We start from the raw sequence: 57,020 nt of genomic DNA on the forward strand, positions 1-57,020 counted from the left end.
CCTTCCCCTCAACGCACCGTCACTGCACGGTCGCCCGGCCGAACGGCACCTCATTGCCTGCGCGCGCCCGCTCTTATCAAGCTCTGCTCATCCCATCGCAAACAGCCGACTTTGGATCAGGCCTGGCTGCGCACCTCCGACATCGACGCGGCCTCGGGAGCGCTGGAAGAAGTGCAGCGCATCGTCTCGCGCATCCGCGCGCGCTGGCCCAAGACGCGCATCATCCTGCGTGCCGACTCCGGCTTCGCCCGGGATGAGCTCATGGCCTGGTGCGAGCAGCACGGCATCGACTTCGTGTTCGGCTTGGCCAGAAACCCTCGGCTGCAAGCGATGATTGAGGAGGACCTGCAGTTGGTGCGCGCCGTCTCCCTCGAGGAGCGCGAAGGCGCTCCGGTGCGGGCCTATCGGGAACTGCGCTACCGCACGCTGGACTCCTGGACGCGCGAACGCTGCGTCGTTGCCAAGACGGAGTGGCTCGGGGACAAATTCAACCCGCGCTTCGTGGTGACTTCTATGCGCCCCGAGGAGCATGAGGCCCGGGCGCTGTACGAGCAGCTCTACTGCGCCCGCGGCGACATGGAGAACCGCATCAAGGAGCAGCAGTTGGACCTGTTCGCCGACAGGACCAGCGCTCACTCCCTGCGCGCCAACCAGCTGCGCCTCTGGTTTGCCTCCGCCGCGTACGTCCTGCTCAACCTGCTGCGCCACTTCGGCCTGAAGGGCACCGAGATGGAGCGGGCTCAGGCAGGCACCATCCGGTTGAAGCTGCTCAAGGTGGCCGCCATCGTCCGCGTCAGCGTCCGTCGCCTCGTGCTCTCGCTCAGCGCGGCGGCGCCGGTGCGCGAACTCTTCGCGCGCATCGCTCAGCAGCTCCGCGAAGTCCCAACTCCCTCCTGACGCCTCTCAGCTCTTTGACAACCTCGACGGACCTCATCGCCGGCCGGTGCTGGCCACTGTCATGCCCGCAGGGCGCCACCGCGTGGCCATTCGCCACGCGCGGCGCGCTGACGCCGCCTTTTGATGACGATCCGCCCGGCGCTCTCCTCTGTGTGACAGATCCGGGCTAGAGACGCCCGAGGGGCACACTGAGGTCACATGAAGAAAACGAGGGCAAAGAAAAACCCAGCAACCCTTTAAGATTGCTGGGCTTCTCGGGATGGAGGCGGCGGGAATCGAACCCGCCGCCGGAGGTTTCCGGGAAACGTGCTCCAGAAATGGAGTCAGTGGGCACCCCGGCGCGGTGCCGGTGGCTCCGAGGTGGGCTGCCGAAGGCTGTCATATGCCGGGTAGTAGCAAGCACCTCTCCACTCGTATTCATCGTCATTGCAAGGTGGCTGCACTTCGGGCGCGAATCGCCTCCAACACCCACCGTTGATGACCACCTCTCTGGGCTGACATTTGCCAGCACTGTTGGGACGGCGCTGGCCAGGCAAGGGTTTGGGAGGCATGTCCAGACCAATGCTGGACCACCCTCGTGGCGGCGAGGGCTCCTTCATCGGCGCGGTGAGCACCTCCTGAGCAAGCTCGATTGTGCCACCGTCCCCCATGCCTCCATCCCGGCTCTCGGCTTGAGCAACCGCGGGCGCTTCCTCCGAGGACAGCTCCTGTGAATGGCGCTGAGTACACACCGCGAACAGCACCGCGGCAATGCCCACCCCAATCCAGGGCAGCCACGTCATGCCTTGTTCCCGTGGCGCGGAGGCAGCCATGACGCGTGCGAACTCGGCCGCCTCTCGCCGTGAGGCCTGCGCTTTGTCCTCCGCGGCCTGCTGCCGCACCTCGTGCGCATTCCCCACTTTGGAGACAGCCGGTGCCAGCCCGGCAAACAGCGGTTGATCGGCTGTGGGGCCCGCGCACTCGGCTTCCTGTTCCAACAAGCGGGCCAGTTCCTGAGCGGTCCCCCGTGCCTCGGGACGCAGCGAGAGCATGCGAAGAATGATCGCGCTCAGCTGGGGATCCACCCGAGAGTTGAGCACCCACGGAGTTCGTGGACTGGCCAAGTCCGCATACCAAAGGCGGGAGCCAGCGTCGCCCGGGTCGGTGGTGGGTGGATACTCGCGGGTGACGAGGCGGTAGGCGGTAACGCCCAGCGCGAACAGGTCATCCGCCGGGCTCGCTGGGTAGTGGGCGGTGGGCAGGTGGTTGAACTCGAGGGAAAAACACCAGGCCTCGGGGCTGCGGTAGGCGGTAGTGCCTGGGGGCAGCGGCTCGAAGGTGAGCATCGAGGCGCCCGTGTGGTGCCCGGAACCGAAGTCCATGAGGAAGGCCGAGCCATCGGCGCACACCAGGAGGTTGTCGCCCTTCACATCGCGGTGAACCCCACCCGCCGAGTGGGTGGCATGAAGAGCCCAGGCCGCCTGAGCCAGCACACGCATGACCTGACGGGAGGAGGGATTGTGCGTGGCGGCCCACTCGTAGAGCGGAGTGCCCTCCACCCACTGCATGACAAGGAAGGGGTAGAGCCGGTCCGCGAGCTGCCATTGGCCATGCCCCAGCAGCTTGGGCACGTGGGGCTGCTCGAGGCGTGAGAGCAGCGTCACCTCGCGCTCGAAGCGAGGATCGAGCGGGGTGACCGCCAGCTTGAGGGCCACTGGCCCAGCGTGCGGCGAGTCCACACGAACGGCGCGGTAGACAGCGCCGAAGGTTCCACGGCCGCGCCAGGCCACGATGCGCCAGTGCTCCACCACGGTACCCACGGAGAGAGTTGCCGGATGCAGTTCGGGAGCGCGCGGAATGTCCATCGGGTGCCTCGCAGTGCGGGAAGCGGCCACCTCGGCCCACGCACAGCCTACCCCATGGGTAGGCAAGGAGCAGCACCCTCCTTGAGGTTACCCGGGGCAGGCATGGCTGGGAGGCCCGCGAGCGTCCGAGCGCCCTCAGCCCCCGTAAGGCGCCGCGAACTCCGCCCACCGGCCGTTGGGCTGCAGCCCCGTGCCCGGATTCTGGGTTCGGTTGGCCTCCGTGCGCAGCTCGCGCGCCGACCGCGCCAGTGACTCGATGGCCAGCACCCGCGCGTTGAGCTGAGCATCCTCCGCGCCCTCCAGCCGCTGGATCCACGTGCGCATGAAGCGCACCGCGTACAGCACCTCGTCCCGGTCGAAGATCTCCCCCGTCTTCCGCAGGTCGTCCTCCACCAGATAGATGAACATGCGCGCGAAGTTGGCGAACATCCGGTCATGCACCGCGCGCCTGCGGTCCCCCGCCGGCGGCGGGCTGAAGTTGTCGCGCAGTTGCTTGAAGCTGAAGGTGCGCACGCTGGCGATCTTCCCCGTCCCTGCCCGGAAACCCGGCGCCTCCATCCACTCCCGCGCCGCGGACTTCTCCACCGCCATCTTCGCGACGATGAACGCGTGGTGTACGTCGTACTGGGGCAGCAGCACCGACTCCAGGTAGTCACCGATGAAGGTGGCGAAGCTCTCGCCCTCGTACAGCAGCGCCGGATCCCTCAAGAAGGACATGACGAACCACGTCTGCTGGAACACCTCGCTCTGCTTGAGGCGCGCCTCCGTGTACGAAGGTTCCTCGTGGATGCTCTGGTCCACCACCGGAGGCAGCACCGTACACGGGTGCGCGCCCGCGTCGCACGTCACTGGCAGGCGCCGGGCCAGCGGCTGGATGCGCAGGTAGTCGCCCGTCTCCCAGATGGGGTTACGGGCGATCACCTTCTCCAGGTGGGCGCTGATGGCCACCGGCTCGCTGCCGACGCGCTCATCCACCAGGAAGTCCGGGTAGCGGTGCGTACCCTCGCGCAGCATGTGCTGGAAGACCTGGAGCGAGCGGTACTTCAGCCGCATCCACTCGCAGGCGCGCGGGTAGTCGGCCAGGTTGGCGCCTCCCAGGTCCGGATTGCACTCCGTCATGGCGCCGATCGCATCGTAGTAGCCCCAGAGGGTCCGGTCGCCCGGCGCCGCCAGGTACGCGTCCACCCGGCGGTACCACTCGTCTCGCGCGCTCACCCGCGGGCTCGTGGCCATGTCGGGAAACCACTCGAACACGGAGCGGTGCTCCTGACCGTGGTAGCCGTCCTCCGAGAGATGATCGAACGGCAGCCCCAGGCGAAGTTGGCGCAAGTCAATGGCAAGCAGCTCGTCGTAGGCCTGGCGCGCCTTCTCCAGCGAGTCGATGCGCCCGGTAGCCCACAAGAGCTTCCGCTCGTTCACGAGGGAGTCCATGAAGGCTCCATCCCGCTCACTCTGGGCACTCGGCTCATGCACGGACAGCCCGGGAGTGGTGGCGGCGAAGGGCTCGTAGGCGGGCTGGAGCGGGCGGAAGCGCCCCGGGTGGAGCAGACGCTTCATCTCATAGCGCTGCCGCTGCACGTGGATCAGCCCCACGAGGGCGTTCGCCTTCTCTTCATCCACATGGGAGAGGGCCCGCCGTCGGAGGTCCGCGTCGGTGTAGCCCACGCGCGCCAGCTCGATGGCGTCCGGGCTGTGGCAGCCCGCACAGGCGCCCCGCGTACCCTCGTGGCGCCAGGCGGCCATCCCCGCCGCATAGCGCGCCTCCAGTTCCGCGGATGGCAGTGCGTTCGCGGGCACGAAGGGGGCACCACACCGGGGGTCCGCTCCCGAGGCCTCGGGGCACAGCAGGGACTCGGGGTACGCCACCGCCTCAGGCACCGGATTCGTCGGAACCGGTGGGAGGGGCTCACTCGGACCAGGCTCCGGCGTGGAGGGAGGCTGGCTTCCACAAGCCGCCAGCGCCAGCAGTGCCCCCAGCAGGGCGAGCCGACGCACGGGCGGGAACATGGGCACTCGCGGGACACGGCTCGTCATGGCATGGCGCATGCTGGAAGATCCAACGAGCAGGCACCCTACGGGGTCAAGCCCACATCTGGGGTCTACGCCCCGGGATTGAACTCAGCACTGCGTCTGGCCAAGAGAGGAAAGGACGCATCCCAGCGGCTCTTCTCCCCCGCGCCCCGTGCTCACGTCTTCGGACCGCCCCGGTAACTCGCTTGTGCGCTGGCATGAGCCGACTGCCCAGGCGCCCCGCTCTTGTCAGGAGCCGTCGCCGGTGCTCTCCCCCGCCGCCTTCGCCGCCGCCTTTTTGCCGGAGCGCCCCCGGACTGGCCTCCGAGTTCTCGCAGGACCCGCGTGCGAGCACCGCTCTCCAGACGCAGCTCTTGCATGAGCGTATGAACCTGCCGCGCACCGTGCGGATGACGCAGCGCCTCGCCGAGCCGCTCGACGATATCGATCCGCAACGCCACGGGGCCAAGAACCTCGTACCCGAAGGCTCGCGCATCCCGGCCACCAAACTCCGCGACCTCCAGCGCCGGTTCTCTCGGTACGCCCTGGGGTGGAGGGCTCTGCTGGAACAGCGCTGTCAGCATGCACCGCCGCTCCAGCGCATGCGGTGCGAGCGCCTCGGCCACGTAGAGGAAGCGCTGTCCCTCGCGGACGCCCAGCGTCCTCAAGTGCGCGCGCTCCGCATCGTCCAGGAGCCGCCACTGCTCGCGCGCCTCGCCCCGGGAAATCACCCCCAACCCCTCGGCCAGACGGTAGGCGAGGCCGCGCGTCGCCGCGGAGCGACTCGCTCCCGTGAGGGCCTCGGCTGGAAAGCCCCCCATGGCTTCGGTGACGAGGTCCCGCGTCAGCGCCACCAACCGGCGCTCCAGCCGCTGCCGCGCGCCCGCGGTCCAAACCTCCGGCTCCGCCAGCGCCAGCTGCGGTGAGCGCCGGTCCTTCCCGCGAACCAGACGGGCCAGCGGCTGATCTTCGAACGAAATGCTCCCCGACGCGTCCACCTGGAAAGCTTCGTGCGTCGCATCGACCACCTGCTGAACGAACTGCTCCTCGGTCATCGCGGTGCCGTCAGCGCTCGGCACCTCTCCCAGCAACTGCCCCAATCTAGCGAAGGGACTGTCCGACCGGGGCGGCGGCGGTGCCGTGGCTCTCACGAATCGGCGCGCGCTCCTTCGCGCGGCCTGTTGCACGAAGCGCTCCACGAGCCGCTCATGGAGCGCGTCTCCCAACGCGTCCTCGATGCGGCGGGTGCGCTCCTGCCACTGCTCGGCGTCGTTCAACCAGCTCGACCGATGGCTGATGTACGTCCAGATGCGGATGGCGGCCAGCCGGTCCATCAGCGTATGGATGTCCCCGGACACGTCATCGAGCGGCGACACCTGCTTGGCCAACCAGGCCTGCTCCAGCTTCCCGTCGCCCTCGGAGAGCTGAAGGAAGGTCTCACGGAGCAGCGTGACGTGCTGGCCAAAGAGCCCTTTGCGAAAATCCGGAATCTGGCAGACCTGCCACAGCAGCTCGACCGTGGCGCGATCGGTGGCGATCTCTCGAATGGCGGGAACGTGCGAGAGGTCCTTGAGCGCGTCGAAGTCGTCCGCGCGCTCCACCCGGACGAAGGCATTGTGGCGCGGCGCGCGCGCCAACGAATCGAGCAAGGCCTCCGGGCTCGAGAAGTCGAGCGCGGCATTGCGCCAGATGAGGCTTCGTACCGCCGGGAACCGGTGGGACTCGATGGCCGAGATCACCCGCGGAGGCAGCTCGGGCAGCGTGTTGAGGGTTCCGAAGCTCCCGTCATTCAAGTGGCGGCCCGCGCGGCCCGCGATCTGGGCCATCTCATCCGGGAAGAGCTCTCGCTGCTCGGCGCCGTCGAACTTGGAGAGCGCCGCGAAGGCAACGTGGTTGAGGTCGAGGTTCAGCCCCATCCCGATGGCATCGGTGGCCACGAGGTACTGAACCTCTCCCGACTGGTACATCGCCACCTGGGCATTCCGCGTCCTCGGGGAGAGCGCTCCCAGCACCACGGCCACGCCCCCACGGAGGCGGCGCAGCGATTCGGCAAGCTCGTACACGCGGTCCGCAGAGAACGCGACCACGGCCGAGCGCGGAGGCAGGCTCTTCAGGGAGCGCGTGCCGGCATAGCGAAGCTGGGACAGGCGGGTGGCGCGCTTCACCGAAGCCTGGGGGATGAGCCCCTGGACCATCGGCCGCATCGTGTCCGCGCCAAGGAACCAGGTCTCCCGGCGCCCCCGCGCATGGAGCAGTCGATCGGTGAAGACGTGCCCGCGCTCGCGGTGGGCGGCAAGCTGGATTTCATCCACGGCGAGGAAGTCGACTGGTCGATCGAGCGGCATCGCCTCGACCGTGCAGATCCAATAGTCGGGGCGTGGCGGCAGGCGCTTCTCTTCCCCCGTCATCAGCGCCACCCGCCCCTCGCCCACTCGAGCGGTCACCCGGTCGTACACTTCGCGGGCGAGCAGGCGCAGCGGCAAGCCGATCATGCCCGTGTCGTGCTCGAGCATGCGCTCGATGGCGCGGTGGGTCTTCCCTGTATTGGTGGGCCCCAGCTCCGCCACGACGACGGACGACCGGCTGGATGGGCTGGACATTGGCGAAGTCTAACCCCGGGCAGGGCCCGCTGCCCTGGGGGACAGCTCACCGAGAGGCCGAGCACGGCCCCTCGGCGAGCGGATCGCCACGACCAGGGGCAGTTGGAGACTTGCTGACGCGCTCAGACGAGCGGGCGGAGCGTCTCCTCCAGCTTCGCGCGTGGCACCGCGCCGACGATCTGCTTCACCACCCGTCCCTCCTTGAACAGGAGCAGCGTCGGCGTCGCTCGGATGCCGTACTCCTCCGCCGTCCGCTGGTGGTCATCGACGTTGAGCTTGGCGAACTTCAGCCGCCCCTTGTATTCGGAGGCCAGGGAATCGAGCACCGGGGCGATGACGCGGCACGGCGGGCACCATGTCGCCGTGAAGTCCACCAACACCGGTTGCTTCGATTCGAGCACCTCGCGCTTGAACTCCGCATCCCCGAGTTCGATGACGTCTCCTGCCATGACATGTCCTCCTGGAGAGGCGACGGTTTACGTGGGCCGTGCCTCGGTACGCAGGAGATGTAACGGCGGGGGTCTTCGTGGACGAGAGCCCCTCGGGAAACGCACTGTTCCGCGAAGCGCCCCGTCCCTCAACGGGGCTCGGCCTCCCAGGGGACCGCCGCGCTGCGCTCGGCGAGCAGGCTCAAGAAGGCGCGCACCTTGGGAGGCTGCTGGCGGCGGCTGGGGTAGACGGCAAAGACGGGGATGCCTGGCGGTGTCTGGGGCTCCAGGACGGGGACGAGCATGCCGGCGCGGACATCCTCCGTGACGAGAGAGGCCGGCAGCCGCACCACGCCCAACCCCGCCCGCGCCGCCGCCTGACCCGCACGGACACTCGGCACGCGCAGCCGACCGCTGACCGGCACCGTCCGCGCGCCCTTTCCCACCCCAAAGAACCAGACCTCGTCCGTGCCGGGCTCGGCCAGGAGGACGCACTCGTGTCCCTGCAGCTCCTCGGGAGCGCGGGGGGTCCCATGGCTGCTGAGATAGGCAGGACTGGCGTAGTAGCCCGTGCGAATGAGCCCGAGCCGACGCGCCATGAGCGTGGAGTCCGCCAGCGGTCCGGTCCTCAGCGCGAGATCGTACTCCTCGGCGATGAGATCCACGTGCGCCTGGGCGAGGGAGACCTCCACGCGCATTCGCGGCTGGCGCAGGAGGAACTCGGCGATGACGGGCGTGAGCAGCTCGCCGAGCAGCGAGAGGGTCGCGATGCGCAGCGTACCCTGAGGCGTATCGCGCGCCTCGCTCAGCGCCCGATTCACCTCCCGGGCCTCGGCGACCAGGCGCGAGCACTCCGCGTGGTACTGCCGCCCTACCTCCGTGAGCCGCAACCTGCGCGTGTTGCGCTCGAGAAGCCGCGTCCCCAACCGCTCCTCGAGCGCCGCGAGCCGGCGGCTCACCGTCGACTTGCGCAGGCCCAGGCGCTCCGCCGCGGCCGTGATGCCGCCTGTCGCCACCACCTCGGTGAACAGCAGCATGTCATCCAACAGCGGAGGGCTCGGGGACACGGCCAGAGCCTATGCGCCACGTGAGCAGAGCGCGAGCAGTGAGACATGGAGGTGGCGAAGGAGTGTGACGAAATTGCGGGCAGTCAATCCCTCTCGTACGCTCAAACTCTATGCCAGCGTCGACCTACGATCGCATCGTCATTGGCGCGGGGACCACGGCAGCGGTCTACCTCAGCTTCTTCCCGCCCAGAGAGCACGAGAAGGTTGGAGTGATCGGCACGCCCGAGCCCTGGGCCAAGCGTGGCCATCACCAGATGGGCCAGCCCCCGCCCTTGCTGATGCTCCCGCTCGAGGAGCCCGATCGCCCCGAGGGCTTCGATCCGCACACCTCGCGCACCCCTCTGCCCTCGTTGGATCGCCCCCCCCAGGAGCCATTTCTGCGCTCCGATCGCTTCGCGCGACAAATTCCGCTCAACGCCCGTCCCGACGAGAGCATGGGCCAGTTCGCGAACAACAAATACCGGCACGCGTGGGTCGAGTCGGTCACGTGGGTCATCGATCGATTCAAAGTCTCCTACCGCTATGCCGCCGGCGAGAAAGCAGGCCGCACCAAGTACCTGTACGCCAGGCAGGTCATCGCCGCCTCGGGGCCCGGGCCCGCCTCGCAGACCCAGAACTACGACGAAGCCGCGCCACTTGGCGTCTATCACACGGGCGACGGGTATCTGAACGAGCAGGTCGCGGTTCGAGGCAAAGCCGTCGCCGTGGAAGGGGGCTCCGCCACGGCGGCCTGGAGCGTCGAGAAGGCCTTGCTCGGCGGCGCGAACCACGTCTTCTGGTTCACTCGGCCCGGCGAGGACAAGAAGGGAAGCAAGGATCTCGTCGAGCTGGGAGCCCATGGGCTTGCGAGGCTGGTGGAGGCAAGGTTCTCCGCCGCGTTCCCGGCGGGAGATCGAAACCTGTGGCTCAAGCGCTGCCCGGCCATCACGCAGATCGTCGGGACCCTCAAGGCCAAATGGAGTACGCAGGAGCAGCGGCTGATCCTCGCCTTCGACTCGGGCCTCAACGTGGCGGTGGATCAGTACGTGGCCGCCGTCGGGGCCAGTGAGACGGCCCCTTACCTGGGTGAGCTGCGCAATGGCCTCAAGGCCATCGTGGATACGGAGGGGCACCTGCACCCCTCCGGCAATGCCATCCTGGGATACACCGGACATAAAGGGCAGTTGCTGGTCGTCGGCGCTGGCACGTTCAAGATGGATCCGAAGAAGGTGGATCAGCATCCCAAGTTCTATGCGCAGGGCAACGAGTACCTGCCCACGGCAGCCCGCCCGCCCGAAGGCATCCCGACGATCATCGCCAGCATCGCCACGCTCACCCGGTACCTGACGGGAGGCGGCTCACGTTGGTTGGACATCAACCTCGGCAACTTCAGCGACCTCGATGTTCACTTCAGCGAGGGTATCGCGAGAGCGTTCGCCCAGGTTGCACTCCAGATGACCCATGGCTTCAGCCTCGAGCGGGTCACGCAGTTCCTGACGGATCAAGTCATCGGCACGCGCATCATGAAGAGCTCTCCGTATGGGATTACGCTCGAGGAGATGATCGCGCTCTACCAGAACCTCCGGACGATGTTCCAGGATGGCACCCACCTCCAGCACCTCATCACCGCGTATTCAAAGCGCGGCGCGAAAAAAGAGTGAAGGAGATCCTCACTCTCCGTGCGGGCCGGAGTAGTCTTCCCCTCCAAGCGCAGTTCCCACTTGGAGGAGAAACCCTTGTTCCACAGACCGCTCATCCTATTGGCCGCTGCGTTCGGCGCCATGGGACTCATGGCGTGCCCCGCGAAGTCTGGCGATCCGCTCCAGCCATCTCCCGGAGTGTCGCAAGTCCAAGCCGGACTTAGCTCATGCCAGGCGGATCCGTCCTGGCTCACCAGCTCCACCCTTCCCAGCGAAGTATCCGGGAGCCAGACGGACTGTAACGTCGAGCAGTTCATGTGGCAGAGCCTGCTCGCGCTCGTCCAACCTGCCGCCAACGATCCCTCCCGGGTGCAATTCGAGACGTGGATGCCTTCCTACGGCATCTTCATCAAGGATGGGACGCCCACCCCCTGGGGACAGGAGCCACCCACCTCCTGCGCCAACATCACGACGCAGCCGACCACTGGCGGCAAGACGCCCCGCGTCTATTCCGACATCACCAAGCAGGCCGGCTCCGATCAGCCGCTGATCGATCTGAAGGGCGAGCTCGTCTACTACGGCATGTCCGTGAACCAGAGCGTTTACACCATGCTCACGTCTTGCCAGCTCTACAAGGCCAACTGCGCGGGCCCCCTCAAGCCTGGGAACCAGGGCATCAACCTGCTCCAGAAGTATCCGAACCTGGCCTACCCGGATACCGCCGTCGAGCTCAAGACGAGCTGGATGGTGCTCGACGACGCAGGCGTCTCCTCGGGCCTCTATTACGTGGTTCCCGGCCTCATCCAATACAAGAACTCACCCTGCCGTCAGGTCAACCTGGGGCTGGTCGGAATTCACATCGTGTCCAAGACGCCGAATTTCCCGGCGATGATCTGGGCGACGTTCGAGCACCGCAACAACGCGCCCGACTGCAGCAACACCTCGGCCCCGCCTCCCCTCGGAGGCTCGTGGAATTTCTACAACCCGAGCTGCACCAACTGCGTGACCAATACCTTCAAGGCCGGTACCCCGGCTCAGGTCTGCCGCATGCACCCGCAGGGGGACTCGGCCACGGGCACCTTCCCCGCGGGCAACGACTGCAAGGATGATCCCAACCAGTTCGCCTGCCTGGAGAAGACCCGCAAGCTGCTCGCCGAGAGCACCGCGGCCATCAACTCCATCAATAGCAGCGTCCAGGCGCTCATCCAGGCCAACCCCACGCTCATCAACAAGGTCTGGGCCAACTACGAGCTCGTTGGAAACGTGTGGACCGTCGGAGGGACCATGCCGCCCTATCTGCAAGCGCAGGCAGGCGCGCTGTCCGCCGCCAATACCTCCATGGAGACCTTCGTTCAGAATGGCGTCGCGGCGGTGAGCAATCCCTACAACTGCTTGAGCTGCCACAACATGCAGGGCCCCACCGAGAGCCAGAACCTGCCGCCCGTGGGCCTCAGCCACCTCTTTGACAGTGTCCAGATGGCGGGGGGATGTGAAAACGGCTCCTTGCCCACCACTTGCAGCGCCTACGTCAACAGCCGCTAGACAATCGAGCCGACCCCTATGAGCTACCTCGACCAACCTCGCATCAACTTCGCGGGTACGTTCCAGGCCTCGCCCGCCACCATCAACAACACGCCCAACAACTACAACCCGGCGAACTACAACGCGGACTCGCTCAAGCCCGAGAACATCGAGCTCTACTGGGAGCCCAAGGGCGACAGCATCTTCGATCTGATCAAGTGCCAGGTGACCACCGTCGACCCTCCCGGCTCGACCCCTGACTCCCTGTTGGGAGTCACGGTCACCGCCCTGTATACGGGTGCCCCGCCCAAGCTGGTCGACCTGGATCCCATGCAGCAGAACGGCAGCGAGGTCTGGGGCCTCACCGTCATGCTCGGCGACTTCAGCGGCGCCTACGTCCAGGGCGTATTCAAGCCGGTCGCGTTCAATGGCATCTGGGGCAACTCCCAGGGCCCGAATACCCCCCGCAACTCCGCGAGCGGCTCCGCCGTCTACCAATCGACGCTCACGAACCTGAAATGGAACGTCGGCAACTCGGCGATCCTCCAGGCGCTCAAGGCCCGCTCGCCCAACCGCCTGTCCATTCGCATGGTGGTCAGCGCCCACAACAACGCCCCACAGCTCTATGCCTTCACCAGCGCCACCTTCCAGTCGATGCAGGCGCAGGGAGTTCCGCAGAGCATTTTGAGCCAGCTCGTAAGCCTCCAGAGCTACGTGATGAACGTCGACAGCAACGGCAACCCCGTGGCTCCGGGGCGGGGCTACATCCCCACGCAGGCCTACGTCAGCACCCTGCTCGAGCAGTTCCTGGGCCAGAGCGCCGCGCAACAGTACGGTCCGGCGATCCTGGAGGTGGCCAAGCAGCCCTACGCGCCTTGGATCAACTACGACACCGGCAAGCCACTGCCCGAGCAGCCGCTCTTCGACTTCAACTACGGCAAGGTCGTCGGCTCCGTCGGGCCCTGCCTGGATGACGAGCCCACCTATGCCGTGCCGGCGCGAACCCTGGCGCCACCCGTGAACTCGAAGTCTCCCGCCTGGTGGGCCCAGGCTCAGCTCAACCTCGAGGGCTCCACTCCCTCGCTGACCGTCGATCTCGCCAACTCGCTGCCCGTACGGCTGCCGGGGCGACCGCTGTGGAAGGAGACGCTCGGGACGTTGTCGCTCGCCTATTACACCGGCACCGGGAGCAACAAGACCTACACGACCATCGTCCCATCGATCGACTACTCCAACCCCGATTTCATCGACAAGCAATCCGGGATGCTGGTCGTCACCAACTTCGGCTCCGTCGACCCCAAGAGCCTCGACAAGCTCCCGCTCGCCTTACTAAGCACGACGACCGCCAGTCCCACGCCCCAGCCCCTGCTGGAGGAGAACTCCGAGGGGTTGAGCATGCGGGCCAACCAGTTCATCTTCCGCATGAACCCGGGCATGCAGACCACGCCCACCTTCCCGCTCGGTGAGACCAACACCGTCGATATCCACGTGCGCAAGTTCGGCCGTATCGAGGGAACGGAGCAATTGCAAATCAGCCTGAACACCCTCAGCCCGAGCGCCGCGGCCAAGTACACCCTCGGCACCCTGGGGACGTCAGGCACCAACGGCATCGACGCGGGGAACATCTCGACGCCCCCGGGCAAGCTGCTCCTCTCCGCGAATCCCGTGCCGGTCACCAACGGCAAGGCCACCCTCACCATCACCGGCACGAACCCAGGCAATCCGCGCAAATACGTCGACGGGCAGATCTATTTCACCACCTACACCTTCAGCCCCCCGGTCGCGGACTACAACCAGGATCCGAACGATCTCCTCAGCACCCAGATCTATGAGCAGAACTCGATCTCGGGCACGCCCAGCTGGGTCAATGGCATCGGCGACATCCTGCGGCAATACGGCATGCTCTATCCGATCATGGGCCGCTTCCAGCTGTGGACCTATGAAGGCGTTGTCGCGAACCGTCAGAAGATCGAGCGTGTCCTCAGCACGGACATGAGCGATCCGCTGCACATGCCGGTGACCCGCGATCTGTCGGCCGTCCGGAGCAACCTCATCCTGAATTGGTTCAAGGCAGGCATGCCTTATGGGCCCATCGGGCCCGTGGGAGGGCCGGGAGCGGTCTGGGACAATCTGCCCACCGTCAGCAGCTGGGGCCCCATGACCAGCCTCCTGGTGCGCTCCGGCGACATCCTCGACGCCATTCAACCCAGCTATGGCTCCAATGTCGCGTCCATGCAGGGTGGCCCTGGCGGGACACCCACCACGATCGACCTGACCGATGACGCGATCGTGAAGCTCACCGGTTTCACGGGCACGTACTTCGGCATGATGCAGGTCGCGCAGATCAGCTTCCATACGGCGCGCGGCAAGACGTACGGCCCTTTCGGGACCATGCGAAACGTGTCGAATCCGCAGCCCTTCGAGCTCGCCGCACCCACTGGCAGTGCGATCAGGTCCTTCTTCGGTGCGACGGTGGTGCATTCGGGCGGGACCACGTACATCGCCGCCATCGGCGGCAACGTGCAGTTGCTCTAGCCCTCAGCACATCAGGAGGGGGCGAGCACCGACGCGGCGGGCCTCAGCGGGGCCCGCTCACGCTCGGCGGCGAGCTCGCCCTTCTCCTGTCAGGGCCCGCCCCACTCCGAGCCCGCCTCGATATCGGCTCCGAGTACCTCGCACGGTGCTCTCCGTCTTCGAGGAGCTGGACGCCGCCGCGTAGTTCCATCCCTGGTGACTGCTGTGATCAGGCGGAAACAGCAGTTACCAGGGCTCCGCCCCTCTAGCGCGTGCCAACCTCTCGGAATCATTGGAGGCGGGTGCTGGCACGCGGCTGGCTATGGGAGGAAGGCATGAACCTGCCCGCCCTGAACAACCGCCCCGTCGTTGCCCGCCTCCCCACCGCCGCCACCGGGAACACGCTCGGTGCTCAGGCTCAGAAGGCCTCCGAGCCCAAGAGCGAGAACAAGGCGCTGGGTCACTCCATGAAGGACATGTTCGAGGCGCAGGCCAAGAAGGCGGCGCCCGAGAAGGCCAAGGCCCCCGAGAAGGAGCTGCCGGCCGAGTACAAGGAGGCCGTGGCCCGCGCCGACGAGTTCCTCAACCCCAAGTCCGACAAGAAGCGCGGCGAGGACTGGCATGTGCTGAACGACGGCCGGGATGGCAAGGCCACGGGCAAGAAGGAAGAGGCCCAGGCCTCCAAGCTGGTGAAGGCCAACGAGAAGCTGGAGAAGGAGGCGCTCTCCAAGCTCTCGGAGGGCGAGCGCAATCAGTACAAGGAGGTCAAGGACGCCATCGCCACCTACCACGACAAGGGCTCGGAGCAGCTGGCGCTGCAGAAGCTGCTCTTCCAGGGCAAGCTGCCCGGCGAGAAAGACCTCAAGGGCGAGGGCACCACGCTGGACCACCTGGCGCGCGCGGCCAAGGGCGATGACCTGGCCAAGGGCGTGCAGCGCGGTGACTTCGCGGGCACGCTGGCCCGGGAGCTGGCCACCCCCAGCTCCATCAACCAGGGCTCCAAGGGCACCTGCGCCCCCACCTCGCTGAGCATCGACCTGGCGGAGAAGAACCCCGCCGAGTACGCGCGCCTCTCCGTGGGCCTGGCCAGCAAGGAGGGCAAGGTGGACCTGGCGGACGGAAAGACGACGCTGCACCGCGAGAAGGAGACGTCCTTCAAGGATGACGGCTCCAATCGCTCCATCAACCAGCGCATCCTCGCGCCCGCCCTCATGGAGATGGCCAACCTGGAGAGGGACTACAACGACAAGTCGGGCGACGGCGCCGGGGCGACCTCCGGAGGGCTCGACAAGCTCAACGACGCCATCTCCGGCAAGGACATGAAGTCCTCCGAGTTCGGCGACAAGCAGAAGGACACCGCCATGCGCATCATCGACTCGGAGCTGTCCCAGGACAGAAACGTCATGACGGGCATGCGCTTCGAGGAGCCGGGCAAGCCGCACTCGTTCCATGAGGTGCTCGTCACCGGCACCTCCAAGGAGAACGGCAAGGACTTCGTCCACTTCACCAACCCCTGGGGCGACGAGGAGAAGATGTCGCGCGACGACTTCAAGAACCGCGTCTTCTCCGCCAACTACGAGGGGCCGGACCTGGGCGCGCTCGCTCGGGCCACTCAGCTCAACAGCATGCGCCAGGTGACCGTCTAATCGAGAGGACGCTCTCCGCCAGGGGCTGGAAGCGTTGGACGCTCCCTACGGAGCGTCCGAAGCCCTCTCCAGCTTCGCGACCACGGCCTCCAGCTCCGCCACGCGGCGCGTGAGCGCCTCGGGCGCGAGTGCCTCGGGCTGTGGGCGTGGAGACAGGTGCGGATCGCTCCTCCAGAAGTCCATTCCCATCTCGGCGGCCTTCTCCACCGAGCACACCACCAGCCGCACCTGGATGGTGAGCAACTCCACGTCCAGCAGCTTGATCTTGATATCGCCTGCCACCACCAGGCCCTTGTCGAGGACCCGATCCAGTACGTCCGCGAGCGTCGCTCCCCGGGGCCCCTGCACAATGCGCTGTGTCGTCATGGCGTTTTCCTCAAAGCAGCTTGCCGAGTGGCCCCAAATCGAGGTTCAGGTCCTCTTCCGTGAGCCCGAATTCCATACGGAGCTGCTCGATCTCCTCCGCCTGACGCATCAGCGCCGACCCCAGTCGTTCAATCTCCTCGTCACTCAGGGAACCGCCCTCCATCCGGCGGATCGACTGCTTCTCGAGCAGTTCGTGCAGCAGCTTCACCACCGTGAGCACCAGTTGCCCCAACCCGTTCGACAGGAGCGCTCACGCCACGAAGTTGAAGGGAGGCCACGGACCGCTCACCGCGAGCTTCGCGGAAGTGTCGTTCGCGACCGGCGTCAACGCGTCACGAAACGCGGACACCTCCTCGCGAGGCACCAGGAAATACAAAGAGCAGAGCGCGGGCGCGCCCGAACGCGAGGGCGAGAACTCCATGCGGTGCTCCCTGCACAGCGGCGCCACCTTCGCAAGCAGCGCCTGTTCCAGCGCCGTGCATTGATCACGCAGCCGATGGTCCGCGGAATAGCGACGCTGCCGCGCCTTGAGGTAGTCCGCGCCAGAGCGGATCATCGGAGTGGCGATCTCCTCCGCCGTCTCGAGCGGGCCGGAAAGAGAAACCAGCGCCCGAATCCCCAGCTCGACGCAGCCGGCGATCCTCTCGAGCGTGTGCAGATAGGCCTCACGCCGTGCCTCGAGATGCGCGCGGACCTCCACCTCGTCGGAGAGCACGCTGCCAAAGCGCATGGGAACCACATCGGCCACGGCATGCTGCGAATGAACGACGCGCTCGTATTCGAGCAGATCCACCGTCGGCGGTGTCTCCACCCGAGCCCGGTCCATGATGGGTGAGACCACCGCCGCGAGCCCGCCGTACACGACGCGCCGCAGTTCCACTCCCTGGAGCCCGCTCCCGCTTCCCGGCAGCGCCGATGCCTCAGCACCAATGCAATACATCAACAACCCGGTGCCCTCCTGCTCAGCCAAGCGACTGCTCCTCGGATCCGTGCTCCGGCTCGCCTCCGAAGTGCGGCGCGAAGTTGTAGGTGGGCCAGGGACCACGCGCCGTCAGGCTCAGACCCCGCGCCGCCAGCGGCTCCGCCAATGGATCGAGGCGCCTGGCAAGCTCTGCCTCCGCGCCACGGGGGACGAGGAGCGCCCAATGGAAGACCCCTTCCACCGTGGGAGACTCCGCGCTGCGCGAGGGGAGCCGCAGGGGACGCCTCGCGAGGACCAGCCCCTCGAGTGCCCGCGCCACCATTGCCTCGGCTTCCTGTATCCACCCGCGCGCCGCGCGGGCCGCGTCCTTGCGCAGCTTCTGCTCCATCAGGTAGCGCGCTCCCGCCGACGCGGGCAGTTTCGCCACCCGAGGATCGGCGGCGAACATCGCCTCCTCGCAAGCCTTGAAGTCCAACACGCCCTGGAGCGACCACTCCTCCTCATGCTCTGCCTTCTCCAGGAAGGCCGCGATTCGCGCTCGCTCTCGGCGGAGCAACGCGTCCAGTTCCTCCAGTGACGAGAACAGGCAGCCAAAGCGCAGCGGCATCACCGGCGAGGCGCGCATCATCTGCTCGATCACCTCCTCGTGACGCAGGGCGCGCGGCCCCAGCCAGCCCAGGTCCTTCAGGTGGGCCTCACCCTCCTCGCCTGTCCACTCTTGAAGTGGCACCTCACAGTAGATGGCGGCGATCTCCCCATGGACCCGCGCGCGGAGCGGCGCGTCCCCGGACAAGCCGTAGCCCACCACCGCCTCCACCGCGCGCTCACGCGCCAGGCAAAACACGTAGAACCCCATGTCTCAGTGACTCCCGGAACAGGCACGGCACCGGAGCACGTGACCTCTGCCCTGGACTGTTACACGCAGTGCTGACAACCCGAGGTGGCCCCTCCGGGCGGTTGGCGAGGAGGCACCCCATGAATACAAGGGAGCAGACCGCCGATGCACTGTGGTAGACGGCAGCGCTTCCGCGCCCTGAGGAGGGCATTCATGCAAATCGCGAAGGACACCGTCGTCTCCATCGACTACCGCCTGCACCTGGGAGATGGAAAGATCATCGATGAGAGCGACGAGGGCGATCCGCTCGTCTACCTGCACGGGTATGAGGAGATCGTCCCGGGGCTGGAGAAGGCGCTCGAGGGCAAGAAGGCGGGCGAGTCCCTGAAGGTCCAGGTCACTCCCGACGACGGCTACGGCGAGTACGACCCCAAGGGCGTGGAAGAAGTGCCCCGCGAGGACTTCCCCTCGGACCTGGAGCTGGAGGCGGGCGGCATCGTCAGCGCCACGGATGACGAGGGCGACGACGTGGACTTCCTCGTCAAGGAAGTGAAGGAGAAGACGGTCGTCGTGGACTTCAACCACCCGCTGGCGGGCAAGACGCTCCACTTCGAGGTGACCGTGCGGGAAGTGCGCGCGGCGACCCCCGAGGAGCTCGAGCACGGCCACGCGCACGAGCCGGGCCACGCGCACGACCACTGAGTCCCCTCAATCCATCAGCCGCAGAAGGCTGAGGTCCAGGCGGCTCCGCACCAGGCCCAGCAAGCTCTCCAGCTCTGGGCCCGCGAGGTTCAGCCGCGAGGACAGCTCCGCGCGCGTGAGCTTCAGCAACCGCTCGCGCGCGTGGGCCACTCGGCGGGCCACGCCCGAGCGCGACTCGCCGTACATCGTCGAGAGCCGATCCATGGTGAGGCCATGGAGGTGGTGAAGGCGCAGCAGGGCCCGCTCTCGCTCGGGCAGCGCCGCCAGCGCCTTGCGCAGCGCCTCGGCGAGCGCTTGGCGTGAGTCCTCTCGGAGCAGCTCCCGCTCGGGGTCATCCGAGGACAGCATCCGGGCAAGCACCTCGGGCGGCTCGTCGAAGAGCTCCTGGCGCCCATCCTGGCTCGCCAGCTCTCCGACGATGCGCGCGGCGATGATGCGCACCCACGCCAGCAGCGGGCCCCGGCCCGAGTAGTCCGCGATGCGCGGGGGCGTTTCTCCGCGCCCCAGCAGCAGCCGCTGGCGGAGCACCTGCAACACCTCATCCACGGTGGACGCCGGGAGCTGGCCGAGGCGAGCGGGCACCTTCTGGAGGATGTGCTGCTCGAAGGCCAGGAGGGCTTGATGCTCCCCCTTGGCGCAAGCACACGCGAGGTACAGGTCCGCGCCCTGGAGCTGGCGCAGCACCTCCAGGGAGCCCTCCGGCAGGTGCCGGGACAGGTGTCTCACGAAACTCTCCGGCGTGAGCGACACGGTGGGCCACTGCGCCTGCCCCGCCGCGTGGTGCTCCCGAAGCAGTGCCTCCAGTCCCTCCACCTGCTCCAGCGCGGCGTGGCGCTCGGGTGGCGCGTGGGTCCGCAGCAGCGCCGCGAGGGAGTCGCCTTCCCCGCTCTTGCTCATGGCGTGCCTCCGCGCCGTTGCCAGGCCTGCACCTGTCGCAGCTCCACGCGAGCCCGGAGCCCTAGCCCTTCCAGCTGGGTCCTCGCCTCTTCCGCCAGGGCCGTGGCGCGTGTGGGATCCGGGGCCGAGCGCTGCTCCCCGAGCGCCCGGGCCAGCAGGAAGCACGCCCACGCCTCATCCAGCGGATCCCTCGGGGCGCTCACGTGGAGCTTCCGAGCCCGCTCCAGCAGCGGCGCGGCCTGCTCCGGGGCTCGGAGCGCGAGGTGCGCCTCCGCGAGGCAGGCGAGGTCCAGCGCGGCATCCGGCGCCTCTCCTCCCTGGACGCGCTCATCCACCTCCAGCGCGCGCTGGCAGAGCTCCAGCGCCTTGCGGGGCGCGGCGGCGGCCAGCTCGAGCTGCCCCTGGGCCCGCAGGGCATTGGTGACCGCGGCGTCCTCCGCGCCGCCCTCCTTCTCCCAGAGCTTCACGGCGAGCGACAGGGCCTGTCGCGCCTCCTCGTAGCGGCCTGCCCGGGTGTGGACGCGTCCCAGGGAGGTCAGCATCGGAGCGGCGCGGGGAGTGTCCTGACCCAGCGAGCGCTGCACGCGCAGCAGGGCCTCCTGGAGGAAGGAGCGCGCTGCTTCCAGGTCCTGGGAGTCGTAGGCCACCATGCCCAGCTCGCTGAGCGCGCTGGCCGTGTTGGGATGCTCCTTGCCCTTGCTGGCCTCGAAGATGGCGAGCGCCCGCGAGAGGTTGCGCCGCGCCTCGTCGAGCTGTCCCAGGCTCCGCTGGACCGTGGCGAGGTTGGTGAGCGGAGCGGCGAACGCGGGGTGGTTCGGGGGGCGGGTTGCCTCCAGCAGGGCCAGGGAGCGGCGCCAGGTGGCGATCGCCTCCTCGCGCCGGCCCAGCGCCAGCAGCTCGATGGAGATGTTGTTGAGGTTGAGGGCCAGCGAGGGGTGCTCGGGCCCCCAGAGGCGCTCGCGGATGTCCTGGGCCTGGCGGTAGAGCTCCAGCGCCTCGGCGGAGCGGCGCTGCCGGGAGCGGACCCGGCCCAGGCTGGAGACGAAATAGGAGGTGCGCACGCTGTCCGGGCCGGCGAACTTGCGCGACAGCTCCAGCCCTCGCGTGAACGCCGCGTCCGCCTCCTCCAGCTTTCCCTGCACCAGCATCCATCCCCCCAGCCGCAGGTCCAGGTCCGAGGTGATGGCCGGGAAGCGCTCCCGGCCCAGCCGCTCCACCGCCGCTTGGGCATGCTGGACGATCCGCTCCGCATCCCCGGTGCGGCTGCCCTGCTCTCCCACCGCCCAGATCAGCAGGATCCACACGCGCGCCACGGTCTGATCGTCCTTCGCGGCCTCGGCGGCCCACAGGGCGCGGTAGAAGCTCTCCTCGGCCTCCTTGAGGTTGCCCGTCAGGCCCTGGAACTGGCCGTGGAGCACGAGCACCTCGGCCTCCAGCGGGCGGTAGTCCAACCCTTGGATCTCCCGCAGCAACGCCTCCGTGACCGCCTTGCCCTCGGCGTGTCTGCCGGCCTCCAGGCGCGCCCGGCCCTCGGCCAGCTTGCGTCGCGCCGCGTCCACCCGGGGCCGGAGCGCGGCTGGAGGCTGCGGACGAAGCGAGGGCGCTGGATCCTCCCGGCACACGGTGAGCCCCTCGAGCGAGGCCACCAATTGCGGCGCGCTCTGCACCGTCTGCGCGTCCGCCTTCTCCAACATGTCCGTGACGGCGGCCAGCTGCCACAGCCGCGCGTCAAGGCACGCGGCCGTCTGCCAGGCGGTATCCGCGCTGTCTCCGCCCTCCGCCAGGCAGGCGCCGGTGCGCAGCTCGCGCCACTGCGAGGCATAGGCATCCAGCGCCGTGGAGAGCCGCTCCCAGGAGGACTCGGCGTAGGGCTGGCCGATGGCGCGGAAGGCCGTGTGTACCCGCTCCCTCCGCTCGGGGCTCCAGGCCGCGGCGAGCTTCTCCACCTCCTGCTCGCAGCGCACCTCGCGCCGGTGCGCCACCACGTACTCCCCGCCCATGCCCACCACGCCGGCCACCAGCGCGGTACCCACCACCCACGCGAGCACCCGCCGGGGACGCGGGGTGAGCGCCTCCAGCAGCGCCTCCATGGAGGGGAAGCGCTCCTCGGGCCGAGGCCGCAACCCCCTCAGCACCACCCGCCGCACCCGTGCGGGCACCCGCGTGCCTCGCCCTGGCGGCCGCACCTGCCCATCCCTCGCGGCCCGCCCGAGTTCCTCCAGGCTGGTGCCCTGGAAGGGCCGCGCTCCATAGAGCGCCTCGTAGAGGGCCACGCAGAAGCTGAACTGGTCCGAGAGGGCGTCCGCCCGGTGGCTCTGGAGCTGCTCCGGCGCCATGTACGCCGGCGTCCCCAGCAGCGCCCCCTCCTGAGTGAGCAGGGAGGCCCCCTGCCCTGGCGCGTCCGCTCGCGGCGCCGCGGTGTCTCCGGAGGGCTCCGCCGGATCCGTGGTGAGGGCCAGCCCGAAGTCCGTCACCCGTACCCGGCCATCCCGGCCCACGAGGACATTGGCGGGCTTGAAGTCGCGGTGTACCAGCCCCGCCGCGTGCGCGGCCGCCAACCCCCTGCCCGCCTCCAGGAAGACGCGCAGCACCTCCTGCCAGGAGCGCGGCTGGCGCAGCCACTCCGCCAGCGTGGTGCCCTCCACCAGATCCATGGCCAGGAAGACGCCGTCGCCGCACGTGCCCACGTCATGCACGGCCACGACATGGGGGTCCGAGAGCCGGGCCAGCGCCTGCGCCTCGCGCAGCAGCCTTCGCCGCAGCGCCTCCTCGTCCCGTCCCTCCGGGCGCAGCAGCTTGATGGCCACCCGGCGGTTCAGCTCCGGGTCTCTCGCCGCGTACACCACCCCCATGGCTCCCTGGCCGATGCGCTCGATCACCACGTAGCGCGCCAGGGTGGCTCCCGGAGCCAGCTCCGCCCCCCCTCCGGCCCCCCCCGGCAAGCCGGGCCTGGAGCTCGCCCCCGCGGCGACCGCCAGCTGGCACAGCGCGCACCCTTCCGTGTGCGCAAGCACCTGGGTTCGGCGCTCCTCCGGCAGCAATCCTCCGAGGAAGTCGCTCAGTGTCGTCTCGCTCGGGCAGCCCATCAGGGAGAACAGATTATCAGGTCCGGCTCGCTAAATACCCGACATCCCTGGATTTTTAATTTTCTTGGGATGCGGGTAATTCCGGGCCCTCTTCATCCATGGAACCCCCATCGGTCCCGGACTCCATGACTCCAGAATCCCTTCATCGCTCCGCCTCCCCCACCGAGAGCCCTTCGAGCCAGCGCCTGCGGGTGGGTGCCCTCGCGCTGGGAACCGTGGCCCTGATCGCGGGCGTGGCGCTGATCGCCAACCGCTCCTCTGAAGAGGCGGGCCAGGGCCCGACGAACCCAGCGACGGCTCCGGGCGCCCCGCGACAGGGGCCGTCTGGAAGCGGTGCCTCCGCTGGCCACGAAGGCCACGAGGGCTCGGAGAAGGCCCGGGAGAAGGGGCCTCGGTTCTCCAGCACCACCTGCTGGGAGAACCTGGAGCAATTCAACGAGACGGTGACCCTCGACACGTTCCGCGCGTGGGCCGCGCCGCTGCTGGCCTCCAAGGACCCGCACGTGCGCGAGTACCTCAAGGGGCGCCTGGCCGAGCTCATCGGCAAGGACGAGGGCCGCGCGCTCGAGGTGCTGGAGTGGGCGCGCGAGGCCGCGCCCGCGGAGTTCAAGGTGCTGATGGCCGGCCTCCGGGGCTCGCAGGCCATCACCCTTCCCAAGATCGGCGCGCAGCTCACGGAGATGGGGCTCGATGAGCGCATGGACATGGGCCGGCGCGCGGGCTTCCTGGACGAGCTGCGCAACATGCCCCAGCTCGAACCGGCCGCGCTGGATCGGCTGTCCCGCTTCGCCCAGGACCCCGCCTCGGGCGAGGCCGGCTGGGTCACCACGCGCGCCATCGGCCAGGTGATGAAGGGAGACTTCACGCGCACGGGCAACGCCAAGCCCTACCTCGACAAGCTGTTCACCATCGGCACCCAGTCGCCGGACGAGCCGGTCCGCTACCTCGCCCTCGAAATGGAGATGCATGCCGAGGCGCCGCTCGACGCGCAGGCCACCGAGAAGCTGGCGAAGATCCTCGCCACCGAGGGCAGCGAGAACATCCGCGAGGTGGCGGCGCACGACCTCTCGCTGGCCGAGGACAAGGCCAAGGCGCTGGAGATCTACTCCCAGGCCTTCGAGGCCGAGAAGGACCTCTGTGTGCGCTGGGCCCTGTTCCGCTTCGCCGCCCGCGCCGCGGGCAAGAACGCGCTGCCGGTCATGGCGAACATGGCCGTGACGGATCCGCGCTTCCAGGCCAACTACCACGACTTCCAACGGCTCTACGCCAGCGGCGTCCTCGACTTCGATCGGATCTGGTTCGGCCTGCCCGACCAGAACCCCCACGGCTGCCTCGACAAGCACGAATAAGGCCCGGAGCTCACCCATGACACGCCACTTCCTTCCCCTCCATGGGCTCCCCACCCTGGCGCTCACCCTCAGCCTCCTGGCCCCCACCCTGGCCCTCGCCGGGCAGGAGGGCGCCACGCAAGACGCTCCCGCGCTCAAGGGCGAGAGCTGCTCGGTCCAGGGGCTGATGGATCAGATCCGCCGCGGGCTTGGCTCGAAGTCGGAGGCCTACAAGCTCTACCTGCGCACGCTGCTGCGCGAGTCGGCCGTCACCCTGCCCCTGAGCGAGCTGCAGGCGGCCTTCGAGCGCGAGTACGACCCGGCGATGGCCGAGCACCTCGCGGCCGCCCTCGTGGCGAGGACCGAGCGCGGCCTGGAGCCCGAGGCGATGGAGCTCGTCGCCCAGCGGGCCCTGGGAGATCGCGACCCGAGCATCCGCGCCGCCACGGTCCGCGCGCTGCGGCGCACCGGCGCGCTGGAGCGCACGGGGGACATGTACGAGCGACTCATCCGGGACCCCTCGCCCGAGGTGCGCCAGGAGGCCGCGACCAACCTCGTCGAGGACAACATCGAGGTCTACGGCGGGCGGGATGCCCGGGCGGCGGATACCGCCGTCACGGTGGCGGCGGCCTCCACGGATCCGAAGCTGACCGCGCAGATCCTCGGCAACATCATGACCGGAGAGGTCAGCGCCGGCTCGGCGCGCAAGCTCGAGCAATTGCTGGGCAACGACTCGGCCGAGGTGCGCGCGGCGGCCAGCACCGCGCTCGGCGGCGTGCCGGCGGCGGAGATGGGCAGCGCCCGCGAGGCGCTGGTCGGCATGTACCGGGGAGAGAAGGACCCCACGGTACGCAAGGCCATCATTCAGAGCATCGCCCGGCTGGGCTTCTCCGGCGCGGTGCCCGAGCTCCAGCGGCTGCGCGGCGTCGATCCGAGCCTCGCCCCCGAGATCGACACGTGGATTCGCGTTCTCAACATGGACCTTCAGGAGTGGAGCCTGATCCTGGGGGCCAAGCAGCGACTGCAGCAACAGGCTCGGTGACACACCTTCCACACGGGGGTCGGTGAACCGACCCGAGAGGAACAACGATGCGTAAGACGATGAAGACGGTATTGGCTTCCCTGGCGCTCATCCCCGCGGTCGCGTCCGCCGCGTACCGGGTCGGCTCGCCCTTCCCCGGCGACGTGACGGCCACCACCTATTACTCGAGCGGCTCGTTCCACGGCGCGGTGGACATCTCCAGCCGCAACGCCTGTGGCTACTGGGGTGTCGAGACGGGCGTGGTGGGCTCCATGTCCTGGAACGTGACCATCCGCACCACGGGCGTGGTGTGCTACGGCAACGGCAGCGGCAACCAGAACGAGGTGAAGCACACCTTCGCCAACGGCTACACGCTGCGCCAGTGGCACTTCCTCAAGGAGCCCACCTCGTACGACCGGACGTGTGACCGCTGCCAGATCGGCGACGAGGGCGGCACGGGCAACGTCACCGGCCCCCACACCCACATGCAGTACGACAAGTCCGGCACCAACAGCACCTCCTGGTACTCGGGCACCACCAAGGGTGAGTTCCTCGACCGCGGCGAGACCGTCGGCTACGTCGGCTGATTCGCCTGAGCGGTTCCAGGCAAGGAGGCGGGTCCCCAGGGGCCCGCCTTTTTTATTAGGAACCGAGATTCCCTGCCATCTCAGCCATCCATGCTTTCCAAGTGGAAGCAGGAGCGTTCTGAACGGACGCAACCACGGGGCCTCGGCCCTGCTTCGAGGACACGTCTCCCTCTGAAACAGCTCAGCGTGGAGTGCTGGCGCGGCCTTTGCTCATGCCCGCTCCGACTCGCTGAACCCCCATTCGGAGACAGTCCTCAGATGAAGAACCTCGTGAAGCCGTTCCTCTCTCTCGTCAGCACCCTGGCGTTCGCCGCCGCGCTCTTTCTGAACGGACAGGCGCAGGCCGCCCAGCCCCTGAACCTCGAGTCTTTGGCCTGGCAGGCCACGGGCCCCGGCACCGTGACGAGCACCCCGGACAGCGGTCCGGCCGACTCGATGGCCTTCGACTACTTCCTGAACGGCCCGGCCGTCTGGAGCCCCCAGCAGTGGACCTTCACCGCCACCGCGCCTCAGACCGCCACGCTCAACCTCGACTGGACCTACTTCGGCTTCCACGCCTGGTTCATGGTCCACGCCAATGCGCAGGCCTTCGCGGATGGTCCCAACGGCCGCACCTATGCCCCCCTCTACTCGCGCAACTACGGCGATGTCTGGTCGGTCACCGGTACCGCCTCGCTCCAGCTCCATGAGGGCTACGCGTTCGGCTTCATCATCGACGGCCAGAACTTCGACAGCGACTCGCGCCTGCTCGGCAACCTGAAGATCACCGCCAGGTTCAACCTCGAGTCGCAGTCGTGGCAGGCCTCGGGCCCTGGCACCGTGACGATGACCCCGGACAGCGGCCCGGCTGACTCGATGGCCTTCGACTACTTCCTGAACGGCTCGGCCGTCTGGAGCCCCCAGCAGTGGACCTTCGCCGCCACCGCGTCCCATACCACCCTGCTGAACTTTGACTGGACCTACTTCGGCTTCCACGCCTGGTTCATGGTCTACGCCAACGCGCAGGCCTTCGCGGATGGTCCCAACGGCCGCACCTATGCCCCCCTCTACTCGCGCAACTACGGCGATGTCTGGTCGGTCAACGGCACCGCCTCGCTCCAGCTTCACGCGGGCTACCCGTTCGGCTTCATCATCGACGGCCAGAACTTCGACAGCGACTCGCGCCTGCTCGGCAACCTGAAGATCACCGCCAAGCCCTGAGTCCCGCTGCCTCCCGCTGCCCCGGGCCCTGCGTCCCGGGGCAGTGGCGTTTTCCCACTGCTACCACGACACCTGCTCGTCCGAACCGCCGAACATGGCCGGGAAGCCCTTGAAGTGCGGCAGCGTGTCCTTGATGGGCAACAGCGCGTGCTGGCACTGGATGTGGAACGTGGGCTTGAACAGGCCCTGGTGCAGCAGAAGCGCCGTGATGCTGCGAATGCCCAGCCCTGGCGGCTCGGCGTAGAGGCGGGTGCCGCACTCCCGGCAGAAGGCGCGCACGGTCGTCTTGAGCTTCCAGTAGGCGGGCTCGCCCGCCACGAGCCGGGTCGCGGGAATGCGGTACATCACGGCGGGGAGATAGGCGGCGCCATGTACCGCCTGGCAGTCCTCACAGTGGCAGTAGAACTGCGCCAGCGGCTCTCCCGTGAGCTCCATCCTGACCGCGCCGCAGTAGCATTGAACGGTGACCATGCGTGTTACTTCTCCTGGCGCCCCACCCACGTGCCAAGAAACATTTCGTCATCCTGCCGAAGCCTGACAGTCATCTCGGCCTGCCAGGGTGTACGTGTGCGGCCCGGGAGACAGCGTTCCCCTCCTGACTCTCACCGGAACTCCTCCACGCCACTGCTCCCGGGTCGCACACTTGCCCTCTATCTTCCATTCCATGGAAGAGACGCCTCGCGGCGGTGCGAACGACGGGACGATCCAGGTGCTCCTGGTGGAGGACGACGAGCGGCTGGCCCGGCTCACCGCCCGCTACCTGCAGGAGCACGGCCTCGTCGTCACCGTCGCCCGCACCGGCCCAGAGGGCCTGTCCGAGGCCAGCCGTCATCCCTTCGACGTCATCCTGCTGGACCTGATGCTCCCAGGACGGGACGGGGTGGAGGTGTGCCGCGAGCTGCGCACCCGGAGCGATGTGCCCATCATCATGGTCACCGCTCGCGGAGAGGAAGCGGACCGGGTGCTGGGGCTGGAGACGGGCGCGGACGACTACCTGCTCAAGCCGTACTCCTCGCGCGAGCTGCTCGCGCGCATCCGCGCCCAGGTCCGCAGGTCCCGGGGCCAGGCGGGTCCCGCCACCCAGCCCATCCAGGTCGGCCGGCTGCAGCTCGATCCGAGCAGCCTCACCGCCACCCTGGACGGCCGAGCCCTGTCACTGACGAGCTACGAATTCGTGCTGCTGCGGGTGCTGGCCGAGCGCGCCGGTCGCGTGCTCAACCGCGAGCAGATCCTGGATCTCACCAAGGGCAGCGCGGACGAGGTGTTCGACCGCTCCATCGACGTCCACATCTTCCGCCTCCGGCAGAAGCTCGAGGAAGACCCGCGCAACCCCAAGCTGCTCAAGACGGTCCGCGGCGCGGGCTACATGCTCACTCGCGGAGATGAACCCTGAGCGCACCCGCCGCCCCGGTCGTCCAGCAAGCGACCCACCACGGGGAGCAAGCGCTTCACACTTCGTAATCCGGGCGGCATTCACGGAAATGCAGCGCCGCGTACATCTGGTGGCATGAGTGCCGCCACCCCGTTGCCGCGATACGAAGAAGCCTCTCCCTCCGCGCCTCCCGCCCTGTCCGAGCCGCCCCTGCGTCGGCGGCTGCCACGGCGCTGGGGCGTGTGGCTGCTGGCCCTGCTCGTGGTGGCGGCGGGAGCCACGTGGCTGCTCCGGCGCCAGCCCACGGACGTGGCTCCCTCGTACGAGACCCAGCCCGTGGGCCGGCGGCTCATCGAGTCTCGTGTGACGGCCACGGGGACGCTCTCCGCGCTGGTCACGGTCGAGGTGGGCAGTCAGGTCTCCGGCCGCATCCAGGAGCTAATGGTCGACTACAACTCGACGGTGAAGAAGGGGCAGGTCATCGCCCGCATCGATCCGCAGCTCTACGAGGCGGCGGTAGCACGGGCGAAGGCGAACGTGATGGCCGCCAAGGCCAACGTCCACCGCGCCCGCGTGGACGCCGAGACCGCGCGCAAGCAGGCGGAGCGCTCGCGGGTGCTGAGCGACAAGCAGCTCATCGCCCAGGCGGAGACGGAGACCGCCGAGGCCAGCGCGGAGTCGGCCCAGGCGGCGGTGGCCTCCGCGGAAGGAGCCCTGGCCCAGGCGCAGGCCACGCTCAGCGAGGCGCAAGTGAACCTGCGCTACACCACCATCGTGTCCCCCACGGACGGCATCGTCATCTCGCGCAGCGTGGACGTGGGGCAGACGGTAGCGGCCTCGCTCCAGGCCCCGACCCTGTTCACCATCGCCGAGGACCTGCGGAAGATGCAGGTGAACACGAGCGTGCCCGAGGCGGACGTGGGCCGGCTGGAGCCGGGAATGCCCGCCGCCTTCACCGTGGACGCCTATCCCGGTGAGCGCTTCGAGGGAGTCATCCGGCAGATCCGCAACGCGCCCCAGACGGTGCAGAACGTCGTCACGTACGACGCCGTCATCGACGTGGAGAACCCCGAGCTGAAGCTCAAGCCGGGCATGACGGCCAATGTCACCCTCACCACCGCGCGCAAGGAGGACGCGCTGGCCGTGCCCAACGCGGCGTTGCGCTTCAAGCCTCCCACCCCAGCTCCGGAGCAAGTGCAGGCAGCGAGTGCCACGGGAGGTTCGGGTGGCCAGCCTCGGGCCACGGATGGGAGCCGGACGCTGTACGTGCTGCGTGACGGGAGCCCCACCCCCGTGCGCGTGCGGCTCGGGGTGACGGATGGCTCGGTGACGGAGGTGGTGTCGGGCGAGCTGCGCGAGGGCGATCAAGCCATCACCTCGCAGGCAGGGAGCGCGGGCGCCACCGCGAGCACGACCGGAGCAAGGCCCTCGGCGGGCGGACCGCCGCCAATGGGCCGAGGACCTTTCTAGCGCTGGGACGAAGGAGACCCACCATGGACAGCACTGACAACCGAGCCCTCATCGAGCTGCGCTGCGTGAACAAGGTCTACCGGTCGGGAGACGTGGAGGTGACAGCCCTGCGCGGGGTGGACTTCAAGGTGGAGTCCGGGGACTTCGTGTCCATCATGGGCTCGAGCGGCTCGGGGAAGTCCACGTTGATGAACATCCTCGGGTGCCTGGACCGGCCTACCGCGGGCCAGTACCTGCTCGCGGGCCGGGACGTGTCCCGACTGGACCGGGACGCCCTGGCGCGGACGCGAAACCAGACCATCGGCTTCGTGTTCCAGAGCTTCAACCTGCTGGCGCGCACCTCCGCCCTGGAGAACGTGGAGCTGCCGCTGCTCTATGGTGGCGTGGGCTCGCGCGAGCGCCGCAAGCGGGCCCAGGAGGCGCTCGAGCGCGTCGGGCTGGGCGGGCGCCTGGAGCACCACCCTCGTCAGCTCTCCGGTGGGCAGCAGCAGCGGGTGGCCATCGCCCGCGCGCTGGTGAACCGGCCGCGCGTCATCCTCGCGGACGAGCCCACGGGCAACCTGGACTCCCGCACCAGCATCGAGGTGATGGCGCTCTTCCAGGAGCTGCGCCGCGAGGGCCTCACCGTGGTGCTGGTGACGCATGAGCCGGACGTGGCCGAGTTCACCGAGCGGGTGGTGGTGGTGAAGGACGGGCGGATCGTCTCCGACCGGCGCCAGAAGCCTCGCCCCGCGGTGGTCCCCCCCGAGGAGGCGGCGGCTTGATGAACTTCCTGGAGACATTGCGGCTGGCGTTCCGGTCGCTCCTGCGCAGCAAGACGCGCTCGTTCCTCACCGCCCTGGGCATCATCATCGGCGTGTCGGCCGTCATCGCCATGGTCGCCATCGGCGATGGGGCGCGCGCCAGCGTCGACAAGGTGTTCCAGTCCATGGGGACCGATCTGCTCATCGTCCTGCCGGGCTCTTCCTCGTCCGGAGGAGCGCGCGGGGGCTTTGGCAGCCAGCCCACCCTCACCTGGGCGGACCTGGAGGCCATCCGCACCCAGGTGCCCAGCGTGCGCGCCGCGGCCCCCGAGCTGCGCGCCTCCGCGCAGGTGCTCTCCGAGGAGCAGAACTGGACGACGGGCGTGGTGGGCACCACGCCGGACTTCTTCCAGGTGCGCAGCTGGACCATGGCCTCGGGACAGGCTTTCACCGAGCAGGACGTGGAGGCGGGCTCGAAGGTGGCGGTTCTCGGCGCGACGGTGGTGGAGAAGCTCTTCGGCCCGGGCGTAGACCCCGTGGGGCAGGTGGTGCGCATCCAGAAGACGCCCTTCACGGTGGTGGCGGTGACCGCGCGCAAGGGCCAGTCCCCCGTCGGCCAGGACTTCGATGACATCGTCTTCGTCCCCCGCACCAGCTTCCAGCGGCAGATCCAGGCGCAGAGCCTCGGAGCATTCATCCCGGGGGCCCTCTTCGTGCAGGCCGACCCCGCGGCGGGAACGGCCCAGGCGCAGGAGGCCATCACCAGCCTGCTGCGCGAGCGACACCGGCTGGCGGAGGGTCAGGCCAACGACTTCGACGTCCGCGATCTCTCCGAGCTGGCGAACAACCGCCAGGAGAGCACCCGCACGCTGAGCCTGTTGCTGGCCTCCATCGCCGCCGTGTCGCTGGTGGTGGGCGGCATCGGCATCATGAACATCATGCTGGTGAGCGTCACCGAGCGCACGCGCGAGATTGGCGTGCGGGCCGCGGTGGGCGCGAGGCCGCGCGACATCCTCATCCAGTTCCTCATCGAGTCGCTCACGCTGGCACTGCTCGGTGGCAGCATCGGCGCGGCCCTCGGCCTGGGCGTGGCACAGCTCCTCGCGGCCCAGTTCCAGTGGCCGCTGCTGGTGCGGCCGGAGGTCGTCCTGCTGGCGCTCGGCTTCAGCGGCGCGGTGGGCGTGGGCTTCGGTCTCTACCCGGCGCGCAAGGCCAGCCAGCTCGATCCCATCGACGCCCTCCGGTACGAATGAGGCTCACCTCTTGAGAGTCCCCGCATCCGCCTCCCGGGTCACCAGCCCCGTCGAGCTCTCGGCCGCGCGCTCCGCGCCGATGCGCAGCAGCGGCGTCTTCGCCGTGTAGAGCAGCTTGTAGGCGCCGTAGCTGCCGAGCACGCGCTTGACGTACTCGCGCGTCTCCTCGATGGAGATGTGCTCCACCCACTCATCGAGCTCCGCCTCCGGCAGGGCCTTCTGCCAGCGCTCCACCGCGTGGGGCCCGGCGTTGTAGGCGGCCACCGCGAAGGCGGGGTTCCCCTCGAAGCGATCGAGCAGCTGTCCCAGATAGGTCGCGCCCACGCGGATGTTCTCGGCCGGCTGCAGCAGCACCTGCTCGTTCACGGTGGGCATCTTGAGGGTGGCGGCCACCGCGCGGGCCGTGGCGGGCATGAGCTGGGTGAGTCCGAGCGCGCCCGTCGAGGAGCGCGCCCGAGGGTTGAAGCGGCTCTCCTCGCGGATGAGGCCCTGGAGCAGATCCGGGTCCACCCGGGCCTTGCGCGCGTGGCGCTCCACGAGCGGACGGTACGCCAGCGGCCACGTCGCTTCCCAGATGGGCCGGGACGCGGGGCTCAGCGGACCATGCACCTCCTGGCGCAGGGAGACACGGGCCACATGCCGCGCGGCCTTGCCTCTCCCGGTGCGCTGGAGGATCTGGAAGACCAGTCGCGCCGGCGCCTCGTTGAGCGCCCGGTGGTCCACCGCGAGCAACTCCTGCACGGCGCCGCGCTGGCCCAGCCGCAGCAACTCCACACCGGCGGTGAAGCGCGGATCCTTCGCCAGCGTGCCCAACGGCAGCGGCCAGACCTCACCGGGCTCGCTGGGCGTGGTCGCCTCAGCGGATGCCTTGGCACGCTCCAGACGCTCGGGAGCAAGCAGCGCGAGGCGCGAACGGGCGAGGATTCCGTACCAGGCCGCGGGCCGCTCCATGGCGATGCGCTCGTAGCGGGACAGCGCCTCCTGCAGCGCGTTCTGCCCCTCCAGCATCCGGGCGTGCCAGTACTGGGCGCGCCAGAGCGCCTCATCCGTCCGGGCCGCCTGCGGCAGTTGCTCCACCGCCTGCAGCGAAGCCAGCGCGGCCGGATGCTCTCCCTTGCGGTGGTGGAGCCAGAACGCGCGGAACAGCGCCTCGGAGGAGAAGTTCCCCGCCGGGTAGCGTCCGGCGACCTCCTCGTAGCGCGCCAGGGCGGCATCCGCCTGTCCCACGCGCTGGAGGAGCCAGGCCTCGAAGAAGAGCGCGTCATCGGCGTAGCCGTGCTCCGGATAGTCGCGTGAGAGCGTGGCGTAGGTGGGGATGGCGGCCTCCGGCTCCACCACCGACTGCGAGTAGGCCAGCATGTAGAGCGCCTGGGGCCGCACCTCGGGCGTGTTGCACTGCTGAGCCACCGGGGTGAGCACCTGGATGGCCCGGCGGTGCTTGCGCTCCTTGCGCAGGGCCTTGCCATAGGTGAGGTGCGCGCGGCAGGCCAGCTCCTCCGGCAGCGACAGATGCGGGAGCATCCGCTCCAACTGCTCCATCGCGGCCACGTTGTAGTGCAGCTCCACGAAGGTCTCGGCCCGGCGCACCCTCCACTTGAGGGGCAGCGGCAACCCCTGGAGCCGCTGCTGGGCGCGCTGGGCCTCGCGCGACAGCGGGCTGGTGGCCCACACCTCCAGCAGCGCGCGGTGCTCGGCGTTGTAGTCGCCCTTCGCGCGCGCCAGGTCGCACGTCTCCATCAGCGCCTTCATGCGGATGGCATCCGGCCCGCGCGACTTGCGGCTCTCGATGAGCTGGGCCAGGGCGTCCAGCGCCCCGGCGAAGTCCCGCCGGCGCTCGAGCGCGTTCGACAGGCTGAAGCGCGCCTCGGGGTACAAGGGCGAGGCCGCGCTCACGGCCGCGAACTGCTCGGCGGCGAGCTTCCACCGCCGCAGCGCCTCGTTGGCCTGGGCGGCCCGCAGCAGGCAGTGGTCTCGAAGGACGGTGTATTCCCCCGCCAGCGTCGCGAACTCCTCGGCCGCGGTGGCGAAGTCCCGGGCGTTGAACGCGCTCTGCGCCATCAGGAAGCGCACCGGCAACGTGGCCTGCTCCTGGGCGAGCAGGGTCCGCGCGCGGCGGTACCGCCCCCGGTCGAACTCCGCCTTCGCCCGAGCCAGCGTTCCCTCGCCGAAGTACGACGCGAACTGCTCCGGCCCAAAGGTGGCCTCGGAGAGCTCGCCACCCGCGGGCTGCGCGGCCGGAGAGTCGAGCAGCGCGTCCAATTGCTCCTCGGAGAGCACCTCGCCGGCAGGCGCGTCTTCACCAGGAGCTTGCGCCCAGACGGCACGCGCTCCCAGCACGCCTGTACAGGCCAGCAGCACCACCACGCGACGAAATCCAGCCATGCCAGTCACCCGCCCGTAAGCCAGGGGGCAAATGGATTGTCACGAGCGGCGCGGATGGGACTGGGGGCCTCGCATGAAGGATCCGCGCCGTCTTCCAGCGGATACGCGCGACCGATCGCTGCACGAAACACGACGGCCGTGCGTAGGCAGCGGTGGCGGTTGGGCCTACCTGCCCTTCGTCCCTACGACCGCGCGTGCTTGCGCTTCTGTAGGGCCGGATCGCACCTTGAAGCAGTGCCGTCTCACTCGAAAAGGTCCTCCCGACCAGGAGGCAAGCGAGGTAGCCACGGGACGGAGGTCCTTGCGCGGCAGCGTGCGCTGTACGCCCTGCCCCTGAACGAGTTCATGCGGGCACGCAACGCGCTCGCGGGGGAGCTGAAGACCCAAGGCCAGACGAAGCAGGCGCAAGCCACGAGGCAGCTGCGGCGCCCCGTCGTCGCCGCGTGGGCCGTCAATCAACTGGTCCACCACGCGCCGGAGAAGCTCGAGCGCCTGATGGAAGCCGCGCGAGCCCTGGAGAAGGCGCACCGCCGGGCCTTGTCCGGCCTCGGCGCGGAGGACCTGAAGGTGGCCAACCGCGCCTTTCAACAGGCGCTCGATCCCCTGATGGCCGAGGCCAGCGCCACGCTCAGCGCGGCGGGGCGCCCCCCCACGAGCGAGCTCACCCGGCAAATCGAAGAGACGCTGCGCGCCGGCTCGCTCGGGACGGAGGAGGAGCGCGCGCCCCTGGCCCAGGGCATGTTGACGCAACCGCTGCGCCAGTCCGGCTTTGGCGCCCTCTCTCCGCTCCTGCTCGTCGGGCCCTCTCCCGAGGCACGTACCCGCCCCAAGGCTCGAGCGCAGAAACCGACCCCGAGGGCCACCCGGCCTCCAGCACCAACCACGCCCGCGCCTCCCGCGGAAGGGGTGGTGCTGCGCGGTCCCTGGCGGACGCGAGACGAAGCGGAGGAAGCTCCCGAGCCCCCTGCCCCACCACCGAAGCGCCAGAGCCGCGAGACACGCACGTCCCAGGCCCAGGCTCAACGCGCCGCGAAGCTGGAGCAACGCAGGCAGGAGAACCGGAAACGCGCGCTCGAGGCCGAGGCCCGACGCAACCGCGACGCGGAGCTCGCCCGGCTCCGCCAAGAGACGAAGCAGCGGGCGCGAGATGCCGAGGCCCGGCGCGAACGTGACGCGGAACTCACCCGGCTCCGCCGAGAGGCCAGGCAGCAGGTGGAGCGCGCCGAACGCACCGAGCGCGGCGCGAGCCTGGACGTGAAACGCGCGGAGGCCCTGCTCAAGGCCGCCCAGGCGAAGACCCAGCGCATGCGCGAGGCCTTCGAGCAGGCGGAGGCCGCGGAGCAGCAACGGGCCGAAGAGGTCGCCCACGTACGGGAAGAGGCCCAGACGGCGACACGTGCCCTCGAGCAGGCACGGAGCGCGCTGCGGGAGCTCGACTCGCGCCTGTCTCCGTAGGGCCCCAAAGCGATGCGCGGTTCGTTCTATGCTGGCAGGCCACGGAACCCTCCACACCGGGCATACGCCCAGGAGTCTTCACATGCTTCGCGCTGGAACCGGGAGAGGCCTTCACCCCAGGGTGAGCGGCCTGGCCCTGGCCCTCTTCCTGCTGGCGACGCCCGGCGCCGCGCAGGACGCGGCCTCGAAGGCGGAGTCCTTCTTCGGCAAGGAGGAGCTGACCCGCCAGGTGGGGCTCCACGAGAAGAACTGCAAGAAGGGCGATGCGATGGAGTGCTTCAACCTGGGCCTGGCCTACGCCCAGGGGCTCGGGGTGCCGAAGGACGCGGCGCGCGCGGCCACCCTCTTCAAGCAGGCGTGTGACAAGAAGCACCTGGAGGCCTGCAACAACCTCGGCATCGCCTACGCGGAAGGCCAGGGCGTGGCGAGAGACCCGAAGCAGGCCCTGGCCCTCTTCGAGAAGACCTGCAAGGCCGAGGACATGAAGGGCTGCTTCAACGTTGGCCTGGCCTACGAGAACGGCACGGCGGGGCGGCAGGACGCCGTGCTCGCGGCCAGCTTCTTCGAGAAGGCCTGCGGCAAGGGCCACGCCGACGGCTGCCTGCTGCTCGGCCTGGCCCACGCGCAGGGCAAGGGGGTGGAGAAGAGCCCGGAGCGCGCCACCACCCTCTTCTCGAAGTCCTGCACGGCCGGGAACATGAAGAGCTGCAGCCTGCTCGGGGTGTCCTACATGTCGGGCGTCGGCGTAGCGCAGGACAAGAAGCACGCGGCCACCCTCTTCGAGAAGTCCTGCGAGGCGGGAATCGCCGGCGGCTGCTTCAACCTCGGCATCGCCTACCAGCGGGGCCATGGAGTGGAGAAGGACCCGGCGCGGGCCAAGAGCATGGTCCAGCGCGCGTGCGACCTGGGAATGCCCCCGGCGTGTGCGGCGCTCAAGCCCAAGGTCCCCTGACGAAGCACCCTGACGTTGACGCTCCGGGAGCCTTCCCCTAGGGTGCGCGCCGCTCCACACCCGGGGGACGCCCACACGCCATGGCTGGCAGCCTGGTGGACGAGCCGTGGAGAAGGCTCAACGAGGCTTGCCTGCTGGGGTAGACCCCCGGTGCTCGCCGCCAGCCCTCTGTCTGGTGTAGGGATACCGCCGCATGTTGCGCAATCTCCGTGAGCTCTACCAGTACCGCGGCCTGCTGCTGAGCCTCACCCAACGAGAGCTGAAGGCGCGTTACCGCGGCTCGTTGCTCGGGTTCCTGTGGACGTTCCTCAACCCGACGCTGCAGATGCTCGTCTACATGCTGCTGTTCTCCGTCTTCATGCGGCAGCAGATCGAGGCCTACCCGTACTTCATGTTCATCGGGCTGCTGCCGTGGATCTGGTTCTCCACCTCCATCTCCGGTGGGGCCAGCGCCATCAGCGACCGACGGGACCTGCTCACCAAGGTGCGCTTCCCGGCCCAGGTGCTTCCGGCCACGGTGGTGGCCACCCACCTGTGCAACTTCCTGCTGTCCATGCCGCTGCTGGTGGTGCTGGGGCTCTTCTTCGGCCACACCCCCACCTGGCACCTGGTGGCCTTCCCCGGGGTGCTGCTCACGCAGCTGTGCGTGACGATGGCGCTCGCCTACCTCATCTCCGCCATCAACGTCACCTTCCGGGACCTGCAGCAGATCATCGCCAACCTGCTGACGATGTGGTTCTTCGTCACCCCCGTCTTCTACAAGGCGGCGACCATCCCCGAGAAGTTCCGGGAGGTGATGGTGCTGGCCAACCCCATGGCGGTGATGATCACGTCGTACCAGTCCATTTTCTATGATCATCAACTCCCCGCGCTGGAGCCCCTGGCGCTGTGGGCAGGTATCGCGTTGGTGCTGCTGGGAGTGGCCTCCGCCATCTTCGAGCGCCGCCGCGAAGAGTTCGCGGAGGTCGTTTGAGCCAGACACAGAACATGGACGCCATCGTCATCCGCAACGTCGTCAAGAACTTCCGCAAGAGCACCATCCGGCGGGAGTACACGACGCTCAAGTCCGAGCTGGTGCGCTGGCTGATGGGCAAGCGCGATCGCACCCCCAAGACGTCCATCGAGGCCCTGCGCGGCATCGATCTCGTCATCCCCCGGGGAAAGACGGTGGGCGTCATCGGCCGCAACGGCTCGGGCAAGAGCACGCTGCTCAAGCTGATGACGGGCATCTACTCGCCCACCTCCGGCACCATCGACATCAACGGGCGCATCTCCGCGCTGCTGGACCTGGGCGCCGGCTTCCACCCGGACTTCTCCGGCCGGGAGAACATCCTCATCAACGGCATCATCCTGGGCATGTCCCGCGCGGAGATCCGCGCGCGCATGGACGAGATCATCGCCTTCAGTGAGCTGGGCGACTTCGTCGATGAGCCGGTGCGCACCTACTCCAGCGGCATGTACATGCGGCTGGCCTTCTCCGTGGCCACCCACGTGGATCCCGACATCCTCATCGTGGATGAGATCCTCGCCGTGGGTGACGAGCACTTCGGCAAGAAGAGCATGGGGAAGATGACGGAGTTCAAGAAGGCCGGGAAGACCATCGTCCTGGTGACGCACGACCTCGGAACGATCGAGCGGTGGTGCGACCTGGCGGCGTGGATCGACGCGGGCCGCATCCGTCGGGTGGGGCCTCCGGGCGAGGTGGTGGCCGAGTACCGGCGGGCGGTTGCACTCGCCCAGCAGCAGTCGCGGGTGATGGTGCCCGCCGCGCTGGCCGCGGACGGTGGCGCGCTGCCCTCGGTGGAGCTGGCGCCCGTGCCCGTGCCTGTGCCGACACCGGAGCCGCTGCTGAAGCTGACCGAGGTGAGCCTGCGCGGGCGGGATGGCGCGGCGCTGACGCAGCTGGACACCGAGGAAGGCCTGGCGCTGCACGTGGGCTTCACGGCGCGACAGCCGCTGGAGGACGTGGACTTCGCGGTGACGCTCAAGCGGGTGGACGGAACGGTGGCGTACCAGACGAGCACCGCGGCCGAGCGGCTGAGCCTCCCTCAGCCCCTGGGGCTGCAGGGCACGCTGGTGCTGCACATCGACCGGATCGGCCTGACGTCGGGTGAGTACACCTTCGACGTGAGCGCGCGGGGGCCGGGCGGCGAGGAGTACGACACGCGGCGCGAGGAGTGCCGGTTCAAGGTGAGCTCAGCCATCGCGGACAGTGGCGTGGCCCGTCCGCCGCACCGCTGGCGGGTCGAGAGCGAGGGCATGGCCCGGCTCGATCTGCTGCCTCGGCGCGTCGGCTCCTGAAAGAGGAATGGGGCAGGAGGAGCACCGCTCCCCTGCCCCATCTCATGACACCCGCGCGGTAGCGCTGCTACCGCACCACGCCCAGTAACGGAGCCTGCTGGGACGCCCTGCCTGTGCCGAGCAGCGCGAACTCCTTCAGGGCCTCCTCCGTCTGGAGCACGGCCTTCTCCCAGGAGAGGCCACGCACGTACTGGAAGCCCGCGGCGATCGTCCGCTGGCGCAGCGCCTCGTCCTCCAGCAGGCGGCAGACCTCCTGGGAGATGCCCGCCACCGTGGGAGGCGCCAGCACCACGGCGCCCTCGGGGTAGGCCTGGTGCGTGCTCTCCACGTCGATGTCCACCACCGGGCAGCCACAGGCGGCCAGCTCCTGGGGCAGCAGGCTGTAGTTGGTGAACGAGAGGCACACCGCCACATCGCTGGCGGAGAAGACGCGCCGCAGCCCGTCGAAGTCCAGCACCCCGTGGGAGACGAAGGGGAACGGCAGCGCGGAGGGCGGCAGCTCCGCCCCGGCGATGTGGATCTCCACCTCGGGGAAGCGCGCCTTCACCTGCCCCAGCGACAGCGCCACCAGCTCGAAACCCCGGCGGGTGGTGTTGGGGCGCATGTACGCGAACACCTTGCGCTTGCCGTCGCGCAGCACCGGATCCGGGTAGTAGACGTCATGGTCCACCGCGAGCTGGAAGCTCCGGGCGTGCATGCCGTACTTGGTGCGCATCAGCGACTCGAGCCACGGGCCGGCGGTGAGCCCATAGAAGCCGAAGCGGTAGGTGTCCTCGGCCATCTGCCACTCGGCGCCCACGCCGAAGAAGTCGGGCTCGTAGTCCTGGATGAAGTAGGCCTTCACCGGCGCGCAGTTGGTGGCGCGCACCCGGTAGGCGGTGTGCCAGGCGGTGGCCATGACGATGTCCGCCGGCTCCATCTCCTCCTCGCCCAGGTGCAGCACCGGGGCCTGGATGGGCAGGAACCACTGGTGGACCATCGCCTGCAGCCGCATCGGCTCGGGAGGCAGCCCGTGGCTGTCCGTCATGTAGACGCGGCAGCGGTGGCCCAGGAGCTCCAGGAAGTGGATGGTGCGGAAGATGGTCATATGGCCACCTCCGCCGCGCCCGAAGGGAGGAATCACCCAGTTGATGACCAGGTGCTCCGGGTCCAGCGTGCGCGCGCTCGAAGAGGGCACCACGGCGCGGGCCTTGGGCGGCTGAGCCAGCAGGCGGTAGTGATCCTGCTCCCACCAGCCCCGAGGCTCCTTGGGAGGCGTCCTCAGGGCGCGATGCGCCGACAGCAGCGCCTTGGAGATGCCTTCGCGGCGGTACTGCTTCCAGCTGATCGCCACCTTGTGGCCCACGGTGCTGACCGTGTCGAGCTTGCCGCGCGAGGCCAGGGTGCTCTGGAGCGCCTTGCTCGCATCCTGGAGCAGGCTGGAGCGGGCCACGCGCGCGTCCGCGTCCCCCTTGAGCTGGTGGTGCAGGGAGATGCGGCGAATCACCGCCTGGGGCAGCAATTCGTGCCGGTCCCCGAGGAACCAGCCCAGGGCCTGGCCCACGTTGCGGCCCACCGTCACCGCCGCCTTGGAGAGCTTGTCCTTCTCGCGCGGGTCGGCCATCAGCTGGCGCACGTCCTGCTTGGACTGGAGCAGGCTGTGGTGCATCAGCCGGCGGATGCCGGGCATGTCGGGCAGATCGAAGTACTCGCGGTGGTAGCGCGCCTCATCGAAGGTGCGGCGCGCCTGGACCAGCGGCGAGTAGTTGTGGCTATGGCGCACCACCGAGCGAGGCGCATACGCCTTGATGTAGCCCGCCTCCAGGACGTCCGAGGCCCACATCTGGTCTTCCATGAACTCCACATCCCGGTAGGGGATGCGGGTCCACACCGAGCGGCGCAGGGCGGCGTTGTTGTCGGAGAAGAAGCGGTAGTAGGGCTTGTTCGCCTCGTAGTGCGCCCACCCCTCGGGCCCCGGCTTGATGCGGAACAGGGTGGTGTCGGCGCCGAAGTTGGCGAAGTGCCGCTCCAGCATGTACGCCTCGGCGGGCATGCAGTCGGGGTGCGGCGCGTGGCGGCCGAACACGCCGGCCACCTGCTCGTTCTCCCGCATCGGGGCGACCAGCTCTCGCAGCCAGGCGCGGTCCGCCGGGACGGCGTCCTGGGTGATGAGCGCGACGAACGGGCTGTGGCTGTGCTGGACGGCCAGGTTGCGCGTACGGCCGTGTCCGAAGGTGCTCGGATCGATCTCCATCAGGCGGGCCGGGAAGGCTCGGATGGTGTCCAGGGAACCATCCGTGGAGCCGCTGTCGACGCAGAGCACCTCGAAGGGGAAATCCGTCTTCTGACGGAAGACCGCGGCGAGACACTCGCGTAGCAGGGCCCCGCCGTTCTTGACGGGAATGATGACGGTCACCAACGGAGTGTCTTGATTCATGATCTCTACTTGACTTGACGGCCGGCCCTGAGCAAGGGCGGCGCCTATAACATGTGGTTGAGACAGGCCACAAGGCGCGGGGCCCACCCCCGCCGAGCGACCTGTCCGGGGCTTATCGGGGACCGAGCAACGCCTGCGTCGCGGGGAGCTCCCAGGCGAGCATCTGCACCGCCAGGGACTCGGCGGTGCGCTCGTCCGTGCGCAGCGAGCTGTCCATCGTCGCGAAGGTGAGGTTCGGGTTGTAGAAGGGGTCGCCGCGCCGCGTCCACGGGCGGAACGCGCTGTACGAGAGCCAGGCGTCCCGGTCGGGGATGGCGTGGAAGCGGCGCGTGGCCGACTCATGATGCACCAGGCACGCATGAGGGGTGTACACACACCGCAGCCCACGCCCGACGACGCGCAGCGCCAGCTCCACGTCGCTGCCGGAGACGATCATCCGCTCGTCGTAGCCGCCGACCTGCTCGAAGACCTCGCGGCGCATCATCATGCAGGCGCCGGTGACGGCCAGGAAGTCGCGGATGCAGTCGGCGCGACCGAAGGGCGTCCACTCCTCGTCCGGGCGGCCCCGCCAGAAGGCATGCGTCGCGAAGCCTCCAGGCCCGAGCACCACGCCCGCGTGCTGGATGCTCCGGTTGGGGAAGAGCAGCATCGGGCCCACCACGCCCACCTCCGGGCGCTGGGCCTGGGCGATGAGCTCCTCCAGCCACCCCTCCTCGATGATCTCGATGTCGTTGTTGAGGAAGAGCAGCAGCTCGCCCTTGGCATAGCGGGCCGCGAAGTTGTTGATGGCCGAGTAGTTGAAGGGGTGGTTCCAGGTGAGCTTGAGGATGCGCGGATCCTCCAGCTCCTCCAGCAGCGCGTGGGTCCGGGGGTCCACCGAGTTGTTGGAGACGAGGATGAGCTGCCAGTTCTCCCAGCGCGTCTGGGCGCTGAAGGTGCTCCACAACTGCTGGAGCAGCTCCGGCTTGTCCTTGAAGGGGACGATGATGGAGACGCGCGGGCTGCCCTTCACCTGCGGGCGCACGCGCAGCGTGCCCGTGCGCGTCACCTGCACCTCGGCCTCTTCTCCGCAGCGCGACAGGTGCTGGGTGAGCGCGACGTGGGCCGCCGCGTTGACGAAGTGGAAGGCCCGAGGCGTCTCACGGCGGTGGTAGAGCACCGTGGTCACGTGCGCCGCCGGGGTGGAGGACTCCGAGGCGCGAAGGACCAGCTCGTACAGCTCGGCGCCGTCGAAGCCCTCCTGGATGCCGCCGAGCTCCTCGAATGCCTTGCGGCGCATGACGAGTAAGCGCGAGGCGTAGTCGCACGCGCGCTGCATGTCCCGGCTCCAGTCCGGCTTGAAGAAGGGGCGGCAGCGGTTGCCGCCTCCATCCAGCCGGTCCTCGTCCGAGTACACCATGCGCGCCTCCGGCTGGGCGTCGAGCGCGAGCGCCATCTCCGCCAGGGCGTGGGGCGCGAGCCGGTCCGCCGGGTCGATGAACACCAGGGCCTCGCCCCGCGCGGTCTTGGCCGCCAGGTTGAGGGCGGCCCCATGGCTGGCGCTGGCCGCGGAGGGGATGAAGCGCAGCCGGCTGTCGGCGGTCCACTCCGGAGGCAGGGTGCCACGCAGCTGCTCCAGCGCGTGCTCGGGCCCCGCGACGCACAGCTCCCACAGCTCGTAGCTCTGCGCCAGCAGGGAGCCAATGCACTCGCGCCAGTGCGCGAGGTTGAGCTCACGCGCGCCCACCAGCACCGAGAAGGAGGGAAGCTGCCGCAGCTGGCGAACCGCGCGGGCGGCGGTGAGCATGCGCGCGGGCTCGAACATCGCGCACCACTGGCGGTACTCCACGTCCGAGAAGGGCGGAAGGATGGCCAGGTGGCGCGCCAGGGCGCGGGTGGCCTCGCGGGTGAAGTCGCGCTGGGGCGCGAGCGTCTCGCGCCACAGCTCCGGCAGGTTCAGCTCCGGGGGGCAGGGATCGGCCACCGCCTCCAGACGGCGTACGAATTCCTGGGCCTGGGCGCGCGTCGGCATCGAGTCGCCCGTACCGGCGAGCAGCGCCTCGATGGCGATGTGGTTCCAGCTCCGCATGCGCTCGAGCGCCGGGCGCAGCAGCTTGCTCAGGCCGGCCACTCCCGAGCGCTTGAGGAGCCCCACGGCCTTGGCGACGGCCGCCTTGCGGTGGGACTGGTGCAGCCAGGCGGTGGGGTCGGCGAGCGGCTCCAGCAACTGGCGCAGCTGGCTCTGGACCGCTTCCGAGTCGGTGCCGGTGTAGCGCTCGGGCTCCACGAGGATGGAGGTCAGCTGCTCGTTGAAGCGGAACTGCGTCCGCAGCAGCTCCATCTGGAACGGACGGGCCGCGCGCAGCATGCGCCGGTACCCACGAGAGCCGCCCCGCGCGACGAAGCGCCGCTCCACCTCGCCCAGGATGTTGGAGTAGAGCGGAAACGGGCGCGGCCCCGGGATGAAGGACGCGGAACCCCGGGGAGCGCGCAGGCGGAGCTCGCGCAGCATCTCTCGCAGGATGCGCTCGGGGCCGGCCAGCTCGGCGGCGGTGGCGTCGCTGCGACGCAGCTCGTCGACCAGGAGGAACTGGGCCCCCGCGCGCTCGGCGAGGTCCGCGGCGGACTCGATGCTGGGAGGGGGAAGAGACCCGCGCTCGTTACTGCCTCCTTCCATGATGGTCAGTCCGGGAGACGCGCCGTTCGCGGGGCGCTGAGAAGGCTCACGCATGGAGCGGCTCTATATCATCCGGCCCTCGATGGGGAAGCCATGCTCGGCCGGCTGCCCAGGGAGCAAGGGCGGCCCTCGAGATGCTCGCGGCGGGCCGGGTGCCTGGTGTAGGGATACAGCCGCATGTCGCGCGATCTCGATGATGCCGTGCTGTGGCTGGGCATCGTCCTCTACCAGAATGTTCCGCGAGAGCTGGAGCGGCTGTGCGCGGCGCTGCGACTGAACCAGGAGACGCCGGGGACACCGGCCTTCCGGGTGGTGTGGTGGGACAACTCGCCGACGGATGCGCTGCGTGCGGAACTTTCCCGGCTGGCGCCAGGGAGCGACTACCGCTTCGCGGGGGCGAACCTGGGCTTCGGCGCGGCGCACAACCGCGTCATGAAGGAGGCGTTCGCCTCACCTACCACCCGCTACTATCTGTGCGTCAACCCGGACGGAGTGCCCCACCCTCGCTGCCTGAGCGAACTGGTGACGGAGGCGGAGCGAGCGGAGCGCACGGGACTCATCGAGGCGCGGCTGTTCCCGGACGAGCACCCCAAGCCCTACGAGCCGGTGACACATGAGACGCCCTGGTGCTCGGGATGCGTGCTGCTTCTCACGCGGGAGCTATACCGGCAGGTGGGGGGCTTCGATGAGCGCTTCTTCATGTACTGCGAGGACGTGGATCTCTCCTGGCGGGCGCGAGCCGCGGGCTTCTCCATCCGGGTAGCCCCGCGAGCGCTCGTCCACCACTACACGGTAGATCGGGAGATCACCACGCGCCGGGAGCTGAGCGTGCGCCGCAGCGCCGCGCTGTTGGGCGCCAAGTACGGCAACGCGGCGTTCGCGCGGGAGCGCTTGCGCGAGTACCAGGCGCTGGGCGGCGAACCGTTCTCCCTGCCCGCCGTGGCGCGTCCTCCCGCCGCGATGGCACGCGTCGCCGACTTCCGGCACCTCTTCATGTTCGCGGAGTCGCGCTGGTGAGTGCCCTCCCCCAAGATACGGTCGACAGGCACCTGCACTCCTTCGTGCTGAGACGCGCGGCGCCCGGCAGCCGGGTCCTCCTGCTGGGGAAGAACGACGCGCTGGCCAGGGAGCTGGCTTGCTCTGGCCGCGAGCTGGTGTCGGGCGAAGCCCTCGACACCGAAGCGTGGCGAAGGTTCGCACCGACCCACGTGGTCCTCGCGGAGAGCCTTCCAGCGGAGGGACTCGAAGCCCGCCTGCGCCTCCTTCGTGAGGCAGTCCCCGAGGCGGAGATCCTCCTCGGCTTTGCCAACACTGGAGCGGCGAGCGCACTGCTCGCCACCCTGGTGGACGGCACTCCGGCTCGCCAGGGCCCTTCCGAGGCCAGCTTCGCACACTGCCTCTCCGCCTGTCGGCTGAGGGTGGTGCATCGCGAGGCGCACGAGGAAGCGTCCCGGCGGACTTCCCTCGCCGAGGGTGCCGAGCGAGCCCTGAACCAGTTGCTGTCCCAGCTCTCACCCGGAGCTGGCGCCGACGTACTCCTCTACGTCCTGGCACGAGCACATGAGGAAGCCCCCTCCGTAAGCCATGAGCCGGAACTGCTCAGCGTCGTGCTCTGGAACGGCCCCGAGCACCGGCACCTGCTCGACGAGGCGGTCTTCTCTTTGGCCTGCCAGAGGTACCGGCCCCTCGAGATTGTCCTGGTGGAGCCGGACGCAAGCGCTGGGGACGCGCTGCGGACGCTGGAGAAGTACCAGCACATCGAGGACTTCCGCATTCAGCATGTGCGCGGTCCCCAGGGTGGGCTGATGAACGAGGCGATCCGTCGGGCCCGTGGCCAGTACCTGGCCTTCTTCGAGGCTTCAGGACTCATCTACCCCGGGCACTTCGAGAAGCTCATCGGGGCGCTGCGCGGGACAACAGCGGCGTGGGCGGTCTCGCGTGCCTTCCGACGCGTGTCGCGTGCCATCCCTGGAGGAGACGACTACATCGAGACGAAGGTCCCCTTCCCTCTCGGGGACCACCTGGAGTTGGCCCACTTCCGCCAACACCCGTGGCTGCTCCATGTATTCGTCATCGATCGGAACCGGACCGCGAGCTTTCCCTTGAGTGTGCCCGACCCCGCGCCCGGGAAGGCGGCAGCGCTGCCCCTGCGGCTCGCGGCTCTGTTCGAGCCCGTGTTCCTCAATGGCCTGGCCACCTGCGAGCAGCGGGAGCCGGAGCGTGATCCTCCGGCCATGGAGCCGGGTACGGAGTCCTTGCAGGTCCTGCGCTCCTGGGATGCGCTGGAGCAAACGGTGGCGCGCGCCAGTCAGACCACGAAGGGCCTGCGGCATCGCGCGCTCGATGGTCTCAATGACAGATTGCGTCGCTGGGCACCCCGGCTCCACGGGGCGCTGCGCTCCTCGGCGTCGAGGTGGTTGAGGTAACTCGGTCAGCGAGCCTGGAGGTACTCCGCCTCGCTCCGCCAGTCACTCCTCAGGATCGAATACAGGTACATGTCCGCGTAGCGCCCGTTGAGGAGCGTGATGCTGCGACAGATCCCCTCTCGCTGCATTCCCAGCAGATGCGCCACGTGGCAGGGCGCGTCGTTCCCGACGGTCACTGTCGCCTGAATCCTCTCGACGGGCAGGGTCGAGAACAGGCGACTGATGAGCAGGCGGCATGCCGTGACGGCGATCCGGCGTTGGCGAAACCGAGGATGGACCTGGGCCCATATCTCGAGTCCCTGGAAGAGATCCGTGCGCGTGAAGGGATTGAAGTACCCCACCAGGCCCATGGGCTCGCCTCCTTCGGAGGCCAGGATCAGGAACATGCCATCCGTCCGCGCATCCCAGGGGTGCGACAGCATGCCCTCCCATTGCTCACGAGACACGGGCCAGACGTTCAAGAAGGAGCCCGCGAAGTCTGGATCTCCGAGCCAGTCCGCGAGGAGCTGGGAGTCTTCCCGCACGACGGATTTCAACACGACTTGACTGCTGAGCACCCTCGCCACCGTCATCTGCCTTCCTCCTGCTTCAAGAGCATCCGTCCGAGGCGGATCTCCTCATCCCCCCAGGGGAAGACGCGCGCTGCGGGTGAATGACCGCAGGCGGGGCAGGCGGGATGTTTCAGCACCGGGTGGAGACTCCGCTCCTGGGTAAGGACATCCACGAGGAGGCTGCGCCCGCTCAGGCGAGAGGGCTCGAGTCCGGTCAGTTGGAGGAGCACCTCCACTGCCACCGCGTTGGCAAGCTGTCGTTGGAAAGGGGGGAACCCGAGCCGCTTGCCCACGAGCAGCCCCTGCTCGACCTGCGCGCAATGAAGGAGCTGCTCCTTCCAGGCCTTGAGGTGACTCTCCTGCCGGAGGTTCACGCACTCGAAGCACGCTGTCCCCGGTGTGTGGAGCGGCCCGATCCACCCCTCCGCATCCAGCGTCAGCCGGACCGCGAGCAAGCTGGAGCCCAACCGCAGGCAGAGGCGATTCAACTCCCGCATCCGCCGGGTGAAGCTGAACTCGCCGTCCTGCACACCGATGACGAGGCTGGCCCCCGGAACGACGGCCTCCAGCGCCTCGATGGGGTGCGCCTGGACTCGGACAGGGAGCTGCACCTCGAGGGACACAGGGGCTCCTTCCGTCACGAGCTCGATGGCACCGATGGCGCACTCCGCCAGGGCAAGCACCAGCTCTCGGGACAGCTCCGAATGCCCCACCACGACGACGCGCGCCTGACGCAGGCGCTCGAGGGGGCGGTACGGATCTGGAAAGCTCCGGGAGAGCAGCGCCACCACGCCGCCGAACGCCCTGAGTTCATCCGCGGAGAACGCCTGCTCCGGCCCCACATCCACCACCACGTGGTGAGCCCACAGCAAGTCCAGCAGTGTATCCACGCTCCCAGCCTCGGGCTTCCCCGCGAGCGCGGCTCGGATCTCCCCAACGGTGCGAGTGCCGTCCATGAGCGGCAGCAGTTGATCCACCAGGAGGGAGACCTGCGTGCCCTGGCAGCGGAGCAACTCCCTACCGCTCGTCATGATGTAACAGGTGGCATCGCCATCGCGGACGACGCTCCTCGAAGGCCCCAACCGGGGTCGCCTGGCTTCGAGTTCTTCGTTCATGAGTAGAGCTCCAGCTTGCGTATCTCGAGATGGATGTCCTGGCCCCGATAGCCGAACACCCGGAGGTAGAGCGCGAGCACGTCCTCTCCCGTCCAGCCGCACCGGTCGCTCACGAAACGGTGGAACCGGGAGAAAGGGACTTCGTGGCACGTCCACTCAGGGTGTGTCGCCAGCAGGTGAATGAACTCCGCTCCCGGCTGTTGCGCCCGCTGCGTCGCCAGGCAGATCTGGTACGCCTTTCCGTCCCCACGTGCCTCGAAGCGGAGACCCGCCTGGCCTCGCAGATTCATGGGGGAGCGGTCCCGCCGCAGGAACCGCATGAGGGAGATGAACGGCAGGGCCACCTCGATGCCAACCCTCCCACTCAGCGCGACACCGTCCTCGCAGCTCGGCCCCAGCGAAGTGACATGCCCCTGGCTGAGCCCATCCGTACACAACTCCCAGTCGGAGTCCGACGAGTGGAACAGGGGCGAGCCACCCCGGGGGCGAGAGACCGGTGCCGGGCGCATCCGTTCGAGCCTGCTCCGCCACTCCGCTTCCAACTCGACCAGGCCGCAGCCGTAGAGTCGCTCGCAGGCCACCTCTTCCAGAAGTCGGGGATCATCCCTGAGCGCCTGGAGGAGACGTGTGAAGGCGCTGACACCACGCTCCTCGATCAGATGGAGGACGAAGGAGCCCGCGCGCGCGTAGGCGAGCCGGTTGCTCTCATCGGGCATCTCTCGGATGCGCAAGTCTCCCCAGGCGCCATGAGGCCGCAGTTCCTGGACCAGCGTGCGCATGCCCTCTGGCTGTTCAGCGAGAAGGTGATGGAGCGAGGGCGCATCGTCCCTCAACGAGAAGGGAAAGTAGGTGCTCGGAGAGAGCAGGTAGGAGCAAGCGACGGCCCAACCTTCGGAGAAGAAGGGGGAACTGGACGCGAACAAGAGCAGGTGGGCGAGCTCGTGAACGACCTCGGGTGAGAGATCCTCTCCAGGCGGCAGTGTCCGCGGATTCACCGGGAGGACGATGCGCGGCAGTGCCAGAGATGGATAGGCGACGGGCACCAACTGCCTTGCATCCAGCACGACCTCGAACGGCGTGACGAAGTCCAGGGAGGACAGCCTGCGAAGGCGGTGAATCGTTCGGCTGACATGGCTTGCCAGCGCCTGAACCACCTGGGGCGTCACCTCGGAGGGATCGAACCACAACTGCGCCAGTCCCGGCGCGATCTCCGGGATGGCTGCGCGAGCGGGCTCGGACCGAGTCAGGCGATGCGGCATCACACCCGAGAGGGAGCGAGGACCCTCGAAACGTGACGGCGTTCGAAGCTCGTCCGCGCTTCGAGAGGATCCGGGCTGGCAAGCCGTGCGCTCCCTCATCACAGACCCGCCATCGTCCATCCATTCATTGGGTGGAACGGTTCGGCACGCCACCTGGTGCATCCAGCCGAGGAGGTCAACCATGAACGAACAGGTGCAGTCGATCGAGGTCGAAGCAGCAGTGCAGGCGAGCGCGTTCTCCATCGAGAAGGTCAGCGAGTTCGAGGAGGAAGCCTCTGCCCCCGCCAGTGCGTGTTGCTGCTGCTGCAGCAGCAACAAGCCTGCGTAAAGCGACACCAGGCGTGCGGCCTCGGGTGCTGAACCTGCGGGGTCCTCGTGGCCCCGCAGCACGGCACCGCGCCGACAACGAGACTGGACCATGCGAACGAATGAAGACTCCCCCTCTTGGGTGGAACAGCTGGTCAGTGCTCGCATCGGAATCGGGCATGCGATCACACGGACTCCGTCTCGAGCAGGCGAGCCGCGCGTCCACCTCTGCAGCGTCGAGGCGGCCCCCCTGGGCCCACTCAACAGTCTCCCGCCCCGGCGGAACTGCGGCGGCGCGGGGCTGACCCCCGAAGAGGCCTTACGCTCCGCGCTCGGAGAGTTGCTGGAGGGCTACTGCGCCTCGTTCATGGAGCCCAAGAACATCCTCTTCGGCACCTACCGACAGCTCCGCAATCACCACGAGGTCATCGAACCCGAGCGGTTCGCGCTCTTCTCGGATCGCCAATACGCGCGACCCGGCTTTCCGTTCCAACGCTTCTCGGACGACGCACCTCTCTCTTGGGTCTGGGGGTACTCCCTCGTCCGGAGAAAGCCCATCCTGCTCCCTGCCTCCCGTGTCTACATGCCCTGCCTCACTCGGCCCGGCGAAGCGGACATCGGTCACACCCTCTCGACGGGATTGGGCGCGGGCCCTTCACGGGAGCGCGCCATCCTCTCCGGCCTCTACGAGTGTCTCGAGCGGGACGCGTTCACCCTCTTCTGGATGAACGATCTCCCAGTTCGCCGGATCGACCTCCGCGGCGCATCCCGCGCAACGCCTGCCGGCCGCGTGTTTCTCGAACACCTCGCCGTCCCGGGCCATGAGTACCGGGCCTACGACATCACCCACGATCTCGGCGTGCCCACGACCTACACCATCCTGTCCTGCCAGACGTTCCAGGGGCCGCTCCACGTGGTGGGCGCCGCTTCGCGACTCGATGGAAGCCAGGCCACGCTGAAGGCACTCCTGGAAGCCGTTCAAGGCAAACCGTACGTCCTGTGGCAGCTCCAGCGCCACGCCGGCTGGAAGCCCGCGGCGGACTTCTCGAACGTCACCGACTTCTCGCTCTCGTGCATGCTCTACACGGCGGTGCGGGAGCTGACACCCCACCTGCTCGGAATCGACCAGCGGGTGAGCGCGGAGCTGACCCTGGACGCGCTGCCCCGATGGGAGCCCACCGACGCGACCACCGAGCTCGAGGAGCTGGTCCGCCGGCTGGAAGCCCAGGGCTACGAGGCCTTGGTGGTCGATCTCACGACGCCGGATATCCGGTCGCTCGGGCTGACGGTGGTTCGTGTCGTCACCCCGGAGCTCCAGCCGCTCCACGCCGACCATCGCTGGCCCTTCCTCGGAGGCAAGCGACTCTACGAAGTCCCCGTCCGGATCGGGGCTCGCGCGGAGCGGGTGAAGGAGGAACAGCTGAGCCGCTATCCCCACCCCTTCCCCTGAGGCGACACCATGAGACCGAAAGCCAGACGCATCCTTCAGGAATTCGAGCAGGGAGACACGGCCCTGGGCCTCCTGTTCCACGAGAACTCCAAGCTCACGCCCCACCGGCAGCAGGAGATGCACCGGCGGATCGGTCGGATCCTCTCCGAGGGGCTCCTGAAGCAGTTCTCGAAGTCCTACAAGAGCTACCCCAGCCATCCGCAGGTGGAATTACCGCGCGCGGAGCTGGTCCTGGCTCGGGAACTCCAGGAGATCATCGTGGGCCGGCGCTCCGTCCGTGCATTCGATCCCACCGGGCCCGTAACACTCCAGGAGTTGGCCAACCTCCTTCAGCTCTCGTATGGCATCACGGGCACGCTGGAAGGCCCAGGGGTGACGCAATACCTGCGGGCCATCCCCAGCGCCGGCGCGCTCTATCCCCTCGAGCTCTACCTGCTGGCGCAACGGGTCCAAGGGCTTGCCCCGGGCCTTTATCACTACCGTGTGGCGCACCACGCCCTCGAGGTGCTGGAACTCGGGGACCAGTCCGAGCGCCTGCGGTGCATGGAGCGAGACTGGACCATGAGCTCGACCGCCGCGTGCTGCCTGGTGATCAGCGGGATGTTCGAGCGGACGATGATCAAGTACCAGGAGCGCGGCTATCGGTTCGTCCTCATGGAAGCCGGAATGCTGGGCCAACACGCAACCCTGCTGGCGGAGTGCCAGCGCATCCGCTCCTGCATGATGGGGGGGTGGGCCGACGATGAGCTCAACCAGCTCTTTGGACTCGACGGCCTCTCCGAGTCCGTGCTCCTCGCCCTCTGTCTCGGACGGACTCCAAGGGAGAGCGCTCATGAGTGAATTCGCTCCCCCTGCCATCGAGGCCAAGGGGCTGGTCAAACACTACGGCGGCACGGTGGCTGTCGATGGCATCGATCTGGTCGTCCAGTCGGGCGAGTGCGTCGGGCTGCTCGGTCCCAATGGCGCGGGAAAGAGCACCACGATGGAGCTGCTCGAGGGGCTCCAGGCGCCAACGTCGGGGAGCGTGAGCCTGCTCGGCCAACGCTGGGAGGGAGATTCGACGGGGCTGCGCGCCCGTATCGGCATCGCTCCACAGGAGACGCGGTTCTACGGCCGGTTGACGGTCCACGAGACGCTCGAACTCTTCCGCTCCTTCTACCCCCGCGGCCTCTCGGTGGACGAGCTCATCGGACTGGCGCGACTGGAGGAGAAGCGTGGGGCCTATGTGATGCACCTGTCAGGTGGTCAGCTGCAACGGCTCTCGCTCGCCGCCGCGCTGGCAGGCGATCCGGAGCTGCTGTTCTTGGATGAGCCCACCGCCGGGCTGGATCCACAATCGCGCGAAGCCCTCTGGGACATCCTCTCGGGCCTCAAGGCCGGCGGACGCACGGTGGTGCTGACCACCCACTACCTGGGCGAGGCTCAGATGCTCTGTGACTGGGTGGCCATCGTCGACCGTGGACGCATCGTGACCCAGGGAAAGCCCACCGAGCTGATCGCCGGCATCGGAGGCGGGCACGTCATCGAGCTGGTAGCGAGCAGGGCATTTGCCCCCGAGACGCTGGCCGACTTGCCGACGCTCCACAACCTCTTCCCGCGTGGCGCTGGATTCACCCTGCATGTGGCGGAGCTTCACCTGGCGCTGCCCTGGTTGATGGAGCGGGTGCGCTCGCTGGGCATGACGCTCCGCGCGCTCTCGACGCGCGAGGCGACCCTCGACGACGTGTTCCTGGCCTTCACCGGCCGCAGCCTGCGTGAGAGTGAGCCAACATGAAGCCCTCCCCGATGCGTCTCCTGTTCCTGCTTCGGGTCCGCAGCCTCCTGCGCGAGCCGTGGGCGCTCTTCTGGACTTTCGGCCTTCCGCTGTTGCTGTCCCTGTCACTCGGGTTCGCCTTCCGCGACAAGGCCCCGTCGGTGCTCTCCGTGGCCGTGACGGACGGGTTGGACGCGGAGGGGATCACGGCCCGCCTCGACGCATCCCCGGACCTGAGCGCCGAGCGCCTGCCTCCAGCCGAGGCGATGAAGGCACTGAAGCAGGGTCGGGTCATGCTCGTGGTGGAGCCTGGTCCTCCGCTCCGGCTGAACGTTGACCCCTTGCAGCAAGACGGGCGAATCGCGCGTCTGGCGACCCTGAACGTGCTCGAACGGTCGCCTGGAGGAGCGGAGCAGGTGGTGGTGAAGGACTCGCCGCGCGAGGGCACGGGCCGCCGCTACGTCGACTTCCTCATCCCCGGGGTGGTGGGCTTCGCGCTCATGTCGTCGGCCATCTGGGGGGTGGGCTCGGTGCTCGTACAGCTGCGAACAGGCAAGATGCTCAAGCGGATGGTGGCCACGCCCATGAAGCGGGGCAGCTTCCTGTTCTCCTTTCTGGTCTGGCGTGGCGCGCTCGGGTTGGTCGAGATCCTCGTCCTGTTGGGCTTCGCCCGGCTCGTGTTCGGAGTCCGGGTCTCGGGTGGTGTGCTGGCGTTCACGGCCTTCGGGCTGCTCGGCGCGGTCTGCCTTGCGGGGGTGGCCGTGTTGGTGGCCAGCCGTGCGCGGAACCTGGAGACGGCCAACGGCGTGATGAGCGTGACCAGCATGTCGATGGGACTCCTCTCCGGCGTCTTCTTCTCCGTGAGTCACTTCCCCGCCTGGCTGCAGGGGCTCGTGCAGTGGCTCCCGTTGAACGCGCTCAACCATGGCCTGCGCGGCATCCTGCTGGACGGCGCGGGGCTTCTCTCCCTGGGCAAGGATCTGCTCGTGCTGGGAGCCTGGGGGCTGGCCTCCTTCCTGGCGGCGCGGCGCACCTTCCTCTGGACGTAGCTACCCCTGGGTCTTGACACGCGCCAAAAGCGAACGCATCATTCACTTTAGGAGCGACGATGGTCCAGACGCGCAAACCGGAGACGCATGCCCGTGTGCTCGCAGCGGCCGAGCAAGCCTTCGCCGAGGCTGGCTACGAGGGCGCCACCGTGGCCGACATCGCGGCACGTGCCGGCGTGTCGACGGGCAACGTCTATCGCTACTTCGAGAACAAGGACGCGCTCTTCTACGAGGTGCTTCCCGACGCGTTCGCCGTCACATTCCTCCGCCTCGTGCAGAGGCGCGTCCGAGCCCTCGCGCGCGCGGATGACCTCACGGCGCTCGACGCGTCAGCCCGGGGCAAAGCAGAGGAGTTGCTGCGCTTCTGGGTCGAGCATCGACGGCAGGTGATCATCCTCCTCGACCGCTCGAAGGGCTCGCGGCATGAGGCCTTCGCCGAGCGATTCGTGAGCGCCTTGATGCGCCCCACGCTCGCGAAGTTCCGGGCCGACACGGGCACACGGCTCTCGGGGGCCGCGCGCTTCGTCCTCGAGCAGATCTTCCGCAACACCGTCCGCACCATCGTCTCGATCCTGGAGGCGCATGAGGATGAGGCGTCTATCCGCAACGCCTTCCAGGGATTTTGGAGTTACCAGCTCGCGGGCCTCGCGGGCTTTTCAAAATGGGTGGCCACATGACCGATCTCTCCCGTCTTGACGCCGTCGCGCAGGCGAGCCTGGTATCGCGCGGCGAGCTGAGCGCGCTCGAACTCGTTGATGCGGCCATCCGCCGCATCGAAGCCCTGGAGCCCTCCATCCACGCGCTCGCGAGCCACGACTTCACGGCCGCTCGTGCGCGGGCGGCCCAGAAACCAAGCGGCCCCTTGGCGGGCGTTCCGTTCCTCCTGAAGGATCTCCTCCCCTACCCCGGCCAGCGCTGCGCGATGGGCTCTCGCCTCTTCCGCTCCAACATGGCGCGTGAGGGGTCCCCATACACCGAGCGCCTCGACGCGGCGGGCCTCATCACCCTGGGCAAGAGCACGACCTCGGAGTTCGGTCTGCTTGGCAGCACCGAGACGCTGCTCGAGGGTGTGACGCACAACCCGTGGGATCTCACCCGCTCCGCCACGGGCTCATCCGGAGGCGCTGCGGCCGCCGTCGCCAGCGGCATGGTGCCGCTTGCTCACGCAAGCGACGGCGGCGGCTCGATCCGGATCCCCGCAGCCGCGTGTGGCCTCTTCGGCTTCATGCCGGGGCGTGGACGGCTCGTGTCCACGGGCCAGGCCCTCCCCTTCGATCTCTTGCGCGATCACTGCGTGAGCCGGAGTGTGCGCGATAGCGCGCTCCTGCTCTCGCTCACCGAGGAAGTCGGCGGCAAGGCGGGACCGCCCGTCGGCTATGTCGACCGACCGCTCGCGCGTCGGCTCCGCATCGGCTTCTACTCGCGGACGATCATGGGCGACGCTCCGGACCCGGAGGTCGCGAAGGCACTCGAGCGAACGATCGCGCTCTGCACCGAGCTGGGCCATGAGCTCATCGAGGCGCCACCGCCCGAGTTCGACGGTCCGACCCTCTCGACGGGATTCTTCGCCATCTCGGCCGCGGCGCTGACAGAGGTCGCCGCGACGATGAAGGGCATGCTCGGACGCCCCGTCGGCCCCGAAGACTTCGAGCCATTCACGCTCTCGTTGATCGACTGGTATCGCGGGCTGCCGAGCGACACGTTCTCGCGCGCCATGGTGAGCTTCGAGGACGCGGGCCACCGCATGCGTTCCTACCTCGACGGATATGACGTCGTGCTGTGCCCGACGGTGCCAGTCGCGCCTTTCGCCCTGGGCACGCTCTCGCCCGAGCTCGATCGAGAGACGTTGATCCGTCGTACCGAGAAGCTCGCCGGGTACACGCCCATCCATAACATCGCGGGCGTACCCGCCATGAGCGTGCCGCTCTTCACCGCCTCGGCCGGCTGGCCGATCGGCAGCCATTTCGCCGCGCGTCGGGGCGAAGAGGCGACCCTGCTCGGCCTCGCCTATCAGCTCGAGCAGGCCGCTCCCTGGCGCGACCGGTGGCCCTCGATCTCCGCCACCTGAGCGTGGGAAAAGGGCCCTCGCGCCTACTTCGGCGGAGGCTGCGAGAACATCGCCTTGATGCGCTTCTTCATCTCCGCCGGAGCTACGTCCTCGACCTGGCTGCAGATGGCCCACTGCTGGCCAAACGGATCCGACAGGACGCCGTATCGATCTCCCCAGAACACGTTCTCCAGCGGCATGACAACCTGAGCGCCCGCCCCCACCGCCTTCTTCCACGCCTTGTCCGCGTTCTCCACGTACAGGTGCAGGGTGCTGGAACTCGGCACACTGTTCATCATCGGATCAGAGACGAAGACGTGGGCATCTCCAATCTGGACGTCCGAGTGCATCACCTTGCCATCTGGAGCCAGCATCTTCCCCAGCACCTTCGCGCCGAAGGCCTTCTTGTAGAAGGCCAGGGCCGCATGGGCATCCTTGACCGCGAGATGTGGCGTGACGGTGGTGAAGCCCTTCGGAACAGGACGAACCTTCTTCGGCATGGAGCGCTCCTGGCTACGAGGTAGGGCGCCATCAAGAATCAAGCGACCCTGTCCGAGCAAGGTTTTTGAAGCGTGGCCTGTACCTGTCAGGTTGGATCCAAGAAAATAGGATTCCCGGTGAACTCTGGGGCGTTCAAGCCGGGGGACGCATGCCCTTGGGCCACCGGGTCCTGGCGTCGTACTTCACGTCGGTCAGCTTCTCCGGCAGCCTGGCCCCGCGAAGGTCGGCGCCAGAGAAGTTGGCGTACATCAGCTCGGCGCCGAGGAGATCGGCGTCGCGCAGGTCGGCCCCGTCGAAGCGCGCGCTGGCGAGGTATACGCCGAGGCGTGCCTTGCGCAGATCCGCCCCGCTAAAGACGGTGCGGAAGCACCTGGCGCCGGTGAAGATCGCGCCGCGCAGATCGGCGCCACGGAAGACGGTGTCGAACAGGTCCACGCCCGAGAGGTTCGCGCCAGCGAGCTTGGCTCCCGTGA

General features: G+C 68.3%; 47 protein-coding genes (1 of these 47 running past the window's edge). 27 read left to right on the top strand and 20 right to left on the bottom strand.

The window, feature by feature from the left end:
- Positions 1-111: 111 nt before the first annotated feature.
- Positions 112-897, top strand: coding sequence for an IS1380 family transposase (locus SYV04_RS42335; protein WP_321551813.1), 786 nt, complete (start codon positions 112-114; stop codon positions 895-897).
- 323 nt (positions 898-1,220) lie between these two features.
- Here SYV04_RS42335 and SYV04_RS42340 read toward each other — a convergent pair whose 3' ends face one another.
- The 5 genes from SYV04_RS42340 to SYV04_RS42360 all read right to left on the bottom strand — a co-directional run bounded on the left by SYV04_RS42340 (position 1,221) and on the right by SYV04_RS42360 (position 8,846).
- Positions 1,221-2,741 (bottom strand): serine/threonine protein kinase, encoded by a 1,521-nt coding sequence (locus SYV04_RS42340; protein WP_321551814.1) that lies wholly within the window; start codon positions 2,739-2,741, stop codon positions 1,221-1,223.
- 135 nt (positions 2,742-2,876) lie between these two features.
- Positions 2,877-4,775, bottom strand: coding sequence for a hypothetical protein (locus SYV04_RS42345; RefSeq protein WP_321551815.1), 1,899 nt, complete (start codon positions 4,773-4,775; stop codon positions 2,877-2,879).
- Between the two features lie 152 nt (positions 4,776-4,927).
- Positions 4,928-7,351, bottom strand: a complete 2,424-nt coding sequence (locus tag SYV04_RS42350; protein ID WP_321551816.1) for a helicase-related protein — start codon at positions 7,349-7,351, stop codon at positions 4,928-4,930.
- A gap of 122 nt (positions 7,352-7,473) precedes the next feature.
- Positions 7,474-7,800, bottom strand: a complete 327-nt coding sequence (gene trxA, locus SYV04_RS42355) for a thioredoxin (protein WP_321551817.1) — start codon at positions 7,798-7,800, stop codon at positions 7,474-7,476.
- Positions 7,801-7,928: 128 nt separating this feature from the next.
- Positions 7,929-8,846, bottom strand: a complete 918-nt coding sequence (locus SYV04_RS42360; RefSeq protein WP_321551818.1) for a LysR family transcriptional regulator — start codon at positions 8,844-8,846, stop codon at positions 7,929-7,931.
- 110 nt (positions 8,847-8,956) lie between these two features.
- On the opposite strand from SYV04_RS42360, the gene SYV04_RS42365 reads away from it, so the two are divergent.
- The 4 genes from SYV04_RS42365 (at position 8,957) to SYV04_RS42380 (ending at position 16,146) form a co-directional block, all read left to right on the top strand.
- The gene (locus SYV04_RS42365; RefSeq protein WP_321551819.1) at positions 8,957-10,486 is read left to right on the top strand and encodes a hypothetical protein; all 1,530 of its coding nucleotides are present in this window, start codon (positions 8,957-8,959) and stop codon (positions 10,484-10,486) included.
- Between the two features lie 294 nt (positions 10,487-10,780).
- Positions 10,781-12,007, top strand: a complete 1,227-nt coding sequence (locus tag SYV04_RS42370; RefSeq protein ID WP_321551820.1) for a hypothetical protein — start codon at positions 10,781-10,783, stop codon at positions 12,005-12,007.
- 18 nt (positions 12,008-12,025) lie between these two features.
- Positions 12,026-14,521, top strand: a complete 2,496-nt coding sequence (locus SYV04_RS42375) for a jacalin-like lectin (RefSeq protein ID WP_321551821.1) — start codon at positions 12,026-12,028, stop codon at positions 14,519-14,521.
- A 314-nt stretch (positions 14,522-14,835) separates the two neighbouring features.
- Entirely contained in the window at positions 14,836-16,146 is a 1,311-nt protein-coding gene (locus SYV04_RS42380) for a hypothetical protein (protein ID WP_321551822.1), read from the top strand.
- A 45-nt stretch (positions 16,147-16,191) separates the two neighbouring features.
- Here SYV04_RS42380 and SYV04_RS42385 read toward each other — a convergent pair whose 3' ends face one another.
- The 4 genes from SYV04_RS42385 to SYV04_RS42400 are packed head-to-tail and all read right to left on the bottom strand — an operon-like array spanning position 16,192 to position 18,290.
- The gene (locus SYV04_RS42385) at positions 16,192-16,512 is read right to left on the bottom strand and encodes a gas vesicle protein (RefSeq protein ID WP_321551823.1); all 321 of its coding nucleotides are present in this window, start codon (positions 16,510-16,512) and stop codon (positions 16,192-16,194) included.
- A 10-nt stretch (positions 16,513-16,522) separates the two neighbouring features.
- On the bottom strand, positions 16,523-16,744 hold the full coding sequence (locus tag SYV04_RS42390; RefSeq protein WP_321551824.1) for a gas vesicle protein K: 222 nt from the start codon (positions 16,742-16,744) through the stop codon (positions 16,523-16,525).
- An 18-nt stretch (positions 16,745-16,762) separates the two neighbouring features.
- Positions 16,763-17,482: a GvpL/GvpF family gas vesicle protein gene (locus SYV04_RS42395; RefSeq protein ID WP_321551825.1), complete on the bottom strand. Its 720-nt coding sequence runs from the start codon at positions 17,480-17,482 to the stop codon at positions 16,763-16,765.
- On the bottom strand, positions 17,475-18,290 hold the full coding sequence (locus SYV04_RS42400; protein WP_321551826.1) for a GvpL/GvpF family gas vesicle protein: 816 nt from the start codon (positions 18,288-18,290) through the stop codon (positions 17,475-17,477). The genes SYV04_RS42395 and SYV04_RS42400 overlap by 8 nt, the downstream gene beginning before the upstream one ends.
- 192 nt (positions 18,291-18,482) lie before the next feature.
- Between SYV04_RS42400 and SYV04_RS42405 the strand changes: the two genes are divergently transcribed.
- Positions 18,483-18,971 carry an FKBP-type peptidyl-prolyl cis-trans isomerase gene (locus SYV04_RS42405; protein WP_321551827.1) on the top strand — a complete coding sequence of 163 codons (489 nt, stop codon included), beginning with the start codon at positions 18,483-18,485 and terminating at the stop codon, positions 18,969-18,971.
- 6 nt (positions 18,972-18,977) lie between these two features.
- On the opposite strand, the gene SYV04_RS42410 is transcribed toward SYV04_RS42405, so the two are convergent.
- Positions 18,978-19,868, bottom strand: a complete 891-nt coding sequence (locus SYV04_RS42410) for a sigma-70 family RNA polymerase sigma factor (RefSeq protein ID WP_321551828.1) — start codon at positions 19,866-19,868, stop codon at positions 18,978-18,980.
- Complete coding sequence (locus SYV04_RS42415; RefSeq protein ID WP_422724030.1) at positions 19,865-22,882, bottom strand: tetratricopeptide repeat protein; 3,018 nt, start codon at positions 22,880-22,882, stop codon at positions 19,865-19,867. Before SYV04_RS42415 ends, SYV04_RS42410 begins: the two co-directional genes overlap by 4 nt.
- Before the next feature lie 197 nt (positions 22,883-23,079).
- Between SYV04_RS42415 and SYV04_RS42420 the strand changes: the two genes are divergently transcribed.
- The 4 genes from SYV04_RS42420 (at position 23,080) to SYV04_RS42435 (ending at position 27,090) form a co-directional block, all read left to right on the top strand.
- Positions 23,080-24,303: a hypothetical protein gene (locus tag SYV04_RS42420; protein WP_321551830.1), complete on the top strand. Its 1,224-nt coding sequence runs from the start codon at positions 23,080-23,082 to the stop codon at positions 24,301-24,303.
- Positions 24,304-24,319: 16 nt separating this feature from the next.
- Complete coding sequence (locus SYV04_RS42425; RefSeq protein WP_321551831.1) at positions 24,320-25,324, top strand: HEAT repeat domain-containing protein; 1,005 nt, start codon at positions 24,320-24,322, stop codon at positions 25,322-25,324.
- 47 nt (positions 25,325-25,371) lie between these two features.
- Positions 25,372-25,890, top strand: coding sequence for a hypothetical protein (locus SYV04_RS42430; protein WP_321551832.1), 519 nt, complete (start codon positions 25,372-25,374; stop codon positions 25,888-25,890).
- Between the two features lie 258 nt (positions 25,891-26,148).
- Positions 26,149-27,090, top strand: coding sequence for a hypothetical protein (locus SYV04_RS42435; RefSeq protein WP_321551833.1), 942 nt, complete (start codon positions 26,149-26,151; stop codon positions 27,088-27,090).
- Positions 27,091-27,150: 60 nt separating this feature from the next.
- Here the strand turns inward: SYV04_RS42435 and SYV04_RS42440 are convergent, their stop codons facing one another.
- Positions 27,151-27,561 (bottom strand): GFA family protein, encoded by a 411-nt coding sequence (locus SYV04_RS42440; protein WP_321551834.1) that lies wholly within the window; start codon positions 27,559-27,561, stop codon positions 27,151-27,153.
- 193 nt (positions 27,562-27,754) lie between these two features.
- Here SYV04_RS42440 and SYV04_RS42445 point away from each other — a divergent pair, with 193 nt between their 5' ends.
- The 4 genes from SYV04_RS42445 to SYV04_RS42460 all read left to right on the top strand — a co-directional run bounded on the left by SYV04_RS42445 (position 27,755) and on the right by SYV04_RS42460 (position 31,928).
- Positions 27,755-28,483, top strand: a complete 729-nt coding sequence (locus SYV04_RS42445; protein WP_321551835.1) for a response regulator transcription factor — start codon at positions 27,755-27,757, stop codon at positions 28,481-28,483.
- A gap of 114 nt (positions 28,484-28,597) precedes the next feature.
- Positions 28,598-29,932, top strand: coding sequence for an efflux RND transporter periplasmic adaptor subunit (locus SYV04_RS42450; RefSeq protein WP_321551836.1), 1,335 nt, complete (start codon positions 28,598-28,600; stop codon positions 29,930-29,932).
- Between the two features lie 23 nt (positions 29,933-29,955).
- The gene (locus SYV04_RS42455) at positions 29,956-30,696 is read left to right on the top strand and encodes an ABC transporter ATP-binding protein (RefSeq protein WP_321551837.1); all 741 of its coding nucleotides are present in this window, start codon (positions 29,956-29,958) and stop codon (positions 30,694-30,696) included.
- A complete protein-coding gene (locus SYV04_RS42460; protein WP_321551863.1) occupies positions 30,696-31,928 on the top strand; it encodes an ABC transporter permease in 1,233 nt (410 codons plus the stop codon). Before SYV04_RS42455 ends, SYV04_RS42460 begins: the two co-directional genes overlap by 1 nt.
- Positions 31,929-31,931: 3 nt before the next feature.
- On the opposite strand, the gene SYV04_RS42465 is transcribed toward SYV04_RS42460, so the two are convergent.
- The gene (locus tag SYV04_RS42465; protein WP_321551838.1) at positions 31,932-34,310 is read right to left on the bottom strand and encodes a lytic transglycosylase domain-containing protein; all 2,379 of its coding nucleotides are present in this window, start codon (positions 34,308-34,310) and stop codon (positions 31,932-31,934) included.
- Positions 34,311-34,655: 345 nt separating this feature from the next.
- Between SYV04_RS42465 and SYV04_RS42470 the strand changes: the two genes are divergently transcribed.
- The 4 genes from SYV04_RS42470 (at position 34,656) to SYV04_RS42485 (ending at position 39,018) form a co-directional block, all read left to right on the top strand.
- Complete coding sequence (locus tag SYV04_RS42470) at positions 34,656-35,765, top strand: hypothetical protein (protein ID WP_321551839.1); 1,110 nt, start codon at positions 34,656-34,658, stop codon at positions 35,763-35,765.
- An 82-nt stretch (positions 35,766-35,847) separates the two neighbouring features.
- Entirely contained in the window at positions 35,848-36,717 is an 870-nt protein-coding gene (locus tag SYV04_RS42475; RefSeq protein ID WP_321551840.1) for a tetratricopeptide repeat protein, read from the top strand.
- Between the two features lie 193 nt (positions 36,718-36,910).
- Positions 36,911-37,690, top strand: coding sequence for an ABC transporter permease (locus tag SYV04_RS42480; RefSeq protein ID WP_321551841.1), 780 nt, complete (start codon positions 36,911-36,913; stop codon positions 37,688-37,690).
- A gap of 14 nt (positions 37,691-37,704) precedes the next feature.
- Positions 37,705-39,018, top strand: a complete 1,314-nt coding sequence (locus tag SYV04_RS42485; protein ID WP_321551864.1) for an ABC transporter ATP-binding protein — start codon at positions 37,705-37,707, stop codon at positions 39,016-39,018.
- 67 nt (positions 39,019-39,085) lie between these two features.
- Here SYV04_RS42485 and SYV04_RS42490 read toward each other — a convergent pair whose 3' ends face one another.
- Both SYV04_RS42490 and SYV04_RS42495 read right to left on the bottom strand, forming a co-directional pair.
- Positions 39,086-41,434, bottom strand: a complete 2,349-nt coding sequence (locus SYV04_RS42490; protein WP_321551842.1) for a rhamnosyltransferase WsaF family glycosyltransferase — start codon at positions 41,432-41,434, stop codon at positions 39,086-39,088.
- A 112-nt stretch (positions 41,435-41,546) separates the two neighbouring features.
- On the bottom strand, positions 41,547-44,144 hold the full coding sequence (locus tag SYV04_RS42495) for a glycosyltransferase family 2 protein (RefSeq protein ID WP_321551843.1): 2,598 nt from the start codon (positions 44,142-44,144) through the stop codon (positions 41,547-41,549).
- A 123-nt stretch (positions 44,145-44,267) separates the two neighbouring features.
- Here SYV04_RS42495 and SYV04_RS42500 point away from each other — a divergent pair, with 123 nt between their 5' ends.
- Positions 44,268-45,107 carry a glycosyltransferase family 2 protein gene (locus SYV04_RS42500; protein WP_321551844.1) on the top strand — a complete coding sequence of 280 codons (840 nt, stop codon included), beginning with the start codon at positions 44,268-44,270 and terminating at the stop codon, positions 45,105-45,107.
- The gene (locus tag SYV04_RS42505) at positions 45,104-46,516 is read left to right on the top strand and encodes a glycosyltransferase (protein WP_321551845.1); all 1,413 of its coding nucleotides are present in this window, start codon (positions 45,104-45,106) and stop codon (positions 46,514-46,516) included. Before SYV04_RS42500 ends, SYV04_RS42505 begins: the two co-directional genes overlap by 4 nt.
- A 5-nt stretch (positions 46,517-46,521) precedes the next feature.
- Here SYV04_RS42505 and SYV04_RS42510 read toward each other — a convergent pair whose 3' ends face one another.
- The 3 genes from SYV04_RS42510 to SYV04_RS42520 are packed head-to-tail and all read right to left on the bottom strand — an operon-like array spanning position 46,522 to position 49,441.
- A complete protein-coding gene (locus SYV04_RS42510; protein WP_321551846.1) occupies positions 46,522-47,055 on the bottom strand; it encodes a GNAT family N-acetyltransferase in 534 nt (177 codons plus the stop codon).
- Positions 47,056-47,084: 29 nt separating this feature from the next.
- Entirely contained in the window at positions 47,085-48,182 is a 1,098-nt protein-coding gene (locus SYV04_RS42515; RefSeq protein WP_321551847.1) for a TOMM precursor leader peptide-binding protein, read from the bottom strand.
- Positions 48,179-49,441 carry a CIA30 family protein gene (locus SYV04_RS42520; RefSeq protein ID WP_321551848.1) on the bottom strand — a complete coding sequence of 421 codons (1,263 nt, stop codon included), beginning with the start codon at positions 49,439-49,441 and terminating at the stop codon, positions 48,179-48,181. Before SYV04_RS42520 ends, SYV04_RS42515 begins: the two co-directional genes overlap by 4 nt.
- 181 nt (positions 49,442-49,622) lie before the next feature.
- On the opposite strand from SYV04_RS42520, the gene SYV04_RS42525 reads away from it, so the two are divergent.
- The 7 genes from SYV04_RS42525 to SYV04_RS42555 all read left to right on the top strand — a co-directional run bounded on the left by SYV04_RS42525 (position 49,623) and on the right by SYV04_RS42555 (position 56,067).
- Positions 49,623-49,769, top strand: a complete 147-nt coding sequence (locus SYV04_RS42525) for a hypothetical protein (protein WP_321551849.1) — start codon at positions 49,623-49,625, stop codon at positions 49,767-49,769.
- A gap of 90 nt (positions 49,770-49,859) precedes the next feature.
- The gene (locus SYV04_RS42530; RefSeq protein WP_321551850.1) at positions 49,860-51,197 is read left to right on the top strand and encodes a YcaO-like family protein; all 1,338 of its coding nucleotides are present in this window, start codon (positions 49,860-49,862) and stop codon (positions 51,195-51,197) included.
- 9 nt (positions 51,198-51,206) lie between these two features.
- Positions 51,207-52,037, top strand: a complete 831-nt coding sequence (locus SYV04_RS42535; protein WP_321551851.1) for a SagB/ThcOx family dehydrogenase — start codon at positions 51,207-51,209, stop codon at positions 52,035-52,037.
- Complete coding sequence (locus SYV04_RS42540) at positions 52,030-52,971, top strand: ABC transporter ATP-binding protein (RefSeq protein WP_321551852.1); 942 nt, start codon at positions 52,030-52,032, stop codon at positions 52,969-52,971. The genes SYV04_RS42535 and SYV04_RS42540 overlap by 8 nt, the downstream gene beginning before the upstream one ends.
- Entirely contained in the window at positions 52,968-53,999 is a 1,032-nt protein-coding gene (locus tag SYV04_RS42545; protein ID WP_321551853.1) for an ABC transporter permease, read from the top strand. The genes SYV04_RS42540 and SYV04_RS42545 overlap by 4 nt, the downstream gene beginning before the upstream one ends.
- A gap of 59 nt (positions 54,000-54,058) precedes the next feature.
- Positions 54,059-54,676 (top strand): TetR/AcrR family transcriptional regulator, encoded by a 618-nt coding sequence (locus SYV04_RS42550; RefSeq protein ID WP_321551854.1) that lies wholly within the window; start codon positions 54,059-54,061, stop codon positions 54,674-54,676.
- Positions 54,673-56,067, top strand: coding sequence for an amidase (locus SYV04_RS42555; protein WP_321551855.1), 1,395 nt, complete (start codon positions 54,673-54,675; stop codon positions 56,065-56,067). The genes SYV04_RS42550 and SYV04_RS42555 overlap by 4 nt, the downstream gene beginning before the upstream one ends.
- 23 nt (positions 56,068-56,090) lie before the next feature.
- On the opposite strand, the gene SYV04_RS42560 is transcribed toward SYV04_RS42555, so the two are convergent.
- Positions 56,091-56,546: a VOC family protein gene (locus SYV04_RS42560; RefSeq protein ID WP_321551856.1), complete on the bottom strand. Its 456-nt coding sequence runs from the start codon at positions 56,544-56,546 to the stop codon at positions 56,091-56,093.
- Between the two features lie 133 nt (positions 56,547-56,679).
- Positions 56,680-57,020 carry the 3' portion of a pentapeptide repeat-containing protein gene (locus SYV04_RS42565; RefSeq protein WP_321551857.1) on the bottom strand. Its footprint extends 2,299 nt past the window's final position, so 341 of the gene's 2,640 nt are visible here — the last part of the coding sequence; its start codon lies off the right edge, out of view; it ends in the stop codon at positions 56,680-56,682.

The organism is Hyalangium ruber, from assembly GCF_034259325.1.
Taxonomy (GTDB): Bacteria; Myxococcota; Myxococcia; order Myxococcales; family Myxococcaceae; genus Hyalangium_A; species Hyalangium_A rubrum.

Excerpts from the sequence above, each read along its gene's own strand:
- SYV04_RS42340 (WP_321551814.1), bottom strand. The coding sequence starts at position 2,741 with ATGGACATTCCGCGCGCTCCCGAACTGCATCCGGCAACTCTCTCCGTG.
- SYV04_RS42345 (WP_321551815.1), bottom strand. The coding sequence starts at position 4,775 with ATGACGAGCCGTGTCCCGCGAGTGCCCATGTTCCCGCCCGTGCGTCGG.
- SYV04_RS42350 (WP_321551816.1), bottom strand. The coding sequence starts at position 7,351 with ATGTCCAGCCCATCCAGCCGGTCGTCCGTCGTCGTGGCGGAGCTGGGG.
- trxA (WP_321551817.1), bottom strand. The coding sequence starts at position 7,800 with ATGGCAGGAGACGTCATCGAACTCGGGGATGCGGAGTTCAAGCGCGAG.
- SYV04_RS42365 (WP_321551819.1), top strand. The coding sequence starts at position 8,957 with ATGCCAGCGTCGACCTACGATCGCATCGTCATTGGCGCGGGGACCACG.
- SYV04_RS42370 (WP_321551820.1), top strand. The coding sequence starts at position 10,781 with ATGTGGCAGAGCCTGCTCGCGCTCGTCCAACCTGCCGCCAACGATCCC.
- SYV04_RS42375 (WP_321551821.1), top strand. The coding sequence starts at position 12,026 with ATGAGCTACCTCGACCAACCTCGCATCAACTTCGCGGGTACGTTCCAG.
- SYV04_RS42380 (WP_321551822.1), top strand. The coding sequence starts at position 14,836 with ATGAACCTGCCCGCCCTGAACAACCGCCCCGTCGTTGCCCGCCTCCCC.
- SYV04_RS42385 (WP_321551823.1), bottom strand. The coding sequence starts at position 16,512 with ATGACGACACAGCGCATTGTGCAGGGGCCCCGGGGAGCGACGCTCGCG.
- SYV04_RS42400 (WP_321551826.1), bottom strand. The coding sequence starts at position 18,290 with ATGGGGTTCTACGTGTTTTGCCTGGCGCGTGAGCGCGCGGTGGAGGCG.
- SYV04_RS42405 (WP_321551827.1), top strand. The coding sequence starts at position 18,483 with ATGCAAATCGCGAAGGACACCGTCGTCTCCATCGACTACCGCCTGCAC.
- SYV04_RS42410 (WP_321551828.1), bottom strand. The coding sequence starts at position 19,868 with ATGAGCAAGAGCGGGGAAGGCGACTCCCTCGCGGCGCTGCTGCGGACC.
- SYV04_RS42420 (WP_321551830.1), top strand. The coding sequence starts at position 23,080 with ATGACTCCAGAATCCCTTCATCGCTCCGCCTCCCCCACCGAGAGCCCT.
- SYV04_RS42425 (WP_321551831.1), top strand. The coding sequence starts at position 24,320 with ATGACACGCCACTTCCTTCCCCTCCATGGGCTCCCCACCCTGGCGCTC.
- SYV04_RS42430 (WP_321551832.1), top strand. The coding sequence starts at position 25,372 with ATGCGTAAGACGATGAAGACGGTATTGGCTTCCCTGGCGCTCATCCCC.
- SYV04_RS42435 (WP_321551833.1), top strand. The coding sequence starts at position 26,149 with ATGAAGAACCTCGTGAAGCCGTTCCTCTCTCTCGTCAGCACCCTGGCG.
- SYV04_RS42440 (WP_321551834.1), bottom strand. The coding sequence starts at position 27,561 with ATGGTCACCGTTCAATGCTACTGCGGCGCGGTCAGGATGGAGCTCACG.
- SYV04_RS42445 (WP_321551835.1), top strand. The coding sequence starts at position 27,755 with ATGGAAGAGACGCCTCGCGGCGGTGCGAACGACGGGACGATCCAGGTG.
- SYV04_RS42450 (WP_321551836.1), top strand. The coding sequence starts at position 28,598 with ATGAGTGCCGCCACCCCGTTGCCGCGATACGAAGAAGCCTCTCCCTCC.
- SYV04_RS42455 (WP_321551837.1), top strand. The coding sequence starts at position 29,956 with ATGGACAGCACTGACAACCGAGCCCTCATCGAGCTGCGCTGCGTGAAC.
- SYV04_RS42460 (WP_321551863.1), top strand. The coding sequence starts at position 30,696 with ATGAACTTCCTGGAGACATTGCGGCTGGCGTTCCGGTCGCTCCTGCGC.
- SYV04_RS42465 (WP_321551838.1), bottom strand. The coding sequence starts at position 34,310 with ATGGCTGGATTTCGTCGCGTGGTGGTGCTGCTGGCCTGTACAGGCGTG.
- SYV04_RS42470 (WP_321551839.1), top strand. The coding sequence starts at position 34,656 with ATGCGGGCACGCAACGCGCTCGCGGGGGAGCTGAAGACCCAAGGCCAG.
- SYV04_RS42475 (WP_321551840.1), top strand. The coding sequence starts at position 35,848 with ATGCTTCGCGCTGGAACCGGGAGAGGCCTTCACCCCAGGGTGAGCGGC.
- SYV04_RS42480 (WP_321551841.1), top strand. The coding sequence starts at position 36,911 with ATGTTGCGCAATCTCCGTGAGCTCTACCAGTACCGCGGCCTGCTGCTG.
- SYV04_RS42485 (WP_321551864.1), top strand. The coding sequence starts at position 37,705 with ATGGACGCCATCGTCATCCGCAACGTCGTCAAGAACTTCCGCAAGAGC.
- SYV04_RS42490 (WP_321551842.1), bottom strand. The coding sequence starts at position 41,434 with ATGAATCAAGACACTCCGTTGGTGACCGTCATCATTCCCGTCAAGAAC.
- SYV04_RS42495 (WP_321551843.1), bottom strand. The coding sequence starts at position 44,144 with ATGCGTGAGCCTTCTCAGCGCCCCGCGAACGGCGCGTCTCCCGGACTG.
- SYV04_RS42500 (WP_321551844.1), top strand. The coding sequence starts at position 44,268 with ATGTCGCGCGATCTCGATGATGCCGTGCTGTGGCTGGGCATCGTCCTC.
- SYV04_RS42515 (WP_321551847.1), bottom strand. The coding sequence starts at position 48,182 with ATGAACGAAGAACTCGAAGCCAGGCGACCCCGGTTGGGGCCTTCGAGG.
- SYV04_RS42520 (WP_321551848.1), bottom strand. The coding sequence starts at position 49,441 with ATGCCGCATCGCCTGACTCGGTCCGAGCCCGCTCGCGCAGCCATCCCG.
- SYV04_RS42525 (WP_321551849.1), top strand. The coding sequence starts at position 49,623 with ATGAACGAACAGGTGCAGTCGATCGAGGTCGAAGCAGCAGTGCAGGCG.
- SYV04_RS42530 (WP_321551850.1), top strand. The coding sequence starts at position 49,860 with ATGCGAACGAATGAAGACTCCCCCTCTTGGGTGGAACAGCTGGTCAGT.
- SYV04_RS42535 (WP_321551851.1), top strand. The coding sequence starts at position 51,207 with ATGAGACCGAAAGCCAGACGCATCCTTCAGGAATTCGAGCAGGGAGAC.
- SYV04_RS42540 (WP_321551852.1), top strand. The coding sequence starts at position 52,030 with ATGAGTGAATTCGCTCCCCCTGCCATCGAGGCCAAGGGGCTGGTCAAA.
- SYV04_RS42545 (WP_321551853.1), top strand. The coding sequence starts at position 52,968 with ATGAAGCCCTCCCCGATGCGTCTCCTGTTCCTGCTTCGGGTCCGCAGC.
- SYV04_RS42550 (WP_321551854.1), top strand. The coding sequence starts at position 54,059 with ATGGTCCAGACGCGCAAACCGGAGACGCATGCCCGTGTGCTCGCAGCG.
- SYV04_RS42555 (WP_321551855.1), top strand. The coding sequence starts at position 54,673 with ATGACCGATCTCTCCCGTCTTGACGCCGTCGCGCAGGCGAGCCTGGTA.
- SYV04_RS42560 (WP_321551856.1), bottom strand. The coding sequence starts at position 56,546 with ATGCCGAAGAAGGTTCGTCCTGTTCCGAAGGGCTTCACCACCGTCACG.